The organism is Ruegeria sp. YTSA072 (assembly GCF_059610285.1).
The window spans coordinates 343499-399950 of sequence record NZ_JBXWNI010000001.1 but is presented as its reverse complement, the minus strand read 5'-3'; the positions used below and the strand labels follow the sequence as shown (position 1 = coordinate 399950).

Annotated in this window: 56 protein-coding genes (1 of these 56 only partly in view); 31 read left to right on the top strand and 25 right to left on the bottom strand. The window is 57.8% G+C overall.

The annotated features are described in order from the left end of the window. The first annotated feature begins 133 nt into the window (after positions 1-133). The 6 genes from AC2FIB_RS01945 to AC2FIB_RS01920 all read left to right on the top strand — a co-directional run bounded on the left by AC2FIB_RS01945 (position 134) and on the right by AC2FIB_RS01920 (position 6712). Positions 134-418 carry a DUF4212 domain-containing protein gene (locus AC2FIB_RS01945; RefSeq protein WP_058274238.1) on the top strand — a complete coding sequence of 95 codons (285 nt, stop codon included), beginning with the start codon at positions 134-136 and terminating at the stop codon, positions 416-418. Between the two features lie 5 nt (positions 419-423). Continuing rightward, positions 424-2208 carry a sodium:solute symporter family protein gene (locus AC2FIB_RS01940; RefSeq protein WP_496733030.1) on the top strand — a complete coding sequence of 595 codons (1785 nt, stop codon included), beginning with the start codon at positions 424-426 and terminating at the stop codon, positions 2206-2208. A gap of 111 nt (positions 2209-2319) precedes the next feature. Next, positions 2320-4143, top strand: a complete 1824-nt coding sequence (locus AC2FIB_RS01935) for a DUF294 nucleotidyltransferase-like domain-containing protein (protein ID WP_496841661.1) — start codon at positions 2320-2322, stop codon at positions 4141-4143. 46 nt (positions 4144-4189) lie between these two features. Beyond that, the gene (locus tag AC2FIB_RS01930; protein ID WP_496841659.1) at positions 4190-4708 is read left to right on the top strand and encodes a hypothetical protein; all 519 of its coding nucleotides are present in this window, start codon (positions 4190-4192) and stop codon (positions 4706-4708) included. Between the two features lies 1 nt (position 4709). Further along, positions 4710-6122, top strand: coding sequence for a 3'-5' exonuclease (locus AC2FIB_RS01925; RefSeq protein WP_496733027.1), 1413 nt, complete (start codon positions 4710-4712; stop codon positions 6120-6122). An 89-nt stretch (positions 6123-6211) separates the two neighbouring features. Beyond that, a complete protein-coding gene (locus tag AC2FIB_RS01920) occupies positions 6212-6712 on the top strand; it encodes a flavin reductase family protein (protein ID WP_496841657.1) in 501 nt (166 codons plus the stop codon). A 3-nt stretch (positions 6713-6715) separates the two neighbouring features. Here AC2FIB_RS01920 and AC2FIB_RS01915 read toward each other — a convergent pair whose 3' ends face one another. Genes AC2FIB_RS01915 through AC2FIB_RS01905 form a run of 3 tightly spaced genes read right to left on the bottom strand, consistent with a single transcriptional unit; the run spans position 6716 to position 8948 of the window. Further along, positions 6716-7195 carry a DUF6505 family protein gene (locus AC2FIB_RS01915; RefSeq protein WP_496733025.1) on the bottom strand — a complete coding sequence of 160 codons (480 nt, stop codon included), beginning with the start codon at positions 7193-7195 and terminating at the stop codon, positions 6716-6718. Beyond that, a complete protein-coding gene (locus AC2FIB_RS01910) occupies positions 7195-7890 on the bottom strand; it encodes a biotin/lipoate--protein ligase family protein (protein WP_496733024.1) in 696 nt (231 codons plus the stop codon). Before AC2FIB_RS01910 ends, AC2FIB_RS01915 begins: the two co-directional genes overlap by 1 nt. After that, complete coding sequence (locus AC2FIB_RS01905) at positions 7887-8948, bottom strand: Mrp/NBP35 family ATP-binding protein (protein WP_496733023.1); 1062 nt, start codon at positions 8946-8948, stop codon at positions 7887-7889. Before AC2FIB_RS01905 ends, AC2FIB_RS01910 begins: the two co-directional genes overlap by 4 nt. 132 nt (positions 8949-9080) lie before the next feature. Here AC2FIB_RS01905 and AC2FIB_RS01900 point away from each other — a divergent pair, with 132 nt between their 5' ends. Further along, positions 9081-9809 carry a c-type cytochrome gene (locus AC2FIB_RS01900; RefSeq protein ID WP_496841655.1) on the top strand — a complete coding sequence of 243 codons (729 nt, stop codon included), beginning with the start codon at positions 9081-9083 and terminating at the stop codon, positions 9807-9809. Here AC2FIB_RS01900 and AC2FIB_RS01895 read toward each other — a convergent pair. Next, positions 9803-11755, bottom strand: coding sequence for a 4Fe-4S binding protein (locus tag AC2FIB_RS01895; RefSeq protein ID WP_496733021.1), 1953 nt, complete (start codon positions 11753-11755; stop codon positions 9803-9805). The two genes, AC2FIB_RS01900 and AC2FIB_RS01895, sit on opposite strands and share 7 nt — an antisense overlap. A gap of 263 nt (positions 11756-12018) precedes the next feature. On the opposite strand from AC2FIB_RS01895, the gene AC2FIB_RS01890 reads away from it, so the two are divergent. The 11 genes from AC2FIB_RS01890 to AC2FIB_RS01840 all read left to right on the top strand — a co-directional run bounded on the left by AC2FIB_RS01890 (position 12019) and on the right by AC2FIB_RS01840 (position 21612). Further along, positions 12019-12573, top strand: a complete 555-nt coding sequence (locus AC2FIB_RS01890; protein WP_082637104.1) for a DUF3305 domain-containing protein — start codon at positions 12019-12021, stop codon at positions 12571-12573. Next, positions 12570-13154: a DUF3306 domain-containing protein gene (locus AC2FIB_RS01885; protein ID WP_282168493.1), complete on the top strand. Its 585-nt coding sequence runs from the start codon at positions 12570-12572 to the stop codon at positions 13152-13154. The genes AC2FIB_RS01890 and AC2FIB_RS01885 overlap by 4 nt, the downstream gene beginning before the upstream one ends. Positions 13155-13158: 4 nt before the next feature. Then, on the top strand, positions 13159-13770 hold the full coding sequence (locus tag AC2FIB_RS01880; protein ID WP_496841653.1) for a TorD/DmsD family molecular chaperone: 612 nt from the start codon (positions 13159-13161) through the stop codon (positions 13768-13770). 61 nt (positions 13771-13831) lie between these two features. Continuing rightward, positions 13832-14020, top strand: a complete 189-nt coding sequence (locus AC2FIB_RS01875) for a ubiquinol-cytochrome c reductase iron-sulfur subunit N-terminal domain-containing protein (RefSeq protein ID WP_058273834.1) — start codon at positions 13832-13834, stop codon at positions 14018-14020. A gap of 128 nt (positions 14021-14148) precedes the next feature. Then, the gene (locus tag AC2FIB_RS01870; RefSeq protein WP_496733020.1) at positions 14149-17043 is read left to right on the top strand and encodes a formate dehydrogenase subunit alpha; all 2895 of its coding nucleotides are present in this window, start codon (positions 14149-14151) and stop codon (positions 17041-17043) included. 11 nt (positions 17044-17054) lie between these two features. Beyond that, positions 17055-17648 carry a formate dehydrogenase FDH3 subunit beta gene (gene fdh3B, locus AC2FIB_RS01865; RefSeq protein ID WP_058273836.1) on the top strand — a complete coding sequence of 198 codons (594 nt, stop codon included), beginning with the start codon at positions 17055-17057 and terminating at the stop codon, positions 17646-17648. Positions 17649-17759: 111 nt separating this feature from the next. Then, a complete protein-coding gene (locus AC2FIB_RS01860) occupies positions 17760-18110 on the top strand; it encodes a putative quinol monooxygenase (protein WP_496841650.1) in 351 nt (116 codons plus the stop codon). A 27-nt stretch (positions 18111-18137) separates the two neighbouring features. Then, positions 18138-19337 (top strand): formate dehydrogenase subunit gamma, encoded by a 1200-nt coding sequence (locus AC2FIB_RS01855; RefSeq protein WP_496841647.1) that lies wholly within the window; start codon positions 18138-18140, stop codon positions 19335-19337. Continuing rightward, entirely contained in the window at positions 19338-20600 is a 1263-nt protein-coding gene (locus tag AC2FIB_RS01850; protein WP_496841645.1) for a c-type cytochrome, read from the top strand. It abuts the gene before it with no gap. 13 nt (positions 20601-20613) lie between these two features. After that, on the top strand, positions 20614-20739 hold the full coding sequence (locus AC2FIB_RS01845) for a hypothetical protein (protein ID WP_255414867.1): 126 nt from the start codon (positions 20614-20616) through the stop codon (positions 20737-20739). Then, positions 20740-21612 (top strand): substrate-binding domain-containing protein, encoded by an 873-nt coding sequence (locus AC2FIB_RS01840; RefSeq protein ID WP_496733016.1) that lies wholly within the window; start codon positions 20740-20742, stop codon positions 21610-21612. 4 nt (positions 21613-21616) lie between these two features. Here AC2FIB_RS01840 and AC2FIB_RS01835 read toward each other — a convergent pair whose 3' ends face one another. From AC2FIB_RS01835 to AC2FIB_RS01795, 9 genes are all read right to left on the bottom strand, one after another. Beyond that, on the bottom strand, positions 21617-22432 hold the full coding sequence (locus AC2FIB_RS01835; protein ID WP_496733015.1) for an ABC transporter substrate-binding protein: 816 nt from the start codon (positions 22430-22432) through the stop codon (positions 21617-21619). Positions 22433-22452: 20 nt separating this feature from the next. Further along, positions 22453-23187: an ATP-binding cassette domain-containing protein gene (locus tag AC2FIB_RS01830; RefSeq protein WP_496841643.1), complete on the bottom strand. Its 735-nt coding sequence runs from the start codon at positions 23185-23187 to the stop codon at positions 22453-22455. Next, positions 23180-23893 (bottom strand): ABC transporter permease, encoded by a 714-nt coding sequence (locus AC2FIB_RS01825; RefSeq protein ID WP_496841641.1) that lies wholly within the window; start codon positions 23891-23893, stop codon positions 23180-23182. Before AC2FIB_RS01825 ends, AC2FIB_RS01830 begins: the two co-directional genes overlap by 8 nt. 153 nt (positions 23894-24046) lie before the next feature. Next, the gene (locus AC2FIB_RS01820) at positions 24047-25036 is read right to left on the bottom strand and encodes an ABC transporter substrate-binding protein (protein ID WP_108859098.1); all 990 of its coding nucleotides are present in this window, start codon (positions 25034-25036) and stop codon (positions 24047-24049) included. 56 nt (positions 25037-25092) lie between these two features. Further along, a complete protein-coding gene (locus AC2FIB_RS01815) occupies positions 25093-25938 on the bottom strand; it encodes an ABC transporter permease (protein ID WP_496841639.1) in 846 nt (281 codons plus the stop codon). Then, on the bottom strand, positions 25935-26864 hold the full coding sequence (locus tag AC2FIB_RS01810) for an ABC transporter permease (RefSeq protein WP_058277687.1): 930 nt from the start codon (positions 26862-26864) through the stop codon (positions 25935-25937). The genes AC2FIB_RS01815 and AC2FIB_RS01810 overlap by 4 nt, the downstream gene beginning before the upstream one ends. Next, positions 26857-27654, bottom strand: a complete 798-nt coding sequence (locus AC2FIB_RS01805; protein WP_058278167.1) for an ABC transporter ATP-binding protein — start codon at positions 27652-27654, stop codon at positions 26857-26859. Before AC2FIB_RS01805 ends, AC2FIB_RS01810 begins: the two co-directional genes overlap by 8 nt. Positions 27655-27709: 55 nt before the next feature. Beyond that, positions 27710-29164: a dihydropyrimidinase gene (gene hydA / locus AC2FIB_RS01800; protein WP_496733012.1), complete on the bottom strand. Its 1455-nt coding sequence runs from the start codon at positions 29162-29164 to the stop codon at positions 27710-27712. Between the two features lie 92 nt (positions 29165-29256). After that, positions 29257-30507: a Zn-dependent hydrolase gene (locus AC2FIB_RS01795; protein ID WP_496733011.1), complete on the bottom strand. Its 1251-nt coding sequence runs from the start codon at positions 30505-30507 to the stop codon at positions 29257-29259. Positions 30508-30678: 171 nt separating this feature from the next. Here AC2FIB_RS01795 and AC2FIB_RS01790 point away from each other — a divergent pair, with 171 nt between their 5' ends. After that, positions 30679-31287, top strand: a complete 609-nt coding sequence (locus AC2FIB_RS01790) for a TetR family transcriptional regulator C-terminal domain-containing protein (protein WP_282118666.1) — start codon at positions 30679-30681, stop codon at positions 31285-31287. Between the two features lie 30 nt (positions 31288-31317). On the opposite strand, the gene AC2FIB_RS01785 is transcribed toward AC2FIB_RS01790, so the two are convergent. From AC2FIB_RS01785 to AC2FIB_RS01775, 3 genes are all read right to left on the bottom strand, one after another. Further along, on the bottom strand, positions 31318-32748 hold the full coding sequence (locus AC2FIB_RS01785) for an NAD-dependent succinate-semialdehyde dehydrogenase (RefSeq protein ID WP_496733010.1): 1431 nt from the start codon (positions 32746-32748) through the stop codon (positions 31318-31320). Positions 32749-32851: 103 nt separating this feature from the next. Further along, positions 32852-33796, bottom strand: a complete 945-nt coding sequence (locus tag AC2FIB_RS01780; RefSeq protein ID WP_496733009.1) for a LysR substrate-binding domain-containing protein — start codon at positions 33794-33796, stop codon at positions 32852-32854. 2 nt (positions 33797-33798) lie between these two features. Further along, positions 33799-34572, bottom strand: a complete 774-nt coding sequence (locus AC2FIB_RS01775) for an aspartate dehydrogenase (RefSeq protein WP_496733008.1) — start codon at positions 34570-34572, stop codon at positions 33799-33801. Positions 34573-34730: 158 nt separating this feature from the next. Between AC2FIB_RS01775 and AC2FIB_RS01770 the strand changes: the two genes are divergently transcribed. The 5 genes from AC2FIB_RS01770 to AC2FIB_RS01750 all read left to right on the top strand — a co-directional run bounded on the left by AC2FIB_RS01770 (position 34731) and on the right by AC2FIB_RS01750 (position 39174). After that, positions 34731-35684: a dihydrodipicolinate synthase family protein gene (locus AC2FIB_RS01770; protein ID WP_496733007.1), complete on the top strand. Its 954-nt coding sequence runs from the start codon at positions 34731-34733 to the stop codon at positions 35682-35684. 95 nt (positions 35685-35779) lie between these two features. Continuing rightward, entirely contained in the window at positions 35780-36322 is a 543-nt protein-coding gene (locus tag AC2FIB_RS01765) for a 3-hydroxyanthranilate 3,4-dioxygenase (RefSeq protein WP_496733006.1), read from the top strand. A 24-nt stretch (positions 36323-36346) separates the two neighbouring features. After that, a complete protein-coding gene (locus AC2FIB_RS01760) occupies positions 36347-37321 on the top strand; it encodes a TRAP transporter substrate-binding protein (protein WP_496841635.1) in 975 nt (324 codons plus the stop codon). A 63-nt stretch (positions 37322-37384) separates the two neighbouring features. After that, a complete protein-coding gene (locus AC2FIB_RS01755) occupies positions 37385-37918 on the top strand; it encodes a TRAP transporter small permease (RefSeq protein WP_496841634.1) in 534 nt (177 codons plus the stop codon). Next, a complete protein-coding gene (locus AC2FIB_RS01750) occupies positions 37915-39174 on the top strand; it encodes a TRAP transporter large permease (RefSeq protein WP_496733003.1) in 1260 nt (419 codons plus the stop codon). Before AC2FIB_RS01755 ends, AC2FIB_RS01750 begins: the two co-directional genes overlap by 4 nt. A 103-nt stretch (positions 39175-39277) precedes the next feature. On the opposite strand, the gene preA is transcribed toward AC2FIB_RS01750, so the two are convergent. The 4 genes from preA to AC2FIB_RS01730 all read right to left on the bottom strand — a co-directional run bounded on the left by preA (position 39278) and on the right by AC2FIB_RS01730 (position 43610). Next, entirely contained in the window at positions 39278-40582 is a 1305-nt protein-coding gene (preA, locus tag AC2FIB_RS01745; RefSeq protein ID WP_496733002.1) for an NAD-dependent dihydropyrimidine dehydrogenase subunit PreA, read from the bottom strand. 18 nt (positions 40583-40600) lie between these two features. Continuing rightward, complete coding sequence (locus AC2FIB_RS01740; RefSeq protein ID WP_496733001.1) at positions 40601-41437, bottom strand: methyltransferase domain-containing protein; 837 nt, start codon at positions 41435-41437, stop codon at positions 40601-40603. A gap of 46 nt (positions 41438-41483) precedes the next feature. Continuing rightward, complete coding sequence (locus tag AC2FIB_RS01735; protein WP_496733000.1) at positions 41484-42818, bottom strand: NAD(P)-dependent oxidoreductase; 1335 nt, start codon at positions 42816-42818, stop codon at positions 41484-41486. A gap of 159 nt (positions 42819-42977) precedes the next feature. After that, positions 42978-43610: a cupin domain-containing protein gene (locus AC2FIB_RS01730; RefSeq protein ID WP_496719995.1), complete on the bottom strand. Its 633-nt coding sequence runs from the start codon at positions 43608-43610 to the stop codon at positions 42978-42980. A gap of 167 nt (positions 43611-43777) precedes the next feature. Between AC2FIB_RS01730 and AC2FIB_RS01725 the strand changes: the two genes are divergently transcribed. From AC2FIB_RS01725 to AC2FIB_RS01715, 3 genes are all read left to right on the top strand, one after another. Further along, a complete protein-coding gene (locus AC2FIB_RS01725; protein ID WP_496841770.1) occupies positions 43778-44773 on the top strand; it encodes a GT-B fold glycosyltransferase domain-containing protein in 996 nt (331 codons plus the stop codon). A 72-nt stretch (positions 44774-44845) separates the two neighbouring features. Next, positions 44846-46138, top strand: a complete 1293-nt coding sequence (locus AC2FIB_RS01720; protein WP_282150981.1) for an O-acetylhomoserine aminocarboxypropyltransferase/cysteine synthase family protein — start codon at positions 44846-44848, stop codon at positions 46136-46138. Positions 46139-46141: 3 nt separating this feature from the next. Further along, complete coding sequence (locus AC2FIB_RS01715) at positions 46142-46852, top strand: GNAT family N-acetyltransferase (RefSeq protein ID WP_496732999.1); 711 nt, start codon at positions 46142-46144, stop codon at positions 46850-46852. A gap of 2 nt (positions 46853-46854) precedes the next feature. On the opposite strand, the gene AC2FIB_RS01710 is transcribed toward AC2FIB_RS01715, so the two are convergent. Beyond that, positions 46855-47550, bottom strand: coding sequence for an SIMPL domain-containing protein (locus AC2FIB_RS01710; RefSeq protein ID WP_282118679.1), 696 nt, complete (start codon positions 47548-47550; stop codon positions 46855-46857). A 164-nt stretch (positions 47551-47714) separates the two neighbouring features. Here AC2FIB_RS01710 and AC2FIB_RS01705 point away from each other — a divergent pair, with 164 nt between their 5' ends. Further along, positions 47715-49871 carry a hypothetical protein gene (locus tag AC2FIB_RS01705; RefSeq protein WP_496732997.1) on the top strand — a complete coding sequence of 719 codons (2157 nt, stop codon included), beginning with the start codon at positions 47715-47717 and terminating at the stop codon, positions 49869-49871. 59 nt (positions 49872-49930) lie between these two features. Here the strand turns inward: AC2FIB_RS01705 and hppD are convergent, their stop codons facing one another. Continuing rightward, the gene (hppD, locus tag AC2FIB_RS01700) at positions 49931-51028 is read right to left on the bottom strand and encodes a 4-hydroxyphenylpyruvate dioxygenase (RefSeq protein ID WP_496732996.1); all 1098 of its coding nucleotides are present in this window, start codon (positions 51026-51028) and stop codon (positions 49931-49933) included. 146 nt (positions 51029-51174) lie between these two features. Between hppD and AC2FIB_RS01695 the strand changes: the two genes are divergently transcribed. Together AC2FIB_RS01695 and AC2FIB_RS01690 are read left to right on the top strand one after the other, a co-directional pair. Then, positions 51175-51630 (top strand): Lrp/AsnC family transcriptional regulator, encoded by a 456-nt coding sequence (locus tag AC2FIB_RS01695; protein WP_496738731.1) that lies wholly within the window; start codon positions 51175-51177, stop codon positions 51628-51630. 19 nt (positions 51631-51649) lie between these two features. After that, positions 51650-53530: a monovalent cation:proton antiporter-2 (CPA2) family protein gene (locus AC2FIB_RS01690; RefSeq protein ID WP_496841629.1), complete on the top strand. Its 1881-nt coding sequence runs from the start codon at positions 51650-51652 to the stop codon at positions 53528-53530. 28 nt (positions 53531-53558) lie between these two features. Here AC2FIB_RS01690 and cobT read toward each other — a convergent pair whose 3' ends face one another. After that, the gene (cobT, locus tag AC2FIB_RS01685) at positions 53559-54572 is read right to left on the bottom strand and encodes a nicotinate-nucleotide--dimethylbenzimidazole phosphoribosyltransferase (protein WP_496841627.1); all 1014 of its coding nucleotides are present in this window, start codon (positions 54570-54572) and stop codon (positions 53559-53561) included. Between the two features lie 79 nt (positions 54573-54651). Between cobT and cobS the strand changes: the two genes are divergently transcribed. Further along, positions 54652-55416, top strand: a complete 765-nt coding sequence (cobS, locus tag AC2FIB_RS01680; protein WP_496732992.1) for an adenosylcobinamide-GDP ribazoletransferase — start codon at positions 54652-54654, stop codon at positions 55414-55416. Here cobS and AC2FIB_RS01675 read toward each other — a convergent pair. Together AC2FIB_RS01675 and AC2FIB_RS01670 are read right to left on the bottom strand one after the other, a co-directional pair. Beyond that, positions 55413-56180: a potassium channel family protein gene (locus AC2FIB_RS01675; RefSeq protein ID WP_058277667.1), complete on the bottom strand. Its 768-nt coding sequence runs from the start codon at positions 56178-56180 to the stop codon at positions 55413-55415. The two genes, cobS and AC2FIB_RS01675, sit on opposite strands and share 4 nt — an antisense overlap. Positions 56181-56296: 116 nt before the next feature. After that, on the bottom strand, positions 56297-56452 hold the final stretch of the coding sequence (locus AC2FIB_RS01670; RefSeq protein ID WP_058277666.1) for a CarD family transcriptional regulator. 363 nt of this gene lie beyond the right edge of the window; the window shows 156 of its 519 coding nt (coding positions 364-519); its start codon lies off the right edge, out of view — the gene reads right to left on this strand; it ends in the stop codon at positions 56297-56299.

The window sequence follows — 56452 nt, the reverse complement described above, 5'->3', positions numbered from 1 at the left end:
AGGATCCGCCCTGGCGGACCGGAGGAGTCTTGCCCGATGCCACCCTGGCATTCGGCATTTCGAAAAGCGGCCCCGCGCATTGGAGGTTTAGGACAACGGGCCGCCTATGGAAGAAGCGAAGGAGGAACCCGCAATGGCGGATCAATCAACAAACTCCGCGCAGACTGCCGAGGCCGACAAAGGCTATTGGCAGGCGAACCTGCGTCTCATCTACATCAGCCTTGTGATCTGGGCGCTGGTGTCTTTTGGATTCGGCATTCTGCTGCGTCCGCTGCTGTCTGGCATCGCCGTTGGCGGCACCGATCTGGGCTTTTGGTTCGCTCAGCAGGGATCGATCCTGGTCTTTTTGGTGCTGATCTTCAACTACGCCTGGCGCATGAACAAGCTGGACGCCGAATACGGCGTGGATGAGGAGTAAGCGGAATGGACCAGTTTACCATTAACCTGCTCTTTGTCGGCGCGTCTTTTGCGCTGTACATCGGCATCGCGATCTGGGCCCGTGCGGGTTCCACATCGGAGTTCTACGCCGCCGGTCGCGGCATTCACCCTGTCACCAACGGCATGGCAACAGCGGCAGACTGGATGTCTGCGGCCTCGTTCATTTCGATGGCGGGCCTGATCGCCTTTACCGGCTATGACAATTCGACCTTCCTGATGGGTTGGACCGGCGGTTACGTGCTGCTGGCACTGCTGCTTGCGCCCTATCTGCGTAAGTTTGGTAAATACACTGTCTCGGAATTCATCGGCGACCGTTTCTACAGCCAGACTGCACGTATCGTTGCTGTGATCTGTCTAATCGTTGCTTCGGTGACTTATGTTATTGGTCAGATGACCGGTGTGGGCGTGGCCTTTGGTCGTTTCCTCGAGGTATCAAACACCTCTGGTCTGCTGATCGGTGCTTGTGTCGTGTTTGCTTACGCTGTGTTCGGTGGGATGAAAGGCGTGACCTACACTCAGGTCGCTCAGTACTGCGTACTGATCACTGCCTACACAATCCCGGCGATCTTCATCTCACTGCAGCTGACCGGTACGCCCGTTCCGGCGCTTGGTCTGTTCAGCGATACCGCCAGTGGTGAGCCGTTGCTGACCAAGCTGGATGCGATCGTGACCGAGCTGGGCTTTAACGAATACACTGCCCACCACTCGAACACACTGAACATGGTTCTGTTCACGCTGTCGCTGATGATCGGCACCGCCGGTCTGCCCCACGTGATCATGCGCTTCTTCACCGTGCCGAAAGTGTCGGATGCCCGCTGGTCCGCTGGCTGGACCCTGGTCTTCATCGCTCTGCTGTATCTGACCGCCCCTGCTGTTGGTGCTATGGCGCGCCTGAACATCACCGACATGATGTGGCCCAATGGTGGCATCGAAGGTGGCGCTGTCTCGGTCGAGGATATCGACAATGATCCCCGCTATGACTGGATGCAGACGTGGCAGAAAACCGGTCTGTTGGACTGGGAAGACAAGAACGGCGACGGCAAGATCCAGTACTACAACGACAAGAACGCCGACATGCAGGCACTTGCGGAAGAAAAAGGCTGGGTTGGAAACGAGCTGACCAAGTTCAACCGCGACATCCTGGTTCTGGCCAACCCCGAGATTGCCAACCTGCCGGGTTGGGTGATCGGTCTGGTCGCTGCTGGTGGTCTTGCGGCTGCTCTGTCGACCGCTGCGGGTCTGTTGCTGGCGATCTCGTCGGCGGTATCCCACGACCTTGTCAAAGGCGCGATCAACCCGCAAATCTCTGAAAAAGGAGAACTGCTGGCTGCTCGTATCGCCATGGCCGTGGCCATCGTTGTCGCAACCTATCTGGGTCTGAACCCACCGGGCTTTGCGGCGCAAACCGTGGCCCTGGCGTTTGGTCTGGCGGCTGCCTCGATCTTCCCGGCGCTGATGATGGGGATCTTCTCGACCCGTATCAACAACACCGGTGCTGTCGCAGGTATGCTGGCTGGTCTGACCGTAACCCTGGTCTACATCTTCCTGCACAAGGGCTGGCTGTTCATTCCGGACACCAACTCGTTCACCGATGCTGACCCGCTGCTGGGTCCGATCAAGTCGACCTCGTTCGGCGCCATCGGTGCAATGATCAACTTCGGCGTCGCTTACGTCGTCGCCGGAATGACCAAAGAGACTCCACCGGAGATCGTTGAATTGGTCGAAAGCGTCCGCATTCCCCGTGGCGCTGGCGCAGCTCAGAACAAATGAGCATGATGCGGCATATGGTTAACTTCCATGTGCCGCGTCTTTCGACTGACTGTTCCCGCCCGGCACTCCACCGGGCGGGATTTTTCAAAACCGGAATCACAGGACTGTACGATGCCCCTGTCTCATGACGAAATCACCCGGTTCCTGAAATCCGTCCACCCCTATGATGCCTTGCCCGCAGAAACACTGGATCAGATCGCCAATCAGATCGAGGTTTGGGAAGTCGAGGAAGACTTTCCCGTGTACGAACTTGGGCACACCCTGCCCGGTGTTTTCGTGATATATGAAGGGCACGTTGAAATCACCGATGAGAATGACGCCGTGGTATCTCATCTTGGTCTGCGTAATTCGTTTGGTGAGCGTGGGCTGCTGAAAGACGGGAAAGCCGCGACCAAGGCGCGCGCGCATACGCCATCCGTTTTGCTGGTCCTGCCGCCAGATCTGGTGCGCAAGTTGATCGATGGGCATGACGTCGTTTCGAAATTCTTCAACCGGACCCGTTCGAACCGGTCCGGCCCGCAAAGCCTGGCCACCAGCGCGATTGACGTTCTTATGGCGCATAACCCTGCAACCTGCCCACCGGACACATCAGTTCAAGAAGCCGCCCGGATCATGCGTGACAAGCACATTTCATCCTTGTGCGTCACCGAAACGGATAACCTGCTGGGCATCGCCACCTTGCGCGACATCTCGGGCAAATACGTAGCCAATGGCATGCCCGCAGAGACGCCGGTGTCAGCGATCATGACAGCGAACCCAATCACCCTGTCGCCATCTGACATTGGATCGGACGTTCTGCACGTGATGATGGAACGCGGGATCGGTCATATCCCGATCAGCGAAGGCGGGCGCCTTGTTGGAATTGTGACCCAGACGGACCTGACCCATTATCAGGCGGTGAATTCGGCAGAGCTTGTCCGCCGGATCGCTCAAGCGGACTCAGCGGATCAAATGGCGGTGGTGACGGCTGAAATCCCGCAGCTTCTGGTGCAACTTGTGGCTGCCGGAAACCGGCACGAGATCGTGACACGGCTGATAACGGATATTGCAGACACAGCAACCCGCCGATTGTTGGCTTTGGCCGAGGACAAGCTGGGCCCAGCACCCGTTCCCTATCTGTGGTTGGCCTGTGGGTCGCAAGGGCGGCAAGAACAAACCGGAGTATCCGATCAGGACAACTGTCTGATGCTGGACGACAGCGTGACCGATGCCGATATGAAGTACTTCGCCGAGCTTGCCAAATACGTCTCGGATGGCCTGGACACCTGCGGATATTTCTATTGCCCGGGCGACATGATGGCGACCAACCCACGGTGGTGTCAGCCTGTCCGAGTTTGGCGCGACTACTTCAACGGATGGATCGCCAAACCGAACCCCGAGGCGCAGATGCTGGCCTCAGTCATGTTCGACCTGCGCCCTATCGGAGGGGCCTTTCACCTGTTCGACGATCTGCAGGCCGAGACACTGACAGCGGCCAACGCAAACTCGATCTTTGTGGCGCACATGATTTCGAACTCGCTTAAGCACACGCCTCCGCTGGGGCTGCTGCGCGGGTTTGCGACCATCCGGTCTGGTGAACATCGCAACACGCTGGACCTCAAACATAACGGAGTGGTCCCAGTCGTTGACCTTGCGCGCATCTACAGCCTTCAGGGTCAATTGACCGAAGCCAATACTCGGGCGCGTCTGAAAGCAGCCGCATCTGGCGGTATCCTCAGCCCCTCGGGCGCGCGGGATTTGCTTGATGCCTATGATCTGATCGCAGAAACCCGGCTTGAACATCAGGTCCGGCTTGTGAAGAGCGGTCAAAAGCCGGACAATTTCCTGCCGCCCTCAGACCTGTCGGATTTTGAGCGAAGTCATCTTCGGGATGCGTTCGTTGTAGTAAAAACCATGCAATCGGCAGTAGGTCACGGCAAGGGAATGCTGGGCTAAGGCGGCGATAACTATTGGCGAATACGCCAGACATACGGAGAGTCACATGTTTCTGGAACTGATCGGCACAATATTTGCAGGCTTTGCTTTTGCGGGCATCGTAATGGTTCTGAACAAAGTGACGGGTGGCCGCCTGCCCCGTTGGATGACACCCGTTGCCGCTGGTCTGGGTATGATCGGCATGACGATTACCAGCGAATATTCCTGGTATGATCGCACATTAGATTCTCTTCCGGAAAGTATGGAAATTGTTAAAAAAGTTGAAAACAAGTCCTACTATCGACCGTGGACTTTTCTAGTACCGTTTGTCGAACGCTTCGCTGCAATCAACAAAGGATCAGTGCTACCCGACGCGAACAAACCAGAGCAACGTTTTGTCGACGTCCATTTTTACGGACGCTGGGCACCTGAATTTATAATGCCAGTGGTCGTGAATTGCGCCGAGAATAGCCGTGCCAATCTGGCGGATGGCGCCGAATTCGCAGATGACGGCCGGCTGCTGAACGCCGCCTGGATTGATGTCACTGCCAGTGACTCGATCGTCGAGGCTACCTGCGGAGTGTGACATGCTGAACCGGTTAAGCCTGCGTCTGCGCATTTTCCTGTTCTTCTGCCTGCTGGCCATTGGCGCTCTGACCGTCAGCTCTCTGGCACTGTGGATCAGCTATCGGCGCGTTGCTGATCCTGATCTGCTTGATTCATTCATCTTTGCCGAAATCCTGATGGGTTTTGGCTTTCTGGCTTTGACAGCGGCGGTTTGGTTATTGTTCGACGACAATGTTGCAAAGCCAATCGAACGGATATCCGCCCAACTTAGGGCCCGCGCGCATGCCGGGGTCAGCACCGAATTGGACACACAGGCCGCGCGATATCTGGGTGATCTGGCACCAGCCGCGGCCGGACTGGCCGACCAATTGTCCGGTAAAGCCATGGACGTAGCGCAGGCCGTGGCCGAAGAGACGGCACATCTGGCGGCAGAAAAGCAACGTCTGACGGCCTTATTGACCGAAATTCCAGTTGCGATGCTGTTGGCGAGCCCAACGCACAAGATCGTTTTGTACGATGGTCAGGCGGCCGAGGTTCTGGCACAGGTTGCGCATCCCCGGCTGAATGCCTCGTTGTTTGAATACCTGCAATCTAATCCGCTGGAGGAGGCTCATGCCAAACTGGTGAAAACCGGGCTGGAGGTCGCCTGCACGCTAACCAGCGTCGATGGTACGCAGAGTTACCGCGCGCGCATGAAGCCCCTTGGCGGCGCACCCGGATACATGCTGATCTTCGAGGACAGTGCCGCGAACATCGGACCCGAAGCCGCGCGGCCTTTGGTGTATGACTTCGACTTGCTGAACACCTCGACGGACGAAGCCTTCGAAAATCTTGCTCTGCAGGATTTGTGTTTCGTCGTGTTTGACACCGAAACCACCGGACTGCTGCCCCACAAGGATGAAATCGTTCAGATCGGAGCAGTACGGGTTGTCAACGGGCGCATCGTGGACGGAGAGCAGCTGGACATGCTGGTTGATCCTGGCATCCCGATCCCTCCGGCCTCGACCAAGGTGCACAAGATCAGCGATCGCATGGTTCAGGGCGCACCGGACATTGCCGAGGCCGGGCGCGCGCTGCATCAGTTTGCCCGAAATGCAGTGATCGTGGCCCATAACGCGCCATTCGACATCGCGTTTCTGCGGCGGCATGCAAACCGCATGGATGTCGATTGGGATCACCCCATTCTGGATACGGTTCTGTTGTCTGCCGTGCTGTTTGGGGCAAGTGATAAACACACGCTGGATGCTCTGTGCGAACGGTTGGAGATCACCATCCCCGAACAACTGCGCCATACCGCCCTAGGTGATGCGGTTGCTACCGCCGAAGCGCTGGTCAGAATGTTACCGATGCTTCAGGCGCGCGGCATGACAACCTTTGGTCTGGTCGTTGAGGCAACGCGCCGGCATGGTCGTGTGTTGAAAGACCTGAACTAGTTCGGAAAACACGCATACCGGACGCAGCTTTTCATGGACAAACCCCGCGCGTCGTGGCACCTGAGGCGCGGCCACAGGATAAACGCGTAATGACGGAAATACAATTCACTCCAACTCCGGATCAAAGCACCGCTTTCCGCGAAGCTTTGGGGTGTTTCGGAACTGGCGTGACGGTAATCACCACAAACACCGCACGGGGCCCTCGGGCCATTACGGTCAATTCTTTCGCTTCGGTATCGCTGGACCCGCCACTTGTTTTGTGGTGCTTGGCCAAAGACTCCAACCGGTTCGACGAATTCAACGCCAGCCGACACTATTCAATCCACGTGATGGGACAGGAGCAGCAGGAACAAGCCTTGCGTTTTGCTCGCGACGGCAAAGATTTTTCGCACGCAGAATGGGCCCACGATCCTGCGCGTCGGCCACAACTATCTGATTGTCTGGCGCGGTTTGACTGTCAGGTGCATGCCCAGCACGATGCGGGGGATCACCTGATCATTGTTGGTGAGGTTCAAAAGGTCATGTACCGCACCGGCAAAGGTTTGATCTTTAAGCGCGGTCAATTTGGCGGCTTTGCGGATCTGATCTGACGGTTATTCGTCCAATGACCCATGTGCGGCCAGAGCCTCTAGCTGAGTCTCTTGCGGCGTGATCACACGGAAAGCCTCACGCACTCCGGCGTCTGACAGCTCACGCGAGACGGTCAGCAGCGTGTTTGGGTTATGCTCATCACACAGCTCTGACATGTGGGCGATCTCGGCCTGTGCGACGTCGATAGCGGCTTCGACCGACGGTGCCCCGTAATGCTGCACAAAGTGTTCAGCAAGGCTCTGCGCGATCTGATCCAGCTCGGCCTGTTCCACCTGCGTGACCGCGACGAATGTCACCCGCCCAAAGGTTTCCACACCCAACCAGCCATTCGCAAAAGCCTGACGCGCTTTGCCTTCAAGATCGCCTTCGCCCCAATTTGAGAACTCGAATCCGCCGGAAATGCACCATTCCCCGGTTCGCGCCGGGGAGTGGAACACATTCATGTCGCTTTCGTCGAAATGGATTGCGCGCGCTAGTTTCATCATCCGTTCTCCAACAATTCCGTCAGCGGGCGAAGCTGTGTATCTGAACCATACCGGATTAGCATGCCGAACTGTTCATCCGTGCCAAGAAACACGCCCGCTTCACCAAAGGGCTCTCCCACTCCGCGCAGCAGGCCTATCCATTCTCCGTGCACAGGCGCGTTGCCGTCTTCTTGCCAGCGGTTCAGCCATGTCATCATGTGCCGCGACCAGCTTTCGACAAGCTGCGTTGCCGAGACATCCGCGCAGCCCTCGTCGTAAAGTGCGGTGACATCCGGGTTTTCGCCCGGTGCCTGACTGGTTTGCAGCAGCGCCAAATCCCAACCGACGATCAGCCAATCCGGTTCTGCTTCTGGATCTGCATCCGAAGCTGCCACACGGAACATTCCGCATTTGGCCCCATTCACACAGATCAGCCCGTCCCAGCCCAGATGGACCGCGACCTCAGGCGGGGCCAGCGCGCCCAGCGCGTTCTGAAACCCTACGGCACAGAGGGGCAGCATTGCCATCGCTTCGCTCAAGACAACCTCGGGGGCAAAAACGATGGCCACACGCAGACGATCGGCCTGAATGTTATAGACCACGGTACCGGCATCACAGCCCAGCGCGGCCATGGCCTGCGCGCGCTCGAACGGGTCTTCCCCACCCTGCACCGGGTGGCCCGTCAGCAATGGGGGAAAGACCGGCTCGCTCATGCGTTGCCCTTGGCAATCATGCCGCGCGCAATTTGGCGGAACGCTTCGGCTTGCGGACTGTCGGGCTTGCTGACCACGATCGGTGCACCGCCATCAGCGGCAACGCGGATATCCAGATGCAGCGGGATTTCACCCAGCAAGGGAACGCCCAGCGCCTCTGCCTCTGACTTTACGCCGCCATGGCCGAACACGTGCTCTTCATGGCCGCAGTTCGAGCAGATATGCGTCGACATATTCTCAATCATCCCAAGGATGGGCGTCTTGAGCTGGTTGAACATGTCGATCCCCTTGCGGGCATCGATCAGGGCCACGTCCTGTGGAGTCGAAACAACAATGGCGCCATCCACGTTGAACTTCTGGCTCAGCGTCAGCTGCACGTCACCGGTGCCGGGCGGCAGGTCGACGATTAGAACATCCAGCGCGCCCCATTGCACCTGACCCATCATCTGTTGCAGCGCGCCCATCAGCATCGGGCCACGCCAGACAACGGCCTGACCTTCATTGGTCATCAGACCCATCGACATCATGGTGACGCCGTGGTTGCGCAATGGCAGGATGGTTTTGCCGTCGGGGCTCGCCGGCCGGCCCGAGACACCCAGCATCCGGGGTTGCGAGGGTCCATAGACATCCGCATCCAGCAGACCAACGCGTCGCCCTTCGGCTGCCAATGCACAAGCGAGGTTGGCGGAAACGGTGGACTTGCCAACGCCACCCTTACCCGAAGCCACAGCAATAATTCTGTCCACACCCGGCACGGCCTGCGGTCCGGTCTGCGAAGGTTTCGGCTTGGGCTTCAGATCCGGCGGTGCTTTTTCGGAATGTGCGGTCAGCATCGCGGAAACTGTCGAAACACCATCGACCAGTTTCGCGGCCTGTTCAGCAGCGGCGCGGACGGGCTCCATACGCTCAGCCTGCTTGGGGTCGATCTCCAGCACAAAGCGCACTGTATCCCCTTCAACATTCAGCGCGCGGACGACACCGGCGCTGACGATGTCCTGTCCAGAAACCGGATCGGTGATCTTTCTCAGGTTTGCAAGAACTGCGTCACGAACACTCATGCGTCATTCTCCTTTTGGAACCCGGTGGTCAGGGCTCTGCGTATCGACAAGCTGTGGTTGCCGTTCATTGCACGTGTCTCCGTCTCATTCAGTTCATTTGACGCATTTGGTGCCGTGCCGTTAGGCTGAGGCATGCGCTTTGTCCTCTTGTGCCTGAGCCTGACGCTCTCTGCCACCCCCTCTTGGTCGCAAGAGGCGATTGGTCTTGCCGCGCCGGACGAGGTTGCTGACTCTGGTCTGCTGCAACATATCCTTCCTCGCTTTTCTCTCAAGACCGGGATCCGGGTTATTGCAGATGATGCCGGCGTTTTGGTGCTGGAAACCGCGCCTCCGGGTGATCCTGTGTTTGCGCGCAACGGCGTGATCTATCACCTTCGGATCGAAGAGGACGCCAAACATGAGCGGTTCCGCGACTGGCTGCTGTCCGATATCGGAAAACGGACGGTTGAAAGCTATGCGCCAGAGCAAGGCACGCCTTTCTCGGCCAGTTTCGATATCGCGGCCGTGGAAACCGAAACAGTGATCGACGGCGATACGCTGCGCGGCGAGGAATTGTCGATGACCCATTGCGGCCGGTGCCATGTGATAGGGCCCAAGAACCGGATGAATGGTCTGGGTTCGACCCCCTCTTTCGCGGTGCTGCGCGCCATGCCGGACTGGTCGGAAAGATTTGAGGCGTTCTTCGCCCTCAACCCGCACCCCTCGTTCACACAGATCGACGGGCTGACACCTCCGTTTGATCCACAGCGTCCATCGCCCATCTATCCCGTCGAGATGACGCTGGATGACCTGGAAGCCATCCTTGCCTTTGTCTCGGTCATAACTGCAGCGGACTTGGGTGCGCCCTTACAGCTTCAGTGATCCTTTCGTTTTGAGAAATAATCCTCGGTCGTAACGACACGAGGCTTCGGGTTAGACTGGAACGGGTTGTCCTCTTGCTGGAACTGTGCGTTTACGCGGCAATTGTCACACATCTGGATCATCCGCGCCTTGTCTGAGGAGGCAAACATCGGATGTGTACCCGCAAGCTTTTCCATGATCCGTTCCACGGTGGACTTAACTCCAAACAGTGCCCCGCATTCTACACAAGCGAACGGCTCCTCTTCATTCAACACCTGCTGAGACAGGGCTGCATCGCTCAGGTCAAGCTGCGGGACAAGAGCAATCGCATCCTCCGGGCAGATGCCTTTGCACAACCCGCATTGCAGACAAGCATCCTGCTGGAAGTTCAATTGCGGCTTGTCCGGGTTATCGATCAAAGCACCCGACGGGCACAGCGACACACAGCTGAGGCACAAGGTACAGGCATCCGTGTTGACAGCGATCGCCCCATAGGGCGCGTTTTCCGGCAAGGGCAGCGGCTCTTCGGCTTTAGGGTTCAGCGCCTGCGCGGCCAAACGGGCGATCTGGCGGCGGTTGCCCAATGGCAGCACCGGGTCGGCCAAAGGCTGAGGGACATCTTGCGCATAAAGGACATCAGACAGCGCATCCGGGTCGGCCTCATCCACCAACCCCAAGGCATTCGGCCCCGCAATTGCCAGCGCCAAGGCCAGTTCACTGTCCAACGCATCGCGCTCGGTCGTTGGGGATAGCAAAACGTCCACTCGCGCGAAACCATGCGCCAAAGCAGCCAGCATCTCGGCATGGCCAAATCCTGGAATCACACTCAGCTCCAGCGGAATCACATCGGCAGGCAACCCACGTCCAAAACGGGCGGCCAGTCGGATCATCTCGGCCCCGTGGGCATTATGCACCAACAAGCGCGGCGCGGTTCCACCGGCCCGCCGATAGGTGCGCGCCAGGATGTGCATCCGCGACAGCAACGCCGAAACCGGCGGATCTTCGTAGGTGATCGCAGTTGACGGACAAACCGCCGCGCATTCACCGCATCCGGCGCAGATCATTGGATCGATTTCAACATGCTCGCCCGCAGGTGTGATCGCCCCTGTCGGACAGATATCCAGACAGTTCGTGCAAGCAACCTGTTCAGCCCGTGAATGGGCACACAGCGTTTCTTCCATCCGTACATAAAGTGGCTTTTCGAAGGTGCCGACCAATTGGGCCGCCTCAAAGGCCAGCCGTTCGACGGACAATGGATCTTTGGGATCAGCCCGCAGATAGCCTTCGCGCTTGGCCGGAGCCTGAACCAAGGGTGTGTCGCCGGTCAGGTCCAGAACGATGTCACAGCCCGATTGTGCCCTATCGCGGGCCTCAGTCCACATAAAAGCTCCGCGACCGCCGGGCTCAAGCTGCTGAAACGCGTCAAGCTGCAGGGTAAACCCACCCAATGCACCGTTCAGCGATTTGATGCGACCGCGCACGACGTCGAACGCGCGCGACATAGGCTCAGCCTCATCCGTGACCAGTACCGTAACCGCCAGTGTGACGGCCAGTTTTTCAGCAAGTGCAAATGCAACGTCGCCGGGACCGATGATCAGGCATGTGCCTTCGCTATAGACGTCTACGCTGGGCGTTACCGGCTGCGGCAACAAGGCTTCGGCGGCCAGGGCGGCCATCTTGGGGGCCGCATCCGCGCCCTCATCAGACCACCCGGCCCTGTCACGAAGATCAACAAAGCCCGGGGCGTCCACATTCAGTTCTTCGGCCAGGGCCTGAAATACTTCCTGCTCTTGTCCGCAGGCAATGATGGTGTCCCCCTGTTGTATCTCCGCGGCCGCCGCTTCCAACTCTCGCGTGCAAAGCGCTGTGAATACCTTGGAACATTCCATCTCGCAGGCCGAACCGATCTTGTCGGAATTCAGAGGTTGAGACCCGGCGCAGTCGCATAAAAGTAGTTTGGTGCCCATGATCCTCCCCCGGATACTTCTCCACCTCTTCGCATCGCAGGCTGTATCCCCGTTGCTGGAATGTAAACCCTTTGGGACAGCGGGCCATTTGGCCACGGAAACCCCTTTCTTTACAATAAACAAAGGCGTCCGTTTGCGGGGATCACTATTTTGCTACCAGCCATTACGACTAAGGTCGTACGACGCGGGCTTGGCACCTGAGCGCTTTGTGTACCATAGTGGACCTATGGGAAGGCATGGGAGAGCCTTCCGGGGAGGAGCCAGTGGCCAAGGCCGCAAGCCAGATTGAAATGCCAATCGGCGTCGTCGTGCGCAAGACACCCGGTGTAACTCGCTGGGCGAAATGGAATTGGCGCGCCATTGCCGTGTTGCCCGGTGCCGGACCTGCGGACTGGCACGAAATGCGACGTGAAGGCGAGGCCATTGAGTACCACGCAGCGACCCTGCCCCTGACGCTTTGGGCGGACGAAACCGAGGCCTATATGGTGAACCTGTCGGACGGCCAGCCGTCGATCTACCTTGTCCTTCGTGATGCGCTGGACGGCGAAAGGCCGATGGATGCGGTGCTGGTAACGGCGTCGCCCTTCGAAGGTCAGGACTATGCCGATACCGGTGAAGAGATCGTTGAGAAAATTCCGATGACCGATGGGTTGATCGCCTGGGTGCGCGACTTCGCTCTGGAACATCATAACGACGAAGTCTTTGTGAAACGCCGTCGGGACAAAAAGCGTATCGATTTGGTCGAAGACGGCAAGGGCGACGCACGCATACGGCAAGAGTCAGACGTGTACCGCGCCCCGCGGAGGATCGTGCAGTGACCCAAGCCCGCGATTTCTGGTCCCGCCGCAAAGCGGCAGTACAGGCGGAAGCCGAGGCCGAGGTCATCGCGGTTGAAGAACAGGCCATTGCCGCACGACACGCCGAACTGCAGGAAAAATCCGATGCCGAGATACTGGCCGAGTTTGATCTGCCCGACCCTGACGAATTGCAGGCGGGTGATGACGTCTCGGGCTTTATGGCCAAGGCGGTGCCTGACCGTCTGCGCCGTCGTGCCTTGCGACGGCTGTGGCGGCTGAACCCGGTTCTGGCCAATGTCGATGGCCTTGTGGACTACGGCGAGGATTATACCGACGCCGCCTGCGTGATCGAAAACATTCAGACCGCATATCAGGTTGGCAAAGGTATGCTTGCACATGTCGAGGCACTGGCGGCTGAAGCCGAAGACAGCGAGACGGACGAAACAATTGAACCGGATGAACCGCAGGACGAACCTGCGTCACCCGAAACCGCGACACCAGAGCCCGTTTTGATGGTCGAGGTGGACATAGCGCCGGACCTGTCTGAAGAGGCAGAGATCACCCCTGCCCCACGCCGCATGAAATTTGAATTCGAAGGATGACCTGATGACCGCAAGTGAAGCGCAACAGATGAATGTCTCGGCAGAGGATCGTATGCGCGCGGATTTCTACAACTTTCTGGGGCTGCTTCTGTCTGCGCCGCCCGATCAGATGTTGCTGGATCAAGTATCCAGTCTGACCGGCGATGAGACCGATCTTGGACAGGCCATTCAGGCCATGGCCCGCGTCGCCAAAGTGACCAAGCCCGCCGCAGCGGAACGCGAATTCAACGCGCTGTTCATCGGGTTGGGGCGCGGCGAGCTGCTACCCTACGCCAGCTTCTACCTCACTGGATTCCTGAATGAGAAACCTCTGGCGCAGCTTCGCAACGACATGGCAATGCGTGGCATTACCCGAGCCCGGAATGTCTTTGAACCGGAAGACAACATCGCCTCATTGATGGAGATGATGGCGGGCATAATCGTTGGTCGCTTCGGCGCAGCTGCATCTTTGGAAGACCAAAGGGCATTCTGGAACAAACATATCGGCCCTTGGGCCATGCATTTTTTTTCGGATTTGGAAGGCGCCGAGAACTCGGTTCTCTATGCCTCGATCGGCACAGCCGGTCGGGTGTTCATGGAGATCGAGCGCGAAGCCTTCCGAATGACGGCAGCGTGAACCGCTGTCACTCGCCAGCGCCCCAACGGGTGCTAACTCGCAAATGGGAGAGGAGAAACCCATGAGCAAGACCAAGGAAGAAGGCGCAACGCGCCGCGACTTCCTCAAACTGGCTGGAACCGCAGCGCCCGCTGCCGTTGCCGCCGCCAGCCTGAGCGGAAAAGCCGAGGCAGCCGAGCTGCCTACGGATGAGAACCGCATTCAGGATACCGCGCACACGCGCGCATACTTGAAAAGCGCACGCTTCTAGCGCGACGACAGCGCCCGGTTCAAACCCGGACGAGGTCACACCCGACTGACGGTTGCGATTGGCCCTGACGTCGGCACCAGCAGTACCAAGCCAGCCGTGGCTCACACGGCGCGCAAGGGAGGAAAGAAATGCTTAGGAAAAAGACCAACGGGGTTGCGAGACGCCCCCAGCGGACAAGTATCCTGTCCCAGGTCGGCGAGAAAACCGTCGATCGCCGCGCATTCCTGCGTGGCTCGGGCCTGACGATCGGCGGCCTTGCCGCGATCAGCGCCACGGGTGGAACCGTGACGCCAGCCAGTGCCCAGACAGCGGCCAATCAGGCCGTGGAAAACATCAAGTCCATATGCACCCACTGCTCGGTCGGCTGTACCGTCGTTGCCGAAGTGCAGAATGGCGTCTGGATCGGGCAAGAGCCCGGTTGGGATAGCCCGTTCAATCTGGGTGGACATTGCGCCAAGGGGGCGGCAGTTCGCGAGCACGCCCATGGCGAGCGTCGCCTCAAGTATCCGATGAAAAAGGAAGGCGGAGAGTGGAAGCGCATCAGCTGGGAAGAGGCGATCAACGAGATCGGCGACGGCATGATGAGCATCCGCGAAGAATCCGGGCCGGACAGCGTGTACTGGCTGGGCTCGGCCAAGCATAACAACGAACAGGCCTATCTGTTCCGCAAGTTCGCCGCCTATTGGGGCACGAACAACGTGGACCATCAGGCGCGTATCTGCCACTCAACCACGGTTGCGGGTGTTGCGAACACATGGGGCTACGGCGCCATGACCAATTCGTACAACGACATCCATAACTCTCGGGCCATCTTCATCATCGGCGGCAACCCGGCCGAGGCGCACCCTGTCTCGCTGTTGCATGTTCTGCGCGCGAAAGAGCAGAACAACGCGCCACTGATCGTCTGCGATCCGCGCTTTACGCGCACCGCGGCCCATGCCGATGAGTATGTTCGCTTCCGCCCCGGCACAGACGTTGCTTTGGTCTGGGGTATTCTGTGGCACATCTTCGACAACGGCTGGGAAGACAAAGAGTTCATCCGCACCCGTGTCTGGGGCATGGATCAGATCCGTGAAGAGGTTGCCAAGTGGAACCCGGAAGAGGTTGAGCGCGTCACCGGCACCCCCGGTTCGCAGCTAAAGCGTGTTGCACGCACCATGGCCAACAACCGTCCCGGTACGGTGATCTGGTGTATGGGTGGTACGCAGCACACCAACGGCAATAACAACACCCGCGCCTATTGCGTGCTCCAGCTTGCTCTGGGCAACATGGGTACTTCGGGTGGTGGCACCAACATCTTCCGCGGCCATGACAACGTACAAGGCGCAACGGACCTTGGTGTTCTGTCCCACACCCTGCCCGGCTACTACGGCCTGTCAAAAGGCGCATGGGGTCACTGGGCACGTGTCTGGGGTGAAGAACCCGAATGGCTGGCAGGCCAGTTTGCCACGATCAAAGACAAGGAAGGCAAGGACAAACCGCTACAGAACGAACGCGGCATCCCGGTCTCCCGCTGGATCGATGGCGTTCTGGAAGATCCGGCAAACATGGATCAGGACAACAACGTCCGTGCCATGGTGCTGTGGGGCCACGCGCCCAACTCGCAGACCCGGATGACGGAAATGAAGACGGCGATGGAGAAGCTGGACATGCTGGTCGTGATCGACCCGTATCCCACCGTCTCGGCCGTTCTGCATGACCGCACCGATGGCGTCTACCTGTTGCCCGCCTGTACGCAGTTCGAAACCCGTGGCTCGGTCACGGCATCGAACCGGTCCTTGCAGTGGCGTGACAAGGTGGTGGAACCGCTGTTCGAAAGTCTGCCGGACGAGGTCATCATGGCCAAGTTCGCAAACAAGTTCGGATGGGCGGATCGGTTCTTCCGCAACATCGAAATGGACGACCCGGAAACCCCGAATGTTGAAAGCATCACACGTGAGTTCAACTCGGGCCTCTGGACCATCGGATATACCGGCCAGTCACCGGAACGTCTGAAAAGCCACATGGCCAACCAGCACACGTTCGACAGAACCACGCTGCAGGCTATTGGTGGACCCAACGACGGTGAGTATTACGGTCTACCTTGGCCTTGCTGGGGAACTGCTGAGATGGGTCATACGGGGACACCAAACCTCTATGACATGTCCAAACCGGTGGCCGAAGGCGGCCTGACCTTCCGCGCGCGCTTTGGTGTGGAACGTGATGGCGACAACCTGCTGGCCGAAGGGGTATATAGCGTTGGGTCGGAAATTCAGGATGGTTATCCCGAATTCACGATGCAGATGCTGATGGACCTTGGTTGGGACGGTGATCTAACGGCTGAAGAACGCGCGGCCATCGACGCCGTTGCAGGACCGGAGACCAACTGGAAAACCGACCTGTCCGGCGGTATCCAGCGGGTCGCGATCGAGCATGGCTGTGCGCCCTTCGGGAACGCAAAGGCACGCGCGGTTGTCTGGACCTTCCCGGATCCGATCCCAATCCATCGCGAGCCGCTATATACGCCGCGTCGCGATCTGGTAGAGGATTATCCGACCTACGAGGACCGTCAGGCCTATCGCCTGCCGACGCTTTATGCATCGATCCAAAAGAATGACTTTTCAAAGGATTATCCAATAATCCTGACGTCTGGTCGTCTGGTCGAGTATGAGGGCGGCGGTGATGAGTCACGGTCAAACCCGTGGCTGGCCGAGCTGCAACAGGACATGTTCGTCGAGATCAATCCGCGCGATGCCAACAATCTGGGCATTCGTGACGGGGCACAGGTCTGGGTCGAAGGTCCCGAGGGCGGCAAGGTCAAGGTGATGGCGATGCTGACCAACAGGGTCGGTGCCGGCGTGGCCTTCATGCCGTTCCACTTTGGCGGCCATTTTCAGGGCGAAGACCAGCGGAGTAAATACCCCGCCGGTGCAGACCCCTATGTCTTGGGTGAAAGTTCCAACACCGCCCAGACTTATGGCTATGATTCAGTGACCCAGATGCAAGAGACCAAGTGTACTCTCTGCAAGATCTCGGCAGCGTAAGGAGGACGAAAATGGCTAGAGCAAAGTTTCTCTGCGACGCTGAACGCTGCATCGAGTGCAACGCCTGCGTAACCGCGTGTAAGAACGAGCACGAAGTGCCGTGGGGCATCAACCGCCGCAGGGTGGTGACGATCAATGATGGCAACCCGGGCGAACGCTCGATTTCGGTGGCCTGTATGCATTGCTCGGATGCGCCTTGCATGGCGGTGTGCCCGGTCGACTGCTTCTATCAGAACGAAGAAGGCGTCGTCCTGCACTCCAAGGACCTGTGCATTGGCTGCGGTTATTGCTTCTATGCGTGCCCGTTCGGCGCGCCGCAATACCCGCAGGCGGGCAACTTCGGATCGCGCGGCAAGATGGACAAATGTACCTTCTGCGCTGGTGGTCCCGAGGAAAACAACTCGACCGCAGAGTTCGCAAAATATGGTCGCAACCGGATCGCCGAGGGCAAACTGCCCATCTGCGCCGAGATGTGTTCCACCAAGGCCCTGCTCGCCGGCGACGGTGATGTTGTGTCCGCCATCTACCGTGAGCGCGTCGTCGCGCGCGGGTTTGGCTCGGGCGCATGGGGTTGGGGCACAGCCTACGACCAGAAAGACGGATAAATCCGTCTGACAAGAAAAGACGGTCCCGTGTTCATCCACGGGGCCGTCACAGCGCGACCAAAGGGATTTGGTCGAGCTTAGGTTGCATGTCCAATCTGCGCGGAGCATTTCATGACCGAAGATGTTTACTGGCTGCTGAAACTTGAGTTGCAGGCCGATCAGGATGCTGCATTTGATGCGCTGATGGCGGAAATGGTGGATGCGACACTGAACGAACGTGGTGCGAAATCTTATGAGTGGCATCGTACAGGGTCGACCGTTCACATCTATGAACGCTACGCCAGTTCAGATGACGCGATGATCCATATGCAAAACTTCGGAGCGAATTTCGCCGACCGTTTTCTGGCAATTCTCACCCCCACCACGTTAGAGGTTTACGGACCAGCAAAAGATGACCTGCGCGATACCCTGACACCCGTAGGAGCAGTCTTTCACGAACAAGTCGGCGGCTTTGACCGATAACCCCGTACGACACAGGAGATTCGATAGATGCGCCTGATCCAAATGCTGCTGATACCACTTTTCCTTGCCAGTTTTGCTTGGGCACAGGAAAACACGGAAGTTCCTGCAGAATCCGACCGCAGCGCCACGGGCGGTGCAACCACTCTGCAAGATATCATGGCCCGTCAGCGTGGTGAAAAGGTCGACAACAGCTATCGGTCCGAAAACACCGGCCAAGGCAATGCCGAAGGCTTGCTTGGTCAGCTTGGAACACGCGGTGTGACCTCGGACAGCGATGTCTATCGTGCACTTCGCTACGGCTCGGCGGATGTGACCGTGTCATCTCATGGACCGGCCGCAACGGTACTGATCCAGGACGGCGGCATGTGGTGGCTGAATTTTCGCACCGGTCCTTTGCGTGAATACGGATCTTACATCATCGGCGGTATGCTTGTTCTGTTGCTGCTGTTTTTCCTGATCCGCGGAAAGATCAGGATTGATGGTGAAAAGACCGGGCGGAAGATTCTGCGTTTCAACGGGATCGAGCGGTTCGGGCACTGGTTGTTTGCCGGGTCCTTCTTGATACTAGGCGTCACCGGCCTGTTGACTTTGTACGGTCGTGATTTCCTGATCCCCGTTTTCGGCAAAGAGGGGTTTGCGACCATCGCTCAGGGCTGCAAATGGCTGCACAACAACCTGGCTTGGGCCTTTATGCTTGGGCTGATCATCGTGACCGTGAACTGGATTTCTCACAACATCCCGAACCGCACCGACCTGAAATGGCTGGCTGCTGGGGGTGGATTGTTCACCAAAGGCAGCCATCCCCCCGCCAAGAAATTCAACGCCGGACAAAAGATCATATTCTGGCTTTGCATTCTGCTGGGCGTCTCGATCAGCCTGTCCGGTCTGTCATTGCTGTTCCCATTCGAAATGCCACTGTTTGCCAAGACTTTCTCGATCGCGAATTCGACCGGTATTCCGCAGATGCTTGGGCTGAACCTGCCCGTGCAGATGTCCCCGCAGGAAGAGATGCAATACGCCCAGATCTGGCACGTCATGGTCGCCTATGCGTTCATCGCGATCATCCTGGCCCACATCTATCTGGGCTCGGTCGGCATGGAAGGTGCCTTTGACGCCATGGGAACCGGAGAGGTTGAAGAGCAATGGGCGCGCGAGCATCACTCGCTGTGGCTGGAAGAGGTGCAGGCAAAAGAGGCCAGCGAAGGGGCGGCCTCGCCCGCCGAATAAATGCGCAAGCTGGTTCTGGCTCTGGCACTGATGCCCCTGCCCGCAGTGGCCGAGTTCTTTACGCTCAAGGGCCATGGCGGACCCATCATGGGGATCGCCACAGCGCCAGATGGTCGGATCGCAACAGCAAGTTTTGACAACTCGGTCGGTGTTTGGACGGATCAATCCCCAAAATGGTTGGAAGGCCACGAAGCGGCTGTCAATTCAGTTGTTTTCAACGGCACCGCGATCTATTCGGCAGGAGATGACTTTACATTGCGCCGGTGGCCCGAAGGTCAGGTTGTGGGTCAGCACAAAGGCAAGATCGTGGGCGTGGCCGCATCCAAAACCCATGTGGCAACGGCCAGTTGGGACGGCACAATCGGCCTATGGCCAGTTGACGGTTCGGCGCCGTCGATCCTCGGCCCTGCTGGCAGTGGTATAAACGCTGTCGAATTCTCGAACGATGGTTCACAGCTCTATTCCGCGGGCATCGACGGGTCATTGCGTATATGGGACGTCGCCACCGGGCAGGAAACCAACCGGTTTGTTGAACATGGCTTTGGTATCAACGAGCTGGTGCTGAACGAGCAGGACAACTGGATTGCCTACGGTGCGGTTGATGGCGTCACCCGCGTCCTCGACCTGACAACTGGCGACGAGCGTGATTTCACTTTGGAACGTCGACCGATCCTTGCATTGGCGCTCAGCCCGGATCGCAGCATGTTGGCCGTCGGAGACGGCGAAGGCTATATCATGGTGATCGACACGGTCGAATGGCGCATCGCGCAGGATTTCAGGGCCACCTTACGCGGCCCGGTCTGGGCGCTGGCCTTTTCGCCTGATGGGCAGAACCTGCATGCGGGCGGCATTGACGAGGCCATGTATAGCTGGCCAGTTACCGCGCTTGGAGATCAGGAACAGATGGCCGCGACAGAACCCAGCTTTCTCAAAAACCCTGAGGAAATGGAAAACGGAGAACGCCAGTTTGCCCGCAAATGCTCGATCTGCCACAGCCTGACACCGGATGGTCAACGCCGGGCGGGTCCGTCGCTGCATGGTGTGTTCGGGCGCAAGGCCGGTACGCTTGCGGGATATTTTTATTCGGACACGCTGCAAGACTCTGATATCATTTGGAATGAAGAAACGATAAACGCTCTATTTGACGAAGGGCCGGACCACTACATTCCGGGGTCGAAGATGCCGATGCAGCGGATCACCGAACCCAGGGACAGGGACGACCTGATCGCATTTCTGCGCCGCGCTACGGCACCGGAAAACTGAGCTGGAGGAGACTATGAAAGCCTTTCTTGCCGCTGTCGCTGCCATGGTGGTGATCACAGTCGCCGCGCCCTTTGCACTGCAACAGATCGGTTTCAGTGCTGCGGATGCCGGCACCAGCTCGGCTGTGCGTCTCGACTGAATGTCCGAATACCTGACCACCAAGGAACTGGCCGATCTGCTGCGCATTGGCGAGCGTAAGGCCTATGATCTTGCCTCATCGGGTGAGGTGCCTTGCGTGCGCGCCATGGGCAAACTGCTGTTCCCGCGGGCCGAGGTGATCGCCTGGCTCAACGCATCACGATCCGGCCCGGAAGTGGCCGAACCGCCCCTGCCCCCGATTGTGGCTGGCAGTCACGATCCGCTGCTGGACTGGGCGCTGCGCGAAAGTGGTTCGGGGTTGGCGACCTATTATGATGGCTCATTCGATGGGCTGACCCGCCTGAAAGACCGGAACGCGCAGGCGGCAGCGCTGCACATTCATGAGGATGGCGGGTTCAACACCCAGACCCTGAAAGACGCTTTGGGTGAGGCCCCGGTCGTTCTGTTCGAAGTCGCGCAGCGGCAGCGTGGTTTGCTGCTGGCACCGGGCGCATCGGAAATTCAGGGTTTTGCGCAGCTAAAAGGCCGACGTGTCATCCTACGCCAGGATAGCGCGGCCAGCCAAAGGTTGTTCGATGCACAGCTTGAGGCCCACGATATGACCCGCGACGATCTGGAAACCCTGCCCACCTGCGCCCGCACAGAAGAAGAGTTGGCCATTGCCCTGCATGACAACAAGGCCGAAGTCGGGTTCGGACTAGGCGCATTGGCTGGGCTGTACGATCTGGGATTTGTTCCCACGCATACCGAACGCCTGGACCTGGCGATTTGGCGTCGGGCCTATTTCGATGACCCGATGCTGAAATTGCTCAGCTTTGTGCAGTCCGACCGGTTCCTGACCCGCGCCGATGAGTTTGGTGGGTATGACCTGTCCGGTCTGGGAACGATCCACCACAATGGCGCCAGCGGGTGATCCCCTATTTCGCGTTCGGAAAGAACAGCTGCTGACCATTCAACTCAAAGGCCTCGATGGCTGCCTGCCCGTCCGGGCCGATTAGCCAATCAACAAACCGCTGCCCTGCCGCCGCCCTTACACCCGCGTGTTTTTCGGGGTTCACCAGAATAACGCCGTACTGGTTGAACAAGCGCGGGTCACCTTCGACCAACACTTCAAGGTTTCCACGGTTGCCGAAGGACTCCCACGTCGCACGATCCGTCAGGGTATAAGCATCCATGCCACTGGCCACGTTCAACGTCGCGCCCATGCCTGAACCGGTTTCCCTGTACCACGTACCCGATTCCGCAGCCGGATCTACTCCGGCGTCGTTCCAGTGGCGCATTTCGGCCTTATGCGTTCCGCTGTCGTCCCCGCGTGATGCAAAGGGAACTTCGGCCTCAGATACCGCGGTCAAAGCGGCCACGATATCCGATCCGCCCTTCACCTTGGCCGGGTCTGATTTGGGACCGACAAGAACGAAGTCATTATACATCACGTCAAATCGTTCAACGCCCCAGCCGTCTTCGACAAACTGCTCTTCGTCGGCCTTTGCATGGACCAACAGAACGTCACCATCCCCATTGATTGCGTTACGGATCGCCTGCCCGGTGCCCACAGCAACAACGCGCACGTCGATCCCGGTTTCCGCTTCGAACCAAGGAAGGATGTAATCCAACAGTCCCGAATTTTGGGTCGAGGTCGTTGATTGCACCACGATAAATGGTTCTTCGGCCAGGGCCGGACCTGAAAACAAGCCAAGTGAAACCAATGCTGCCCGAATGAAATTCCGGATCATTCTAAACTCCAGATTTTTTGTTATGTCACCAATCCGCCTGCAAGATACCTGCGCGAGGCATCACTTTTGGGATCGTCCAATACCTGACGCGCATCGCCATGTTCAACCACATGACCGACCTGCATCATGACGACATCCGATGCCAGCCGGCGCGCCTGACCGATGTCATGGGTCACCATGACAATGCGCACCCCCCCTTCTGATGCGCGCAGGATCATCTGTTCAATCACCTGAGTGGCGCCGGGGTCCAGCGCGCTGGTCGGTTCGTCCAGAAACAAGGTATTCGGGTCCAGCGCCAGCGCGCGCAGGATGGCCAGCCGCTGCGCCTCACCTCCCGACAGCGATCTGGCCGCTTGCCGTGCTTTGCCTTCAAGCCCGCCTTGGGCCAGCAAATCAGCAATACGCGTCTTGCGAGCAACGCGCTGCAGGCCCTGCCGTTTCAGGACAAAATCCAGATTGGCTGCAACGGACCGGCGCAGCAAGACGGGTTGCTGAAACACCATCGCCTGCCGGGCCTTGTGATCAGCATTCAAAGGAACTCCATCTTGCTCCACGTACCCTTTGTCCGGCGCAATCAGCCCATGCAGGCACCGCAGCAACAGGCTTTTACCCGCGCCGTTCGGTCCAAGGATCAAGGTCGGCCCCGGCCCGTTCAATGACAGTTGCGGAACGTCCAGCAATGCGGTGCCATTACGCGCAATCTGCAATCCGTTAACGGTGATGCGCCGCGCCATTTCCGAGACCAGATCACGCATGACGCAACCCCTCTCTCTCAGCCCGCAGGCTGAGCGTGCTGACCATGGCGTTCACCGCTATGGCAATACCGATCAGGATCGCGCCGAGCGCCAGGGCCAGCGCAAGATTTCCCTTGGACGTTTCCAGCGCGATGGTCGTCGTCATCACCCGCGTCACGTGATTGATGTTTCCGCCAACGATTATGACCGCCCCAACCTCGGCAATGGCGCGGCCAAATCCGGCCAGCAAGGCCGTGACCAGCGCCAAACGCGCATCCCACAGAAGTACTGGCACAGACGCCAGCCGCGACACGCCCAAGGATCGGAGCTGTTCCGAGTATTCCTCGGCCAGCATCTCGACGACCTGCCGCGTCAACGCAGCGACGATGGGCGTCACCAAAACAACCTGCGCGATGATCATCGCGGTCGGTGTGTAGAGCAGTTCAAGCACACCTAAAGGCCCGGATCGCGACAACATCAGATAGACCAGCAAGCCTACGACCACCGGCGGGAACCCCATCAGCGCGTTCATAAGAATGATCAAAACCCGCCGCCCCGGAAAGCGTGCAACGGCCAGCGCAGCGCCAACAGGCATGCCAATCAGTGCAGAAATCAGTACGGCAAAAACGGAAACTTTCAGGGAAAGCAGCACAATCGCCCAAAGCTCCGGATCCCCATTCAGGATCAGAGTGAACGCTGTATTGAATTCCATTGCAAATCCCTGCATTTTTTTCGGATTATCGCCAGTTTCGTATGAAATGCTCTGTTATTCATAGAATTCTACGCCATTTCGATCTCAAGTACAGACACATTTCCGACATAAGAAACAGGAAACGCGGCCCCGTTTGGGACCGCGCCTTTTCAGTCAGTGCGAAGCGGATCAGTTCAGAGCCGCATCCGTGATCTGGTGCGTCCAAGCGCCGTCTGGCTGCTTGGTGATCACAGGATCGGAACCGCCCGCCAACAGGGTGGCAACGGTGCGCTCAAAATCGGCAGGGTCCAGCGAACCGTTCGAACCTGAGGTCAACTTGGCGATCTCGCCCATCATGCGTTTCTGATGCTCTTCGGTTTGGGCGCCGGTCTCATCGTTTTCCAGCACGATATCGGCTGCCTCATCCGGGTGTTCCTCGGCGTATTTCCAACCCTTCATCGAGGCGCGAACGAAGCGTTCCATCTTGTCGACAAACGCTGCGTCCCCAAGGTTCTCTTCCAGAACATACAGGCCGTCCTCCAATGTCGCGACACCCTGATCTTCGTACTTGAAGGTCACCAGCTCATCCGGGTTGACGCCGGAATCGATGACCTGCCAATATTCGTTATAGGTCATTGTGCTGATGCAATCGGCCTGACGCTGCAGCAGCGGGTCGACGTTGAAGCCTTGCTTCAGAACTTCCACACCGCTTTCGCTTTTGCCACCCGTATCGATGCCCAGTTGGCTCATCCAGCTCATGAACGGGAATTCGTTGCCAAAAAACCAAACGCCCAGCGTGCGGTTCTTAAGGTCTTCGGGTGCCTCGATCCCGGCATCTTTCCAGCAGGTCAGCATCATACCCGAGCTTTTGAACGGCTGCGCGATATTGACCAGAGGCAATCCCTTTTCGCGTGCAGCCAGCGCGGCGGGCATCCATTCGACGGTCACGTCAGCGCCGCCACCTGCGATCACCTGCGTCGGTGCAATGTCTGGTCCGCCGGGCAGAATAGTGACGTCCAGCCCCTCTTCCTCGTAGAACCCTTTGTCCTTGGCAACATAGTAGCCCGCGAACTGAGCCTGCGTGACCCACTTCAGTTGCAATGTCACCTCATCCGCAGCGAAAGCCGAACTGGCGGCCAGACTAAAGGCGGCTATCGCCCCGCTGAGTAGCTTATTCATCTTCATATCTCCTAGTTGCTGTTGGTGCCCCTTTTGGGGTCTGTTGAATTATTGTTTTATCCACGTTGCGACGGGTGCCAGAAGGTCACCGCCTTTTCGATCATTGCGACAAGACCATAAAATGCGGTCCCGGCCAAAGCGGCCACCACAATCTCGGCCCAGACCATATCCAGCGATAATTGCCCCACGCTGGTGGATATCCGAAAGCCCATGCCTAGCGTGGGCGAGCCAAAGAACTCTGCCACGATAGCGCCGATCAACGCCAGGGTGGTAGAAATCTTTAAGCCGTTGAAGATAAAGGGCATCGCGGCGGGCAATCGCAGCTTCAAGAAGCTCTGCCAATAGGTGGCCGCATAGGTCTCCATCAGGTCGCGCTGCATGGCCGTGGCCTCGCGCAGACCAGCCACGGTGTTGACCAGCATTGGGAAGAACACCATCACCACGACAACGGCAGCTTTGGAGTGCCAGTCGAACCCGAACCACATCACCAGGATGGGTGCGGTCCCGACGATTGGCAGCGCTGCGACAAAGTTCCCAACGGGCAGCAAACCAAGTCGGAGGAAATCCCAGCGATCCACCGCAATTGCCATCAGGAATGCAGCGAAGCACCCAATGATATACCCGCTGAACGCGCCTTTGATGATGGTTTGAACGAAATCCTCCCACAGGATCGGCAGGCTGTTGGCAAAGCGCACCGCAATTACGGATGGCGCGGGCAGTATGACCAAAGACACGTCTAGCCCTCTGACCAGCAGCTCCCAAATGACAATGATCGTTAGGCCAAATATGAACGGAGCCAGAAATCGCACCATGCGCGTGTCCGCATAAGGCCCGCTGGCCAGACGGCTGTTCAGCCACCAACCCAGGACCCAAACGACGATTGCAAACAGCACTAGTATCATTGCGCCATCCCCATTCTTTTCAGGACCTTCCGTTCTACAAGCCCCAGCAACCCGACCAGGCAAGCCGCCAGAATGGCCGCTGCAAACAAGGCAGACCAGATCTGCACGGTTTGTCCATAGTAGCTGCCTGCCAGTAGACGCGCACCCAAACCGGCCACCGCCCCTGTTGGCAATTCACCAACGATGGCACCGACCAGCGAAGCCGCAATGCCGATCTTCAGCGACGTAAACAGATATGGCATCGATGCGGGCAAGCGCAGCTTCCAGAACCCCTGAGACCGGCTGGCGCTGTAAGTGCGCAGCAGGTCCAGTTGCATTGCATCCGGGCTACGAAGCCCTTTGACCATACCGACAACCACAGGGAAGAAACTCAAATAGGCCGAGATTACCGCCTTGGGGATGATCCCCTGAATGCCCACCGAGTACAGCACCACGATAATCATTGGCGCCAAAGCGATGATGGGAATCGTCTGGCTGACGATGGCCCATGGCATCACCGACAGGTCCATGACGCGGCTGTGCACGATCCCGACAGCCAGCAGAATGCCCAATCCAGTACCGATCACAAAGCCCAGCATTGTTGCGCTTAGCGTGACCCAGCCATGATAGATAAGTGACCGTTTCGAGGTGATTTTTTTCTGTACAGTGGTCTCCCACATCTCGACGGCGACCTGATGCGGCGCCGGCAGGCGGGGCCGGTCCTGCTCCCACGTGGCGGGGATGGCAAAGCTGTTATTCAACACCAGTCCGAATTCGGACATATCCCGACGATCTTTAGCCGAAGGTGGCTGAACTTCGGCGCCTGCACGCTCCTGTTCCGTCAAAACACCTTTGATGTTCATTGGAATGCAGGCCGCATACCAAAAGACGACGATCACCGCGAGAACGGTCAGAACTGCCCAGAAAGCTTTGAACCCATCATTCATCGTCCGCATGCCCCGCCCGTAGACCCTCGCGCACACGATGAGCCACTTCGATGAACTCAGGCGTGTCGCGGATATCCAATGGACGTTCCTTCGGCAGCGGGCTGTCGATCACATCCGTTATCCGCCCCGGTCGCGGGCTCATCACCACGATTTTGGTGCTCAGATACACTGCCTCGGGGATCGAGTGCGTGACGAAACCGATGGTTTTTTCTGTGCGCGCCCATAGCGCCAAAAGCTGTTCGTTCAGGTGATCGCGCACGATCTCGTCCAGCGCCCCGAAGGGTTCGTCCATTAGCAGGATATCAGCGTCAAATGCCAGCGCACGCGCAATGCTGGCGCGTTGCTGCATACCGCCGGACAGTTGCCACGGAAATTTGCCGCCAAACCCTTCAAGATCAACAAGTTCAAGAACGTTTCTCACACGTTCATCTTGCTCAGTGGCCGAATACCCCATGATCTCAAGCGGTAGCTTGATGTTCTTAGCGATAGTGCGCCAAGGATACAGGCCCGCCGCCTGAAACACATAGCCATAGGCCCGGTTCCGCCGCGCCTCATCCGGGGTCATGCCATTGACCGTCAGGGTTCCTCCGGTCGGTGTTTCAAGCGCAGCGATACATCGCAAAAAGGTGGTTTTCCCGCAGCCTGAGGGGCCGATGAAGCTGACGAAGTCACCCTTGTCGACCGTCAGATTTACGTCTTTCAGCGCGTGGATTGGTCCGTCATTGGTTTGGAAGGTCAGATCCAGCTGCCTTGCCTCGATAACGGGCTGGGTAGTGCTTTCAGTATTCATTCCATAGCCTTGAAAAGATTTGATTTTGGGCCACCCAACAGGCGGCCCGCACGAATCATACGCCCGTCGCCGGGATGCCCGTCCGTTCAACCGGTCGCGGCGCGGTCAGCTCTTTCCAGGTGCTCAACGCCTTGTTCACAGTAGTATTGGCCTCCCGCGCCACAAAGTCACCGTGACCTTCCTGCGTGCGGATTTCCCCATCATGCACAGCCACGTGCCCACGAGTAAGGGTAAAGCGCGGCAGGCCTTTGACCTCTTTGCCCTCAAACACGTTGTAATCGATCGAGGATTGCTGCGAGTCCGCACTGATCGTCTTGGACTTTTCAGGATCCCAAACCACCAGATCCGCATCAGCGCCAACCAGAACGGCACCTTTTTTCGGATAACAATTCAGTATCTTAGCGATATTAGTTGAAGTCACCGCCACAAACTCGTTCGGCGTCAACCGTCCGGTGTTCACCCCATGGGTCCACAGCATAGGCATCCGATCTTCAAGTCCGCCGGTGCCGTTGGGGATTTTGGTAAAGTCGCCAACACCATAGCGCTTCTGCTCGGTGGTAAAGGCACAATGGTCTGTTGCCACAACGCTCAACGATCCCGATTGCAGACCGTTCCACAAGCTGTCCTGATGCTGCTTGTTCCGGAACGGAGGGCTCATAACCCGACGTGCCGCATGATCCCAATCCTGGTTGAAATACTCGCTCTCATCCAGTGTCAGGTGTTGGATCAGAGGTTCGCCCCAAACCCGTTTGCCCTGCAATTTGGCCCGCCGGATCGCCTCATGCGCATCCTCGCAGGACGTATGCACCACATAAAGCGGTACGCCCGCCATGTCTGCGATCATGATCGCCCGGTTGGTCGCCTCGCCTTCAACCTGCGGCGGGCGAGAATAGGCGTGCGCCTCGGGGCCGTTATTCCCTTCGGCCAGCAGTTTGGCACTGAGTTCAGCCACCACATCGCCATTCTCGGCATGCACCATCGCAATACCGCCCAGTTCGGACAGGCGCTTGAACGAGGCGAACAACTCATCGTCATTCACCATCAACGCGCCCTTGTAGGCCATGAAGTGCTTGAACGTGTTGATCCCCCGCGTCTCGATCACCGTCTTGATGTCATCGAACACCTGCTCCCCCCACCATGTCACGGCCATGTGGAAGGAATAGTCACAGTTTGCACGGGTGGATTTGTTGTCCCAGCGTTTCAACGCATCCAAAAGGCTTTCCCCGGGGTTTGGCAGCGCGAAATCAACCACCATCGTGGTGCCGCCTGCCAACGCAGCCCGCGTACCGCTTTCGAAATCGTCGCTGGAATAGGTGCCCATAAACGGCATCTCCAGATGGGTATGCGGATCAATCCCACCCGGCATAACGTAACATCCCGTGGCGTCCAATTCCTTGTCACCCTTCAGATCCGTCCCGATCTCTGTGATGACGCCATCTTCGACCATGACATCCGCCTTGTAAGACAAGTCGGCGGTCACAACGGTTCCGTTCTTGATAACAGTGCTCATTCTAATCTCCCTGACGCGGTCTGCGCCGCTTGCTTGATCTGGCCAATAAATCCCGTGGGAGTCGCCCATCAGGCGACGGGGGCAACGCCCCCTTATTCCACAATCTCAGCCGTTTCGACGACCGCATGAAACAGAACATCCGCCCCGGCTGCGGCCCAATCCTTGCTGATCTCTTCTGCCTCGTTGTGGCTCAACCCGTCAACGCAAGGGCACATGACCATGGCCGTCGGGGCCACCCGGTTGATCCAACAGGCATCGTGCCCCGCCCCTGAGATGATATCGGTGTGCGAATATCCCAGCCGCTCTGCTGCGTCCCGTACAGCCGCGACACAGCTGTCGTCGAACTTCACCGGATCAAACCCACCAACTTTCTCGAACTCAATCTGCAGGCCCATCTCTTCCACGATATCTTCGGCCGCAACGCGCAAACGGTTTTCCATATCTGTGATGACCGCCAAATCCGGCGAGCGGAAATCGACCGTGAACACCGCCTTGCCGGGAATCACGTTGCGAGAATTCGGGAACACGTCAATATGCCCTACAGCACCAACGGCATGGGGCGCATGGGACCACGCGATCTCATCCACTTTCTCAAGAATACGCCCCATCGCCAGACCCGCGTTTTTGCGCATCGGCATTGGCGTAGATCCAGTATGTGCGTCTTTGCCTGTCACGGTGATCTGCGTCCAGCTCAGCCCCTGCCCGTGCGTCACAACGCCGATATCCTTGCCCTCGGCCTCAAGGATCGGCCCCTGTTCGATGTGCAACTCAAAGAAGGCGTGCATTTTGCGGGCACCGACCTCTTCCTCGCCGCGCCAGCCAATGCGCTTTAGCTCATCGCCGAATGTCTTGCCCTCGGCATCTTCGCGATCATAGGCCCAGTCCTGCGTGTGCATCCCGGCAAACACGCCCGAAGACAGCATCGCCGGCGCATAGCGCGTGCCCTCTTCGTTGGTCCAGTTGGTCGCGACGATCGGATGTTTGGTCTTGATGCCCAAATCATTGAGCGTTCGGATAATCTCCAGCCCACCCAATACACCCAACACGCCGTCATACTTGCCGCCGGTTGGTTGGGTGTCCAGATGCGAGCCGACATAGACCGGCAACGCATCCGGATCAGTCCCTTCGCGACGGGCAAACATATTGCCCATCTGATCCAAACCCATGGTGCAACCGGCGTCTTCGCACCACTTTTGAAACAAAGCGCGCCCTTCTGCGTCTTCATCCGTCAGGGTTTGGCGGTTGTTGCCCCCCGCAACACCGGGGCCGATCTTGGCCATCTCCATCAGGCTATCCCAAAGTCTGTCGCCATTGATCCTGAGGTTTTGCGCCGGAGCTGCCATCTTGTTCTTCCCTGTTGCTTGCGATTTGGCTCGCTTTTGGTGTCTTGATTTGACCATCTGGTCAAACTCACGCTATCACGGGTTCGACATCAGTCAAGAAATTGCATGGTGCCGCCGGAAAATTCGGCATATTTGGTGCCCGCTTGGCGGAAAAAGAGACAGTCAGGAAACATGCCCAAAGACCGCGCCCCGACCCGAATTCAGAAAAAGAACCGCGCCGCGATTCTCGAAGCCGCACTGAACGTGTTTTCGGCGCATGGTTTCCGTGGGGCGACCGTAGATCAAATCGCCACCGAGGCCGGGCTGAGCAAACCGAACCTGTTGTATTATTTCCCGTCGAAAGAGGCGATCCACACAGCCTTGCTGTCCGGTCTGTTAGAGATCTGGCTGGCCCCTCTGCATGATCTGGACGCGGATGGCGACCCGATGGAAGAAATCCTCGCCTATATCCGCCGCAAGCTGGAAATGAGCCGAGACCTGCCGCGCGAAAGCCGTTTGTTTGCGAACGAGCTGGTTCAGGGCGCTCCGCGTATCCACGAATCTCTGTCGCATGACCTCAAATCTCTGGTGGATGAGAAAACGGCAATACTGACGCAGTGGATGGATCAGGGCAAAATCGCGCGCCTGCACCCCTATCACCTGATCTTTTCAATCTGGGCGCTGACACAGCACTACGCCGACTTCGACGTTCAGGTCCGCGCAATTCTGGGCGACGAAGACCCATTTGAAGGGGCCGAGCCGTTTATCGACACGCTCTACCGGAAACTTCTGACGCCGTAATCGGCGCGACTTTATCTGACGCGCCTTTGCTCAGGTGATGTCGGCGGAATGCCATACGTTTTTTACGATCATGTAGTTGTCCAGCCCCTCGGTGCCGCCTTCGCGACCATATCCGCTGGATTTCACGCCGCCAAAAGGCGTTTCAGGCATGGATGCCTCAAGCGTGTTGATAGACAGGTTGCCGACCTCGACCTCGTCAATCAATCGATCAATATAGTCCGCGCGATTTGTAAATGCATAACCGGCCAGCCCATAGGGCACCGAGTTTGCTTTGCCGATTGCGTCATCCAGTGAGGATACCGGATTGATCACAGCCACCGGACCAAAAGGTTCCTCCTGCATGATCCGGGCGTTGTCGGGCACGTTCAGCAGGACGGTGGGCTGAAAGAAGTACCCTTTGTCGCCATGTTTGGCGCCACCCGTGGCAACCGTCGCGCCCTTTTCACGGGCGTCTTCCACCAATTCTGTCAGTGCAGGCACCCGCCGGTCATTTGCCAAAGGCCCCATTTCCACATTTTGGTCCCAGCCGTTTCCGACAACGGTTGCCGCAGCGCGTTCAACGAAAGTTGTGGCGTAATCGTCAAAGATGCTCTCATGCGCAAAGAACCTTGTGGGCGATGTGCACACCTGCCCGGCATTGCGCATTTTTCGAACAGCACTTGAGATCCCGGCCGCTTTCACATCTGTGTCTTCGCAGACAATTACTGGCGCGTGGCCACCAAGTTCCATCAGCACCGAAGTCATATGTTCTGAGGCCAAGGTAGTCAGATGTCGCCCCACAGCGGTTGAGCCGGTGAAAGCCACAAGCCTGACCGGATCCTGCGGGATGAGGTGACCTGAGATTTTTGCCGGCTCTCCGAACACCAGGTTCAGGACGCCTGCAGGAAGACCGGCATCTTCAAAGGCTTTTGCAATATGTATTGCCCCGGCGGGTGTTTCTTCTGCCGCCTTCAGGATGATTGAGCAGCCCGAAGCCAGCGCGCCAGCGATTTTGCGTGCTGGTTGGCTCATCGGGAAGTTCCAGGGTGAAAAGGCCGCGACGACACCGATAGGCTGGTGATAAACGGAGAACTTGTGACCCGGAGCCGCAGGGATGACCCGCCCATAGGTCCGCATCGCCTCGCCCGCGTCCCATTCAAAGAACTCTGCCCCTCGGATAACCTCAAGCCTGGCCTGCTTCAGCGGCTTGCCGTGTTCCATGGTGATGGCATGGGCAATCTCTTCCTGACGTTCCCGCATCAGCGCGGCAGCGCGCAAGATTGTGTCGGAACGTTCGCGCGGTGAGGTGCGACTCCATACGCGAAAGCCACGGACTGCGGCCTCCAGGGCGTCATCCAGATCCTGCTTCGACGCGCAGGGAAGCCGCCCGATTTCGCCCTCTGTCGCGGGATTCACGACCGGTATGTCCCGGTTGGCTGTGCGCCACTTGCCCGCGATGAACAGCTTAAGCTCAGGATACATGAAACCGGTGCCTCCGACTTTGACTATTTCAAATCATGCAATGGCTGGCATTACTTCAAGTGAATTGGGTGAATACTGATATCAATTTGACGAATACCTGACCTCATTTCTGTTTCACCGCCTGATGCAGCGCCGATTTAAAGGCACGACCAGCGGGGGAAAGATCATCATCCGCACGGAAGGAGACACCAATCGGGCCCTGCCCAAATGGGACATCCCAATCCAATGGCGACAGGTAGCCGTGGGCGATGTCCTGCGACACGACCTCGGCCGGCATAAGCCCGATCAGGTCGCGTGACTGCAGCAAAGCACGATTGGTCAGGTAGGACACGGATTCGATCGTCACGGGCGGGACGTATTGCTGCTGGCCAACAAAGAAATGATCCAGCTGACGCCGCAATGTGGTTTCCAGCGGTGGGACGATCCAGCCAAAGGGTTTGGTCTGAGCGAAGGAAACGTCCGGGCGACCCGCAAGAGGATGCTGATTGCCGACAATCGCCAGAATGCGGTCTTCAAACAGCTTTTCTTGCCTGATCTTGTCACGGTGCCTATGAGAGGGAAGCCGCCCGACTACCATGTCGATTTCGCCCGAAAGCAACCTCGGCATCAGGACTTCGTTCGTGCCCTCGTTGATCTTGATCGCTACATTCGGACGGTCGGCCAGAAGGATTTCAATGGCTACCGGCAGCAGGCTGGTTGAGGCGGCCAACAAAGTGCCCACCACCACACGGCCTGCATTGCCTTCGTTCAAGTCATCCAGTTCCTGCGCAGCGTTCGAGACCTGTGCAAAGATCAGCTTGCCGTGACGTATCAAAGTTTCTCCGAACACGGTCGGAATCACACCCCGATTGGTCCGGCTAAACAGCTTGACCTCAAAATCCAGTTCCAGATCCTGAATCATCTTGGTTGCGGCCGGTTGCGAGATGCCCAGCTCGCGTGCGGCGTTCTGGATGTTACCGTGGGCTCCCACCGCTACCAGCAAACGCAGTTGGCGTAGCTTCAGCCGGGTCAGCGCGCGGTCGACGATACGTGAATGACGTCCCACCATGGTCATATCACAATTGGCTTTGAAAGCTGGTCGAGCTTGGCCACCACACTCATCGCGGCCAAGGCCGAGCTGCGTGGATTGTCCGGCAGGGAATTGCCGCTTATTCGGAAATGGAACTGCCCGAATTCCCCTTCGGCCTCGACCTCATGAATGTTTTGCGCAATCGACGGATCAGCGATGAGTTTTACCTGCGTCTCATCAAATCCAATCCCAGCCAAGGCTACGGCTGCCGCAACGTTTGCGTTTTTGGGATAGGCCAACGCCGCCTCTCGGGCGGTCCCAGCGAAGTGCGTTTCAACCTGTGTCAGCCCCTCAAGATCCAGCCTGTCCTCTGCGGCAGAGCCTTTCCAACCTAGCGGCGGCTTGCGCCCGACATAGATAACCTTGTCTAATTTGCCGGTCGCCGCAGCGCTCAGGCAATCAAGGGCACCGATTGCGCCGCTGGCCAGGTGCAGTTTCGCCTGCCCCACGCTGGCCGCGCTTTCCATCTCGTCTGCAATCGTTTGATCCGCCAATGCACCGACGGACACCGTGATCATGTCCGTACCCTGCCCCAGAACCTGAGGACCGTAGGCCGCCAGTGCCTGGTGGCCGGCGCATTCGATCACTAGGTCCGCCTCTGCGATGAGCTCTGGCACCGAACCCACAAACAGGTTCGGGTTTTGTGAAATGCTGCCTGGTCGCACCAGAACCGCATGTACCATATGGCCTCGCGCCTGAACCGCGCCCATGACATGCTGCGCAATCGCGCCTTTACCGATCAATCCTATTTTCATGTGGCAAACCTAAACCAGCGCCAATGAATTCTAAATTGGTATTCTTTGGGTATTCTAATTTCAGATACCCAGTTCCCGGCTTTCGCATTGGATCAAGTGGGGTGATCAGGCTTTGATGGCGACGCCAGAATTGCGCGTTAATCGGAAGGCCCGTTAAAATGAACTACTCCAAGCGCGACGCCAAAGCCTATGCGCGCGAGAACATGACCGGCATCTGGGCCGCAGCCCTGAACCCCTTCAACGATAATTTGTCACTGGATGAGGCCGGGCTGCGGTCAAACATTCGCCACTGGATTGACGATCTGGATATCCAGGGACTGTTCGTGGCAGGCAAGCAGGGCGAGTTCTTTTCGATGAGCCTTGATGAGCGCAAGCGCAACTTTGAGATTGCGGTTGACGAATGCGCGGGCAAAGCCGGTGTGATTGTCTCGGTCTCGGATCAGAACATGGACACGGCGCTGGAACTGGCCCGCCATGCGCAGAATTGTGGGGCCGATTACATCGTCTTGCATGCCCCTGTTCTAAGCTTTGTTCAGGATCGTGGAGAGGTTTTGTACCAGTACTACAAACGGTTCTGCGATGAGCTGGATATCGGGATCGCGATGTGGAGCCACCCGGACAGCGGATACCTGATGCAGCCTGAAGAATGCGCACGGATTGCTGATTTGCCTAACATCGTGGCCATCAAATACTCCGTCCCGCGTGAGATGTATGTGAAACTGACGCATATGGTGGGCGACAAAATTCATGTCTCGACATCGGCTGAACATGAATGGCTGGACAATATTCTGGAACTGGATTGGAAACTGTATCTGTGTTCGTCGCCGCCTTACCAATTACAGACCAAGAATGATCAGCGCATGAACGAATACACGCGGCTGGCGTTTGCCGGCAAAGCAGATGAGGCGCGCAAGGTGTTTGACAGCCTGAACCCGGTGCGGGACGCGATGAAGCGAACCAAACCTGCAGGCAAACCCACCGCTTTTGGAAAATACTGGCAAGAGCTGCTGGGACAGGTCGGAGGGCGTGTGCGACCCCCAATGCTGGAACTGACCGAGGCGGAAAAAGAGATCATCCGCAAAGGGTTCGCGGAATGCGGCCTGAAGCCATAGCCACATCGATATAAGCAAATCGGATATCTAGATGCGGATAATTTCTTTGCGGTTATGAAAAAACCGGCCAAACTTCTACTAACAGGGAGTGGGACATGTCGAAGTTAAGTGCATTCAACTTTCAGAAATGGATCGACGAACACCGTCACCTGCTGAAACCACCTGTCGGCAATCAACAGGTGTGGGAGGATGCCGACCTGATGGTCACCGTCGTCGGCGGGCCGAACAAGCGAACCGACTATCACGACGATCCAGTTGAAGAGTTCTTCTATCAGCTAGAAGGCGACATGGTGCTGAAGCTGTTTGACGGAGAGGAATTCTATGACGTTCCGATCCGCGAAGGTGAGATCTTCCTGCTGCCGCCGCATGTGCGCCATTCACCACAAAGACCGCAGGAAGGCTCAATCGGATTGGTGATCGAACCCAAACGGCAAACAGGCGAGCTGGACGCGATCGAATGGTATTGCTTTGAATGCGGCACCCGCGTTCATCGGGCCGAGATGCAATTGCAGTCTATCGTCAAGGACTTGCCGCCGGTCTACGAAAAATTCTATTCATCAGAAGAAGACCGAACATGCCCGAACTGCCAGACCGTGCATCCGGGAAAAGAGCCGCCAGAGGGCTGGGTCACACTCTGAGATGAACAAACAACAGGGAAGAACATGAAACATTTTGCTAAGATCGCCGCTTCGGCTGCAGCGCTTGCTGTGACATCGCTAGCTGCCCATGCAGATGAATTCCGTCTGGGCCTGATCACGCCACCTCCGCATATCTGGACCAAGGCGGCCGAGTCCTTTGGGGCCGAGCTGAACGAAGCCAGCGGAGGTGCCCATACCGTATCTGTATTCCCTGCCCGTCAGTTGGGCAACGAGGCAGAGATGCTGCAACAATTACAGACTGGCGCGCTGGACATGGCGTTCATGACAGTGGCCGAAGTATCAAACCGCGCGCCTGAGCTGGGTGCGTTTTATGCGCCATACCTCGCGGATGATATCGGCCACGCGGGGCGCATCCTGCGTTCGGATGCTGCCAAAACGATGCTGGACCCCCTGCCCGGTCAGGTTGGCGTTGTAGGCCTAGGTTACGGTATGGCCGGGCTGCGCCAGATCGTCAGCCGGGGCGACGTGTCTTCGGCCGAGGACCTATCTGGTCTGAAACTGCGGATCACGCCGTTCACGCCGATTTTGGATTTCTACAACGCGGTCGGAGCTGCACCAACACCGATGCCACTGCCTGCAGTCTATGACGCGCTGGCCAATGGGCAGGTCGATGCCATTGATATGGATGCTGAACTGATCTGGGTGCTGAAATACTATGATCACGCCGACACGATTGTTCAATCCGATCACATGATGTTCCCGATGGTCGGTCTGGTCTCGGCAAAGGTTTGGGCGGGACTGTCCGATGAAGACCGCGCGATGATCGGTGATCTGATGGCCAAGCATGTCGACAGCACCATCGATGCTTATGTTGCCAACGAAGCGAAGTGGCTGGAACAGATCGAGGGAACCGGCAAGGCCTACAAGAAAGTCGATGCCTCATTCTTTGGCGATGCGATTGAGGAATGGAACGGCATATGGTCTGAAAAAACCTCGTCCCTTGACGCGCTGCGCGAGACTGCGGCAGAAACCAAATAAAGTTGAACGTTTCAAGGAAAGGGCGCAGGTCAATCCTGCGCCCTTTTTCATAGGGGATCGGCGATGTTATACCGGCTGTCTGCAGCGTGGGCGTGGGTTGAGTTATGGTGTGCCGCAGCACTGGCCGTTTGCGTCACCCTATTGATCTTGTTGAATGTCGTGACTCGCACGGCGGGTAACGCCCTGTTCTGGGTGGATGAATTGGCGAACTACGCCATGGTTTGGATGACATTCTTTGGCGCGTCAGCCTCGTTGCACCACCGCAATTCGGTCTCGATCACGATCCTTGCCGATCTGGTTCCACCTCATGTCCGGGCAATAATCCGAAAAGCAGTCGACATCGTTGTCTTCGCGTTTGCAATCGCGATGCTGTGGTTCTGCTGGCGGTGGTTTTTGCCACTGGACATCGCTCGTACAGGGTTCGATGCCATGGCTTTTCAAGGCAATACTTTCAACTTCATCTATGCCGAGCCGACCTCAACCCTCGGGCTTCCGAAGTTTTTGTTTTGGCTCGTGATGTGGCTGTTTGCCTTGGGGGCAACGCTACATTCAACGATGCATCTTCTGACGCGTCCCGGACAAGGGTCACCGGTATGAGCCCGATTGTCTTTCTAGCTACCCTGCTGTTGTCGGTGCCCGTTGCCATCGTGTTGGCGATCACTGCAATCTGGTACATCTGGGAAAGCGGGAACACGGTTCTGTACGACAGTTTTGCGCAGAAAATGTTTGGCGGGTTGGAAAACTACGGCCTGCTGGCAATCCCGCTGTTCATGCTGACCGGAGAGCTGATGAATGAAGGCGGCATGACACGCCGCCTGGTCGCTTTGGCGCGTGTATTCGTGGGCGGATTCCGGGGCGGGCTCGCCTATATCAACCTGCTGGCCAATATGTTCATGGCCGCCATCATCGGCTCGGCAACCGCACAGATCGCTGTGATGTCCCGCGCCATGGTCCCCGCGATGGAGGAAGAGGGTTATAGCAAGGGCTTCGCCGCCGCCACGACAGCAGCCGGGGGCCTGTTGGCACCGGTCATCCCGCCATCAATGATGTTCGTTATCTTTGGCGTTTTGGCGCAGATTCCCATCGGCGAAATGTTCATCGCCGGGATCATACCCGGCTTTCTGCTGGCAGGAGCCTTTGCTTTGGTGATCACGCTTGTCGGTTGGGTTCAGCAATTCCCAAAGGGCGTCTGGATGTCCCGCCGCGATGCTCTGCAGGCCCTGATCGCCGCCCTTCCTGCGATGCTGATCCCGGTTTCGATCATCGGTGGTATTCTGTTTGGCATCGCTACGCCGACAGAATCCGCAGCCATCGCTTCGCTGATCGCATTTCTGGTCGGGTGGCTCATTTACGGAGAGCTAAAGCCGCAACATCTGGGCGAGATGTTCAAGCGAACAGCCGCAAACGCATCGATGATCCTGTTCATGATTGCGGCGGCCAGCGTTTTTGGGTGGGTGATCATTTACGAAGAAATACCGCAGCAGCTGGCGGGGCTGATCACGTCGATCACCTCAGATCCATTCATGTTTTTACTGATCGTAAATGCTGCACTGCTTTTGGTGGGAATGGTGATCGACGGGATCGCCGCCATCATCCTGATCACGCCCATTTTGTTGCCGATTGCCACTGGATCCTACGACATCAGCCCCTACCAGTTCGGCGTTGTCGTATGCCTGAACCTTGTTCTTGGCCTGATTACGCCACCCGTCGGAATTGGCCTCTATATCGCCTCATCCATGAGCGGCACGACCCCCGGAGCAATTCTGAAATCACTTTGGCCATTCCTGATTGCGGTGGCCGCCGTCTTGATCCTGCTAAGCTATGTCCCAAGCCTGTCGACCTACTTGATCTAGCATAACAGTTGCCGTCACGCGGCTTTGAATGCCCTGTATGGGCCGGTCTGCATCTGGTAAGAGGCCCGCGCTTTCGGGCCCCTTCATGTTTTCAGCACCCGATTTACTCGGCAGCTTTGGCCATCGGATTGTTTGGATGCGTCGTCCAGTTGGCATAATCACGCTGAACTTCCAGACCGGTCCGCGGATCGACCTCTCCGGCCGTCATTGGCACCATTGAGATGCAGCCGTCGACCGGGCAAACATCCACGCACAGATTACAGGCGACGCATTCGTCATCCATGACCTCGAACACCCGATCATCGGACATGGAAATTGCCTGGTGGCTGGTGTCTTCGCACGCGGCATAGCAGCGACCGCATTTGATGCACTCGTCCTGATCGATCTTGGCCTTGGCCACGTAGTTCAGGTTCAGGTATTGCCAATCGGTCACGTTTGGAACCGCACGACCGACAATCTCGGACACGTTTGTGTACCCTTTTTCGTCCATCCACTTGGACAGACCTGCGGTCAGTTCGTCGATGATCTTAAAGCCGTAAGTCATAGCTGCAGTACACACCTGGACGTTTCCACAGCCCAGAGACATGAACTCTGCCGCATCGCGCCATGTGGTCACGCCGCCAATGCCGGAAATCGGCAAGCCATGGGTGGCTTCGGCGCGGGCGATCTCGGATACCATCGACAGGGCAATTGGCTTGACCGCCGGGCCACAATACCCACCGTGGCTGCCCTTGCCATCAATCGATGGTTCCGGGCTGAACGTGTCCAAATCAACGCTGGTGATCGAATTGATCGTGTTGATCAGTGACACCGCATCCGCGCCACCGTTTTTCGCCGCCTCGGCAGGCTTGCGAACATCAGTGATGTTTGGCGTCAGCTTCACGATCACGGGCCGGTCATAGTATTTCTTGCACCAGCGGGTGACCATCTCGATATATTCCGGCACCTGCCCTACGGCTGCGCCCATGCCACGCTCGCTCATCCCGTGCGGGCAGCCAAAGTTCAGCTCGATCCCGTCCGCGCCGGTTTCTTCGACACGCGGCAGGATTGCTTTCCAGGCCTCTTCCTCGCAGGGCACCATGATCGACGCGATCAGCGCGCGATCCGGATAGTCCGCCTTAACCCGGGCCATTTCTTCAAGGTTCACCTCAAGCGGGCGGTCGGTGATCAGTTCGATGTTGTTGAGACCCAACAGGCGGCGATCCGCGCCATAGATCGCGCCGTAGCGCGGCCCGTTCACGTTTACGACCGGCGGCCCCTCGGACCCGAGCGTTTTCCAGACGACACCGCCCCACCCGGCCTCGAATGCGCGGCGCACATTGTATTCCTTGTCTGTCGGCGGCGCCGAGGCGAGCCAGTAAGGATTGGGGCTGGAAATGCCCAGAAAGTTTGTTGTCAGATCGGCCATGGCTTCTCCCTTCCCGGCTCAGCCGGTTTTCTTGAATATCATTTCGGTCGGACGAATGCGCCCGGCCTTGAGGTTCGTGACGTAGTTTTGAAACTTTTCAGGCGCCGTCTCGCCCATCATCAGGTGGATGCCCAAGGGCGGCGGGCCGCTTTCGGCGATGCGCGCAAACACCTCTTCGAAAAAGGTCAGCGCGAAGTCGGTCCGGTCCGTCTCGGTGACCAATTCGAAGCCCGCCGCTGCGGCGGCGTCTTTGTAAACCTCTGGCGCATCAACAAAAGATGTCTCGGCGACAGTCGACCATGGCAAAGGATAGGCCAGTGGCTCGGCAACTTCCCCACCCATCACATCAAACAGGGCAAAGGTCCCATCCCAGGCCAGCGCGCGCGAGACTTCCGTGAAAAGGCCAGCCTTGTTTTCGATGTTCATCCCGACATGCATCATGACAGCAAGATCGAAGCCTGCATCCGGCACAGGCATGTCCAGTGCGCTGCCCACCAGAAAACTCGTCTTTTCGGAATGACCGACAATCTGACTCAAAGCCGTGGCCGTTTCGACAAACTCCGGTGTCAGGTCGACCCCGGTCACCGTTGAGTCATAACGATCCACGATGTACCGCGACGTCCCACCGATGCCGCAGCCGACATCCAGCACACGGGTCGCGTGGGTCGGTGAAAGCTGGGCAAAAAGGTTGTCCGTCGCAAGAACACCGCCGGTGTGGAACTCATCACCCGCCTTTAGGTCGGCAACCGTGGCCGCATTGGGATCAATGCCACTGGCTTTAAGCGCTTCACGCATGCGTTCCGTAAGAGCACCAGTTGTATAGTGTTGCGCAACAGCTTGTTCGATCTGGGACATGAGAATACCTCAGCAGCGAATGGGATGGGGTGAATGCCCCATCCTATCACGAAACGAGCGTTGCGTGGATGTCCATCGCCGCATCCCGGCCTTCGGCCACGGCGGTCACGGTCAGGTCTTCACCCCCCGCCGCGCAATCGCCCCCGGCCCAGACACCGGTCATCGAGGTGCGCCCCGCGCCAGACACAGCGATCTTGTTGCCATCCAGCTTCAGCCCTTCGGGCGCGCCGTCTAGGTTTTGACCGATCGCTTTGAGGACCTGATCAGCGGGTATGCGGATCATCTCTCCGGTGCCCGAAAGCTGACCGTCGTGACTGGACGTATACTCCAATTCGATCTCCGCTGCTGCCCCGTTTCCGTGCACAGCCACGGGCTGCACGTTGGCCATGATCTTGACTCCGTGCGAGGACGCGAGGTCCTGCTCATACCGGCTGGCGCCCATTGCATCTCGCCCACGGCGGTATGCGATGGTGACATGTTCGGCGCCCAACAGTTTCGATTTCACCGCAGCGTCCACAGCGGTCATGCCACCGCCGATCACCACGACGTTGCGACCCACCGGCAGATGCGACAGGTTCGAGGCCTGACGAACGTCCGAGATGAAATCGACCGCGTGGCGGACACCGTCCAGGTCAGCACCCTGCGCACGCAGGGCATTCACCCCGGCAAGGCCGATAGACAGGAATACTGCATCGTAGTTCTCAACCAGCCCGTCCAGCGAGACGCCCTCTCCCAAAACAGAACCGGTTTCGATAGAAATACCGCCGATTTTAAGCAGCCAGTCTACTTCGGCCTGCGCAAAATCGTTCGTCGATTTGTACGCGGCGATCCCGTATTCATTCAGTCCACCCGGCTTGGGGCGGCTTTCGTGGATCACCACGTCATGCCCAAACATCGCCAGCCGGTGCGCACAGGCCAGACCCGCAGGTCCTGCCCCGATCACGGCAACCGTTTTGCCGGTGGGTTCGGCCCGTTGGAACGGGTGTTCCCCGCCGACCATCACGCTGTCCGTCGCGTAACGCTGCAGCCTTCCGATTTCGACCGGTGAACCTTCGGCGGTTTCGCGCACGCAGACTTCTTCGCACAGCGTTTCAGTCGGGCAAACGCGGGCGCACATGCCACCCAGAATGTTCTGCGCCAAAATGGTCTCACCCGCCGCTTCGGGCTGACCAGCCTGAATCTGGCGCATGAACAGCGGAATGTCGATGTCTGTCGGACAGGCTGTGACGCATGGTGCGTCGTAACAAAAATAGCACCGATCCGCTGCCACGGCGGCCTCATGGGGGGCCAGTGGCGGATGCAAATCCGTGAAATTCGAGGTCAGCTCATCGCTGGACAGCCGCCCGGAGACAATGCCGGGGGCAATCTGGCCCTGTGCCATCACTCTACTCCCTGTAGATATGTTTGTTGTGGCCTCAGCTTGCCACAAAGTAATTTTTTATCAAATGGTAAAATTTGCCAAATGGTCAAAAAATGAAAAAACCGGACCAATCGACCCGGTTTTCCTTTGTTTCTGCCTGTTTTTCTTGCAGCGAACGTATCAGACCATCTGAGCCAAATGCCCTGTTTTCGTCCAAACACGCGCTCCCGAAGCACCCGCCACGGCGGTAGATCGCGCGCCCGGAGGCAACCTCAGCCAGTCCCAGGTCGTGAAATCCTCGTCAGATTCCCTCAGCGAGCCTTCGATCACAAACAGCTCCATTCCGTGCGACGCGTCCAGATCCAACGCCTCGCCCGCCGCAAGATTGAACACTCGGACATCCTCATGCGCGTCTTTGAACAGTTGAGTATTCCCCTGACCATTGATCGAGCGGCGTACCTCTGTCCGATCATCCGGGTCAAACTGATGCAGCTTCACCAAGATCGTCGCCCCCTCTTTAGCCGAAGGTGTGTGCGACGAGGTCGGAGGGTTTCTCACATAACTGCCGACCGGGAAATCTCCGGTTTCGTCCTGAAAAACGCCGTCCAGAACCAAGTATTCTTCTCCCCCGTCATGGGTGTGGGCCGAAAATGCGCTGCCCGGAGCGAAACGGACGATTGTCGTTGCGCGGGCAACCTCCTCGCCGATGCGATCCAGCATCTTGCGTTCGACACCGGCGGCGGGTGACGCGATCCATTCATTCTGGTCGAAATGAACTGCAACACGTTTGGTGAAATCTGCGTTGATCCTCATGGGGGCACTCCTGAACGGGGACGTGTCCCTAACATGGGATTGCGCCGACATTTTTCAAATTGCACGCATCGCATCTGGTTTTGACGGGCGCGCCTGCATACTGTACGTCCGACAAGAAACCCGAGCAGCGCCGGACCACGGCACCCACAAGTACTGAAAGTCACCGGATGCAGGCCAGCGCCCCGAAATTCAACATCGTTATCATCGGGCAAAACAACCGTCTGCAATACGAAGCCCTTTTGTTTGCTGCCTCGCTGCGGCACAGCAGCCCTGATTTTTCCGGTCGACTGTTCGTGGCTGTTCCACAACCCGGTCCACGCTGGCCGCAGGACCCTACCATCCAGAACGAGGATCTGCTGAAAGCACTCCGTCAGCTGGATGCCGAGATCTTGCCGTTCGAAAACAAAGTATTTGGCGCCAGTTACCCTTATGGCAACAAGATCGAAGCTTTGCTGGCCATGCCCGAGGGTGAGCCCTTTGTGTTTTTCGACAGTGACACACTGATCACCGGCGATCTGACCAGCGTCCCCTTCGACTTTGACCGCCCCGGCGCATCGCTAAGGGTCGAAGGAACCTGGCCCAAACCAACCTTTTATGGTCCTGGACTGGATGGGATCTGGAAGGCGCTTTATCAAAGGTTCGGACTGGATTTCGACAGCTCGCTGGATACCAGCCAACCGGTGGATTACTGGCGGCGCTATCTGTACTTCAATGCCGGGTATTTCTTTCATTCCTGCCCTCACACCTTCGGAAAGCGCTTTCTGGACTATGCCTGCACGATCCGCGACGGCGAAATCCCCGAGATGGCAGGACAGAATTTTGACCCCTGGCTGGATCAGGCTGCACTGCCGCTGGTTATCCACTCGTTCGGCGGCGGTCGCGATGCCCTGCCCGCAGGTCTTCTGGACGGATCGGTCAGCTGTCATTACCGCCTGTTCCCCCTGCTCTACGCCCGCGAAAGCGATCACGCTGTCGAGGTGCTGGAAACCGTGGTTGCGCCAAACCGGGTCAAGAAGGTCCTCAAGGGATATGACCCGATCAAGAAGCTGGTTCTGCAGCGCAAAGGTCACAAGATCAGGGACATGTTCGACCGCGAGAACCTTCCCAAACGCGAGCAGGTTATTCGCAACACGATACGCAAGAATGGTCTTTGGATGCGCTGACAGGAATGTTGTCTGCGCGCGCCCAATCGCCTAGAGATTCAGCAACGCACTTTCCAACAGGAGATTTCCAAGATGTCTGACGGCCCCACCTACGGTTTTGATACGCTTCAAATTCACGCGGGCGCCCGACCCGATCCTGCAACTGGCGCGCGTCAGACACCGATTTATCAGACGACAGCCTATGTGTTCCGCGACGCGGATCACGCGGCCGCCCTGTTCAACCTGCAAGAAGTTGGTTTCATCTATTCCCGCCTGACCAACCCCACCGTGGCCGTTCTGCAGGAACGTGTCGCCACGCTGGAAGGCGGCGTCGGCGCGGTTTGCTGCTCGTCAGGTCACGCAGCACAGATAATGGCGCTGTTCCCGCTGATGGGTCCGGGCTGCAATGTGGTCGCCTCGACGCGCCTCTATGGCGGCACGGTTACGCAGTTCAGCCAGACCATCAAGCGCTTTGGCTGGTCCGCCAAATTTGTCGACACCGATGATCTGGACGCCGTGAAAGACGCAATCGACGAAAACACCCGTGCGGTGTTCTGCGAATCCATTGCCAACCCCGGCGGCTATGTCACCGACATCCGCGCGCTGGCGGATGTGTCTGACGCTGCGGGCATTCCGCTGATCGTCGACAACACCTCGGCCACGCCATACCTGTGCCGCCCGATCGAACACGGCGCGACTCTGGTCGTGCACTCGACCACCAAATACCTGACCGGCAACGGCACCGTCACCGGCGGCTGCATCGTGGATTCGGGCAAATTCGACTGGTCAGCAAATGATAAGTTCCCCTCTCTCAGTGAGCCAGAGCAGGCGTATCACGGCCTGAAGTTCCATGAGACCTTCGGCCCGCTGGCCTTCACTTTCCACGGCATCGCCATTGGCCTGCGTGATCTGGGCATGACCATGAACCCGCAGGCGGCACACTATACGCTGATGGGGATCGAGACCCTGTCTTTGCGGATGGAGCGTCACGTCGAAAACGCTCAAAAGATCGCCGCATGGCTCGAGGCAGATGACCGCGTGGAATACGTCACTTATGCCGGGCTGCCGTCTTCGCCCTACAGTGATCGGGTCAAAGCGCACTACAAGAAGGGTGCAGGTGCCCTATTCACCTTCGCGGTCAAAGGTGGCTATGACGCCTGTATCAAACTGGTCAACGCGCTTGAGATTTTCAGCCACGTAGCAAACCTGGGCGATGCACGCTCGCTGATCATTCACTCGGCTTCGACCACGCACCGGCAGCTGACCCCAGAACAGCAAGAGGCCGCAGGCGCTGGCCCCGGCGTTGTGCGGGTGTCCATTGGTATCGAAGACGCAGATGACCTGATCGCCGATCTTGATCAGGCGCTGGCCAAAGCGTCGGCCTGATCCATGAGCGGGCACAACACCAATGATCTGGGCCAACCCATCGGATTGCCGGTAACGGGCGATTTCCCTCGCCCGACACCACCTTACACGCCGATGGAGGGCCGATATTGTTCCGTTGTCCCGCTTGATGTGAATAGGCATGCGCCCGGGTTATTCCGGGCGTTTGCCAACGACACGGATGGCCACAACTGGACCTATCTTCCCTACGGGCCGTTCGACGGCGAGCGTGAGTTTGAGGATTGGACCCGTGAGACCTGCATGGATTCCGATCCGATGTTCCACACGGTACTGGACAACAACGAGACGCCGGTGGGTATGGCTTCATTTCTACGGATTGACCCGGCGGCGGGTGCGATCGAGGTGGGACACATCCACTTCTCACCCTTGTTGCAGCGTAGCCCGCAATCGACCGAGACTATGTTCCTGATGATGCAGCGCGTGTTCGATGAGTTGGGCTATCGCCGTTACGAATGGAAGTGCGACGCGCTGAACGCGCCGTCCTGTCGCGCGGCCGAGCGTTTGGGCTTTACCTTTGAAGGTATTTTCCGACAGGCCACCCACTACAAAGGCCGCAACCGGGATACGGCGTGGTATTCCATCCTCGACAGCGAATGGCCCCGCATCCGCAGCGCCTTTGAGGATTGGCTATCGCCGGACAATTTCGACCAGACGGGCCAACAAAGGCAACCTTTGAAGGCCCGCGCAAGAATCTGAGGTTACTCAGAGATTTCGAATTCCATGGTGACGGTGACCGAAACGGACACCTCGCCACCTGCGACCGGTACACCACCTGCATCCGCAGCGCTGAATTCTCGCATCATGGCAACGGGGCGCGCGCCACCGACCTGTTCGCTGATCTCTTGAACTGGTCCGAGTGTCACATTAGCCGCCTGTGCCAACTGCTCGGCCTTGGCGGTCGCTTCGGCCACAGCGTTGGCACGCGCCTGCGCTTGCAGCGGTTTTGGGTCCTGCACGCCAAAGCTCAACCCACCAAAATCATTGGCTCCGTCCTGGATAACCGCGTCCATGATCGTGCCAAGCTGCGACAGATCACGCACACGTACCACGACACGGTTCGAGGCGACAAAGCCAGAAATCTCGGGTCGATCTCCGCTGGCGCTGTTCCGGTTGTTCCATACCGGCGACAAAGACACATCGCGGGTCTGCACATCACGCGTTTCGATGCCAAGCTCCTGCAACCGGCTCAGGACCTGAGACACCGATTCCGAAGTGGCCTTCATCGCGTTCGAGGCCTGCGCGTCTTCATTGGTCACGCCCAGAGTAATAGTCGCCATATCAGGCGCGGCCTGCACGGTTCCCGCCGCGTCAACGGTGATGCGACGTTCTTCCGCATGGGTCATACCCGCAACTGACATCGTCAGAACTGCGGCTAGAAAAGCGATTTTATTCAAGGTCTTCCCTCCAATTTTCTTTCTCCCAACATGGGATGGCGAGGGTCTGCCGAACAAGGGGAAAGACCGGCTTTTTCTTTCCCTCGGCGGGATCCTGCTTTAATGTCACTCTGCGGACGAATGATCGTTTGCACAGATGCTGACAACTATGGTTTTTCCGGATTATGAAACCCGCCTTTGCGCTGTCTTTTTCTTCGACCGGAATATCCTTGCACCACCATTCGGATGGTGACTGGTTCTGCATTGGCGAGGTTGCTCTGGATGCGCCCGACCTGAATACGCAGATCATCGCATTGCGGGATCAGGGCTTTGCCCTTGAAAACGACCTGAACTGCAAGCTGGTGATACCAGCGGATCAGGTGCGGATTTTGTCCGTATCAACAGAGGGCCTAAGCCCCGAGGAAAGCGCTGAAAAAGTGCGGGCGGAACTGACCGAGGCAACTCCCTATGCGCTGGATGAGCTCGCCTTTGATACCGCAACCGTCGGTCCGACAACCCATATTGCCGCTGTCGCCAGGCAAACCCTGGATGAGGCCCGGACATTTGCCGCCGAGCACGGGTTTGTTCCGGTGCAGTATTCAACCCCGATCGAGGGTCAGGAATACCCGTCTGAACCTCGGTTCGAGATCGATACCCCAGACACGGTCATTGCTGCGGAACCGTTCGAGGTTGGGGATTCTGCCAAAACTGATGAAGAACCTATCGCAAATACGATTGCAGATTCCGAGACCCCGACAGAGTTTCATTCAGCCCCCGACACGACCGGCGCAGTAGAAACGGTTGAGGTAGAAGAACCCGCAAAAGAAAATGAGGCTGCTGCCGATCGGACGATCGCTGAAACCGAGGACCAAACGGAGTTTCCTTCCGCGCCCGATGCGACCGCAGCAGAGGAACCCGCTGAGGGTGAAGAACCTGCCAACGAAGATGATGGCCCTACCATTCACGCGATCGCTGATACTGAGACCCCGACGGAATTTCGTTCAGCGCCCCACGCGAATATTGCTGGCAAAACGAAAGCCACACCCCCGATCAACCGCTACGCCGTTCCAGCCGCGGCGGCCGCTCTTGTTGCCGGTATTGCCCTGACCGTGTGGTCGTTGACTGGATCTGACGACACCGAATCCTCAGTGGCTGAGGCGGTTTCGATTGAAGAAACTGTGCCAAACCTCGCATCTGACGAGCAGATCGCCGAGACACGGGAGGTTGACGGCGATCCGGAGCTTGAATTCGAACCCGAGGCGGTCGCAACCGCGCCAGAGGAAGAGCCGCAAACCGAACCTGTTGAAGAAACCGCCGCTGATCTCAGCGCGACCGATGCTGCAATCCTCGAAGCGCTGAACGTGGCACCGACCCAGGTCGAACCAGTGGGACAAGAGCCTGCACCAGCGGAAATCTCGTCACAAGCAGGTATCGAGATCTTCGCCCCCGAACCTTTGCCCGATCCGGTTCTGGAATCGCCAGAGGACCTGTATCTGGCATCCCTGGACAGCACTGATTTGTCGCAGGACGCGGTGGCGCTTCCGCCCGTCAGCAGCTTTGAAACTGACCTGCCGTTTGAACAAAACGCCCTGCCCGCTCAGGCCGGAGTCCAGTTTGAACTGGACGAACGCGGCCTCGTCACGCCTTCAGCCGAAGGGACCCTGAACCCCGACGGAGTAGTCGTTTACCTTGGCCGGCCCGCCAAGGTTCCCCCGGCAGTTCCGGTTCGGTTCGAACAAGAGCCGATTGAGGAAGATCCTACAGCCCGCTTGGCGCAGAAACGCCCGAATCCCCGCCCCGCTAATTTGCTGGAAAGCTTTGAACGGCAACAACTTGGCGGACGCACACGCCAAGAACTGGCGGTTCTGCGTCCAAAACTGCGCCCCAAGTCCCTGCAAAGCAGCCCTCAAATCGACGAAACGCCGACGGCTTTGGCAGTCGTTCGCGTTCCGCGCCCCAAAACACGACCAGCCGGACTTGCCCGCCCGACCAGTACAAACACAAGCACCGCCAATCTCGGGTCAACTGCTGCGGTCGATCAAAGCTCGGACGAAGCTGGCTCTTTCCAACCAAGGGCCGTGGCACCGAAAATCCCGTCGACCGCCTCGGTGGCGCGGCAGGCGACTATCGACAATGCGCTCAACCTGCGCAAGCTGAACCTGATTGGGGTTTACGGGACCCCGGCCAATCGGCGCGCGCTGGTCCGATTGCCCAGTGGTCGGTACAAAAAACTGAAAGTCGGAGACAGGCTGGACGGCGGCAGTGTCATCGCCATTGGCGATAGCGAGTTGCGGTACCAAAAGCGCGGCAGAAACGTAACGCTGAAAATGCCACGGAGCTAAGTATGAAAATGGCGGCCAAGGGATAGCCCTGACCGCCTTTTTCAGCTTAACTTATATCATTAAGCAGCTGAAATTTCACCGCTTTCGATCTGTTCGCGTTCGATGGATTCGAACAGGGCCTGAAAGTTCCCTTCGCCAAACCCGTCATCGCCTTTGCGTTGAATGAACTCGAAAAAGATCGGGCCGATCACGGTTTTCGAGAAGATTTGCAGCAAGATCCGGGTCTCGCCACCGTCCAGCACGCCCTCGCCATCGATCAGGATCCCGTGTTTGATCATCCGGTCCAGAGGTTCATCATGATCCACGACACGTTCCTTGGACATGTCGTAATAGGCCTGGTTCGGACCCGGCATGAACTTCAGGCCCTTTTCCGCAATCGCATCGGTCGAGGCGTAAATATCTTCACTACCCACCGCGATATGCTGAATACCTTCACCCTTGTACTTCTTGAGGTATGATACGATCTGCCCGGTTTCGCCCCGGTCTTCGTTGATCGGAATACGGATACGACCACAGGGCGATGTCAGCGCGCGGCTAAACAGGCCAGTGAATTTACCCTGAATGTCAAAAAAGCGGATTTCGCGGAAGTTAAACAGGCTCTCGTAGAATTTGAACCACTTATCCATGTTGCCCTTGTAGACGTTGTGCGTCAGGTGATCGAGGTAATAGAACCCATCGCCGCGCGGTTTGGACTGTTTGTTCCAGGTGAATTCCTGATTGTAAGGCGATGTTTCATAATACTGATCGATGAAATAGATCAGCGAACCGCCAATACCCTTGATCGCTGGGGCCTCCATGGTCTTGTCCGCCGCGTCATAAGGTTCAGCGCCTTTTGACACCGCGTGTTCATAGGCTTTCTGCGCGTCCACGACACGCCATCCCATCGCAGGGGCACAGGGGCCGTGTTCTGCCACGAACTTAGCGGCAAAGCTTTCTGGATCAGCATTCAGGATGTAGGTCACGTCCCCCTGCTGCCACAGCTCAACCATAGGCTTGTCCGTGTGGTGTCCGACCAGTTCAAACCCCATTTTGGCAAAAAGGTCGCGCAGTTCCTGTGGTTCAGGATGGGCGAATTCGACAAATTCAAATCCGTCGGTTCCGGCTGGATTTTCAGGGCTGATGACAGATTTCGGGGCGTTATGCGGGAAAGGACCCATGGCGCGTCTCCGTAAAAACAGGAATTTCTTTGCTGATTCCAAAATACGCCTTACCAAGCGCTGTTTCTGCGCATAGTTTTCGTGTAAACTATGATCACATGCGCAATTTGCGCATATTTTTTAAAGAATATGGAGAAAATCCGCATATGCTGGATTCCACCGATACGCGTCTGCTGTCTGCCTTGCAAAAGGACGCACATCTGACCGCGCATCAATTGGGTGAAATGCTGAACCTGTCACCAAGCCAGGCCGGGCGACGCCGTCAGCGGCTTGAGGCCGAAGGCTATATCACCGGATATGCGGCACGGCTGGATCCCCTAAAACTTGGCCTGCAGGTCCAAGGGTTCATTCAGGTGCATTTGGGCACACATGGCCCGGAACAATCCGCAAGTTTTGCCCGCATGGTCGACACCCGCGCCGAAATCACCAGCGCCTGGACGATGACCGGAGAGGCAGATTACCTGCTGCACGTCTATTGCGACGATCTTTCCGCGCTCAACCGCTTGCTTCACCAGGTGATACTGCCGCATCCTGCAGTGGCACGGGTGCACAGCCAGATCGTGATGGACCAACTTAAACGCGACGCGCCATTGCCCACCTGACCGGACCGAGAGGACAAACATGGACGATTTCCTTTACCAGGCTTCAATCTATCTGGCCGCCGCCGTGATAGCAGTGCCCTTGTCGGCACGTCTGGGGTTGGGTTCAGTTCTGGGATATCTGGCCGCCGGCATCGTCATCGGCCCAATCTTTGGCCTGGTGGGGGCCGAGACCGAAAGTCTGCAGCATGTCGCCGAATTTGGTGTGGTCATGATGCTGTTCCTTATCGGGTTAGAGCTTGAGCCACGCGCTTTGTGGGATATGCGAGACCGGCTTCTTGGATTAGGCGGCCTGCAGGTGGTTCTGTCCACCGCAGTAATCGCGGCAGTGGCCATTTATGCAAATCACCCTTGGTCGGTCGCGCTGGCTGTCGGACTGACTTTGTCGCTGTCTTCAACCGCGATTGTGCTGCAGACCCTCTCGGAAAAGGGGCTGATGCAGACAAATGGCGGCCGGGCGACGTTTTCGGTCCTTCTGACGCAGGACATCGCGGTCATTCCCATTTTGGCGATGCTGCCGCTTTTGGCGTTGCCTGCAATGCCTCATATCGAAAGCGACGGCTCAATCGACCGTGGCGCGGATGCGCTGCATGAGGCCGGACATCATAGCTTGTCACTTGTCGAGGGCCTGCCCGGCTGGGCCGTTACGCTGGTCACCATCGGCGCAGTTGCCTTCGTCATTCTGGCTGGCTTCTACCTGACGCGTCCATTGTTCAGGTTCATCCACGCCACTAGGCTGCGCGAAATGTATACGGCGCTAGCGCTGATGATCGTCGTGGGCATTTCCTTCCTGATGACACTAGTCGGACTCTCCCCTGCTCTGGGCGCGTTTCTGGCGGGTGTTGTTCTGGCAAGCTCAGAATTCCGCCACGAAATGGAAAGCGACCTTGAACCGTTCAAGGGACTTTTCCTGGGGCTGTTCTTTATCACGGTCGGCGCTGGAATTGACGTCGGCTATTTCTTCAACGACCCACTGGACCTGATCGGTTTGGCACTGCTGGTCATACTGGCTAAAGGGATCATCCTGTATTTGGTCGGTCGTGCGTTCCGGCTGCGCGGTCGGGATCACTGGTTGTTCACATTGGGTTTGGCGCAGGCAGGCGAATTCGGCTTTGTGCTGTTGGCCTTTTCAACGCAACAAAACGTCATCCCACCGGATTTGTCGCAAAAACTGCTGATGATCATCGCCCTGACAATGCTGATCACCCCGCTGCTGTTCATCATCTTCGATCTGCTGTCGCGCCGTATGGGTGATGGAGTCCCCGAGGCCGAGCCCGATGAGATCGACGAAAAAGGCCCAGTCATCATCGCTGGAATTGGGCGTTTTGGTCAGATCGTGAACCGGCTGGTCCGCGCGAGCGGGTTCAAGACCGTCGTACTGGACCACGATATTGAGACAATCCAGTTGATGCGACGGTTCGGCGTCAAGGGGTTTTTGGGTGATCCCACGCGGCCAGAATTGCTGCGCGCTGCGGGACTTGAAAAGGCAACCGTGCTGGTGGCTGCGATGGATGACCCCAAGCAAGTCACTCGTTTGGTCGGCTTTGCCCGGCGTCAGCGACCGGATTTGCACATTGTGGCCCGCGCACGTGATCGTACCCATGTCTACCAATTGTATCAGGCCGGAGCGAATGACATTGTCCGCGAGATGTTCGACGGATCACTACGGGCAGGTCGCTATGTCCTGGAAAACGTAGGTCTGAGCGAATACGAGGCAGCTCAGGCCGAGCAGACATTCTATCACCACGACCGCGCCTCTGTGCGTGATCTGGCAGAATTGTGGATCCCCGGTATGCCGACCGGTGAAAACAAGAAATACATCGAACGGGCGCGGCAGCTTGAAAAAGACCTGGAAACTGAGCTGCTGGAACTGGCCGAGAAACACGCAAAGAAATCAGCCTGACCCGGCCCTGCCGGGTTAGGCGGTTTGATCAGCCGTCCGAAACACCCGCTTCGGCAAATGTCGCCATGCCGGAATGGCATGCGACCGCGCTTTTAAGTATGTTGATCGCCAGCGCCCCGCCCGAGCCTTCGCCCAAACGCAATCCAAGGCTCAACAATGGCTCTTTGCCCAGCTTGGCCAACACCGCGGCGTGCGCGCCTTCGGCACTTTGGTGGCCTGCAACCGTGTGATCCAATGCGCCCTCGGACATGTTTGCCAGACAGGCCGCAGCCGCCGAGCAGATAAAGCCGTCAAGAATAACCGGGATACGCAAGGCACGCGCAGCGGCGATGGCCCCGGCCATGGCCGCGATTTCACGCCCGCCCAGACGGCGCAGGATTTCCAACCCGTCACCCGACCCGCCATGCAAGGCGATGCCTTCGGCCACGACGCGTGTTTTGTTGGCCAAACCGGCATCGTCTACCCCAGTGCCACGCCCAGTCCAGTCTGCGGCGTCGCCGCCGAACAAAGCGCATGCGATGGCAGCCGCCGGGGTCGTGTTGCCGATACCCATCTCTCCAACCACAAGCAAATCGGCATTGTGGTCCACGGCGGTCCAGCCCACGCGCAGGGCCTCAAGCAATTCTTCTTCGGACATCGCGGGACCAGCGGTGAAATCCGCGGTCGGTCGATCCAGATCCAGCGCGTGCACATTCATCGTCGCGCCCGCCGCTTTGGCTAGCTGATTGATCGCTGCGCCGCCATGTTCAAAGTTCATGACCATCTGAACGGTCACCTCGGGCGGAAAGGCCGACACGCCTTGCGCTGTGACGCCATGATTGCCCGCAAATACGATGACCTGAGGGGCAGAGATCTGCGGCCGGGCATCCCCACGCCAGCTCGCATACCAAATTGCCAAATACTCAAGCCGGCCCAATGCGCCGGGAGGTTTAGTCAGTTGTCCGTTACGCTCAGCAGCACCTTGCAGCGCATTGCCATCCGGTCCCGGAGCGTTACTCAGGGCCTCGCGAAGGGTATTCAGGTCTTTTAATTCCGGCAGCATCCAAAGCCTCGTTGCATCAGAGTGGTCCTGTGTGTTTAACCGAAGCGTCCGATCCAACAAGACCCCGAAAGGCGCGGCAGTGAACAAAAACGACACCAAACTGTTTTCCGCGTGGGATTTTCCGCTGTCGCTGGTTCTGTTGACGCGTCTGCCGATGCCGCGCCTGCCGGAATACTTGTTTGCGCGGCAGGCCAATGCGGCCTGGGCTTTTCCCTTGGTGGGGCTGGTCGTCGGGGCGTTGGCCTGTGCCGTCGGTTGGACGGCCGGTGCATTCGGCCTACCTGCATTCGCCAGCGCCGTAATACTTGCGACGGTGCTAGTGATCGCCACAGGCGCGATGCACGAAGACGGGCTTGCGGATACGGTCGACGGGTTCTGGGGCGGGTTCACCACCGAACGCCGCCTGGAAATCATGAAGGACAGCCATATTGGTGCTTACGGCGTTCTAACTCTGATCTTTACCCAACTGCTGCGCGTCGCGCTGATCGCGGCGCTTCTGTCGGCCAACGCATTTGCGGGTATTCTGGCGGCCTGCATCGTCTCACGCGCAGTCATGCCTATCCTCATGGCAGCCTTACCCAACGCCAGAAACAGCGGGTTGAGCCATTCGGTCGGCGGCCCAAAGGCCGAGACTGCGGCGACAGGCTTTGGCCTTGCAGTCATCTTATCGCTGCTGCTGATTGGACCAAGCACACTGATGGCAACGGTATTTTCCGCGCTGATCGTTGGAATCTTGGCACTCGTCGCCAAGACCAAAATCAAAGGGCAAACGGGCGATGTTCTGGGCGCCTCGCAGCAACTGGCAGAGCTTGCGTTCCTTTTGGCATTGGTTGCAACGCTCTAAGTCGTCCCGCCTGTTTCGATCCTCAGGGTTTCGCCGCAGTGCTTGCAGTGAACTGCGTCTGGATCGTGACGATACAGGCCACAGTTTGAGCATTTGTGACGCACTTTCTGCGGCATGAAAATCGCCTGCGCCAACCGGACGAACAACGCCACGCCGACGATCATGATGAAGACCGAAAACAATTTGCCCCCCGGCGTCGCCAGCGTGATGTCTCCGAACCCGGTGGTCGTCAGGGTTGCCATGGTGAAGTAAAGCGCATCGATATAGGCGTGCGGGCTGTTTTCCGGGATGAAGAACACCAGAACGGCGGTGGACGTGGCGAACACGAACACCAACAGGTTGATCGCCGCGATCACCGCGTCCTCATGCGTCCGGAAAAAATCGCTGTCCCGTCGCAGATCCCTGAGCAGGTGATAGGAATGGATCAGGCGTAGCGCTCGTAAGATACGCAGGAACGCCAGATTCCAAGGAAGAAACAGATCAAGAAACAGCGAGACGATCACAACAATGTCGGCCATCGTGTAGACTTGGCGCAGCAGCTTCCAGCGATCTTTCGAAATCCACATCCGCGCCGAAAAATCCAGCACGATGAAGAACCCGATGATCAGGCTGGCAACGGTGAATCCCGTGCCGTGTTCGCCATTTGCCGTGGCGACAAAGAAAACGATGGTGATCGCGTCAAAAAGGATCAAGCCATAGCGAAACCAGACGGAAATGGGGTCGTGGCCGATATATAGATATTTAACTGTCTGTTTTAGGTTCACTGTCTACGCGCCTCTTCTTGCTGGAAAATTAGCCGTAAACTGAGCTTTCACCAAGCCATCAACACGAAAAAGCCGCCCCCTTTCGGGAGCGGCCAGAAAATTGACTGGAGAAGCGATCAGGCAGCCGCGGCCGCGCGCGAGGTCAGAACCTCATCAATCTGCTTGGCCGCCGATACTTCACCTGCGCCGGACACAGCCGCGACTTCGCGGGTCAGGCGTTCCAGCGCGGCTTCGTACAGCTGACGTTCCGAATAGCTCTGTTCGCGCTGGTC

Excerpts from the sequence above, each read along its gene's own strand:
- AC2FIB_RS01770 (WP_496733007.1), top strand. The coding sequence starts at position 34,731 with ATGAACTACTCCAAGCGCGACGCCAAAGCCTATGCGCGCGAGAACATG.
- AC2FIB_RS01940 (WP_496733030.1), top strand. The coding sequence starts at position 424 with ATGGACCAGTTTACCATTAACCTGCTCTTTGTCGGCGCGTCTTTTGCG.
- AC2FIB_RS01705 (WP_496732997.1), top strand. The coding sequence starts at position 47,715 with ATGAAACCCGCCTTTGCGCTGTCTTTTTCTTCGACCGGAATATCCTTG.
- AC2FIB_RS01920 (WP_496841657.1), top strand. The coding sequence starts at position 6,212 with ATGACGGAAATACAATTCACTCCAACTCCGGATCAAAGCACCGCTTTC.
- hydA (WP_496733012.1), bottom strand. The coding sequence starts at position 29,164 with ATGAGCACTGTTATCAAGAACGGAACCGTTGTGACCGCCGACTTGTCT.
- AC2FIB_RS01945 (WP_058274238.1), top strand. The coding sequence starts at position 134 with ATGGCGGATCAATCAACAAACTCCGCGCAGACTGCCGAGGCCGACAAA.
- AC2FIB_RS01835 (WP_496733015.1), bottom strand. The coding sequence starts at position 22,432 with ATGATCCGGAATTTCATTCGGGCAGCATTGGTTTCACTTGGCTTGTTT.
- AC2FIB_RS01815 (WP_496841639.1), bottom strand. The coding sequence starts at position 25,938 with ATGATACTAGTGCTGTTTGCAATCGTCGTTTGGGTCCTGGGTTGGTGG.
- hppD (WP_496732996.1), bottom strand. The coding sequence starts at position 51,028 with ATGGGTCCTTTCCCGCATAACGCCCCGAAATCTGTCATCAGCCCTGAA.
- AC2FIB_RS01740 (WP_496733001.1), bottom strand. The coding sequence starts at position 41,437 with ATGTCCCAGATCGAACAAGCTGTTGCGCAACACTATACAACTGGTGCT.
- AC2FIB_RS01820 (WP_108859098.1), bottom strand. The coding sequence starts at position 25,036 with ATGAATAAGCTACTCAGCGGGGCGATAGCCGCCTTTAGTCTGGCCGCC.
- AC2FIB_RS01760 (WP_496841635.1), top strand. The coding sequence starts at position 36,347 with ATGAAACATTTTGCTAAGATCGCCGCTTCGGCTGCAGCGCTTGCTGTG.
- AC2FIB_RS01735 (WP_496733000.1), bottom strand. The coding sequence starts at position 42,818 with ATGGCACAGGGCCAGATTGCCCCCGGCATTGTCTCCGGGCGGCTGTCC.
- AC2FIB_RS01780 (WP_496733009.1), bottom strand. The coding sequence starts at position 33,796 with ATGGTGGGACGTCATTCACGTATCGTCGACCGCGCGCTGACCCGGCTG.
- AC2FIB_RS01795 (WP_496733011.1), bottom strand. The coding sequence starts at position 30,507 with ATGGCAGCTCCGGCGCAAAACCTCAGGATCAATGGCGACAGACTTTGG.
- AC2FIB_RS01880 (WP_496841653.1), top strand. The coding sequence starts at position 13,159 with ATGACCGCAAGTGAAGCGCAACAGATGAATGTCTCGGCAGAGGATCGT.
- AC2FIB_RS01845 (WP_255414867.1), top strand. The coding sequence starts at position 20,614 with ATGAAAGCCTTTCTTGCCGCTGTCGCTGCCATGGTGGTGATCACAGTC.
- AC2FIB_RS01765 (WP_496733006.1), top strand. The coding sequence starts at position 35,780 with ATGTCGAAGTTAAGTGCATTCAACTTTCAGAAATGGATCGACGAACAC.
- AC2FIB_RS01930 (WP_496841659.1), top strand. The coding sequence starts at position 4,190 with ATGTTTCTGGAACTGATCGGCACAATATTTGCAGGCTTTGCTTTTGCG.
- AC2FIB_RS01785 (WP_496733010.1), bottom strand. The coding sequence starts at position 32,748 with ATGTATCCTGAGCTTAAGCTGTTCATCGCGGGCAAGTGGCGCACAGCC.
- AC2FIB_RS01715 (WP_496732999.1), top strand. The coding sequence starts at position 46,142 with ATGAGCGGGCACAACACCAATGATCTGGGCCAACCCATCGGATTGCCG.
- AC2FIB_RS01850 (WP_496841645.1), top strand. The coding sequence starts at position 19,338 with ATGCGCAAGCTGGTTCTGGCTCTGGCACTGATGCCCCTGCCCGCAGTG.
- fdh3B (WP_058273836.1), top strand. The coding sequence starts at position 17,055 with ATGGCTAGAGCAAAGTTTCTCTGCGACGCTGAACGCTGCATCGAGTGC.
- AC2FIB_RS01895 (WP_496733021.1), bottom strand. The coding sequence starts at position 11,755 with ATGGGCACCAAACTACTTTTATGCGACTGCGCCGGGTCTCAACCTCTG.
- AC2FIB_RS01775 (WP_496733008.1), bottom strand. The coding sequence starts at position 34,572 with ATGAAAATAGGATTGATCGGTAAAGGCGCGATTGCGCAGCATGTCATG.
- AC2FIB_RS01840 (WP_496733016.1), top strand. The coding sequence starts at position 20,740 with ATGTCCGAATACCTGACCACCAAGGAACTGGCCGATCTGCTGCGCATT.
- AC2FIB_RS01910 (WP_496733024.1), bottom strand. The coding sequence starts at position 7,890 with ATGAGCGAGCCGGTCTTTCCCCCATTGCTGACGGGCCACCCGGTGCAG.
- AC2FIB_RS01750 (WP_496733003.1), top strand. The coding sequence starts at position 37,915 with ATGAGCCCGATTGTCTTTCTAGCTACCCTGCTGTTGTCGGTGCCCGTT.
- AC2FIB_RS01690 (WP_496841629.1), top strand. The coding sequence starts at position 51,650 with ATGGACGATTTCCTTTACCAGGCTTCAATCTATCTGGCCGCCGCCGTG.
- AC2FIB_RS01755 (WP_496841634.1), top strand. The coding sequence starts at position 37,385 with ATGTTATACCGGCTGTCTGCAGCGTGGGCGTGGGTTGAGTTATGGTGT.
- AC2FIB_RS01810 (WP_058277687.1), bottom strand. The coding sequence starts at position 26,864 with ATGAATGATGGGTTCAAAGCTTTCTGGGCAGTTCTGACCGTTCTCGCG.
- AC2FIB_RS01915 (WP_496733025.1), bottom strand. The coding sequence starts at position 7,195 with ATGAAACTAGCGCGCGCAATCCATTTCGACGAAAGCGACATGAATGTG.
- AC2FIB_RS01860 (WP_496841650.1), top strand. The coding sequence starts at position 17,760 with ATGACCGAAGATGTTTACTGGCTGCTGAAACTTGAGTTGCAGGCCGAT.
- AC2FIB_RS01730 (WP_496719995.1), bottom strand. The coding sequence starts at position 43,610 with ATGAGGATCAACGCAGATTTCACCAAACGTGTTGCAGTTCATTTCGAC.
- AC2FIB_RS01790 (WP_282118666.1), top strand. The coding sequence starts at position 30,679 with ATGCCCAAAGACCGCGCCCCGACCCGAATTCAGAAAAAGAACCGCGCC.
- AC2FIB_RS01900 (WP_496841655.1), top strand. The coding sequence starts at position 9,081 with ATGCGCTTTGTCCTCTTGTGCCTGAGCCTGACGCTCTCTGCCACCCCC.
- AC2FIB_RS01905 (WP_496733023.1), bottom strand. The coding sequence starts at position 8,948 with ATGAGTGTTCGTGACGCAGTTCTTGCAAACCTGAGAAAGATCACCGAT.
- AC2FIB_RS01830 (WP_496841643.1), bottom strand. The coding sequence starts at position 23,187 with ATGCGTGATCTGGTCTCGGAAATGGCGCGGCGCATCACCGTTAACGGA.
- AC2FIB_RS01935 (WP_496841661.1), top strand. The coding sequence starts at position 2,320 with ATGCCCCTGTCTCATGACGAAATCACCCGGTTCCTGAAATCCGTCCAC.
- preA (WP_496733002.1), bottom strand. The coding sequence starts at position 40,582 with ATGGCCGATCTGACAACAAACTTTCTGGGCATTTCCAGCCCCAATCCT.
- AC2FIB_RS01695 (WP_496738731.1), top strand. The coding sequence starts at position 51,175 with ATGCTGGATTCCACCGATACGCGTCTGCTGTCTGCCTTGCAAAAGGAC.
- cobT (WP_496841627.1), bottom strand. The coding sequence starts at position 54,572 with ATGCTGCCGGAATTAAAAGACCTGAATACCCTTCGCGAGGCCCTGAGT.
- AC2FIB_RS01720 (WP_282150981.1), top strand. The coding sequence starts at position 44,846 with ATGTCTGACGGCCCCACCTACGGTTTTGATACGCTTCAAATTCACGCG.
- AC2FIB_RS01825 (WP_496841641.1), bottom strand. The coding sequence starts at position 23,893 with ATGCAGGGATTTGCAATGGAATTCAATACAGCGTTCACTCTGATCCTG.
- AC2FIB_RS01725 (WP_496841770.1), top strand. The coding sequence starts at position 43,778 with ATGCAGGCCAGCGCCCCGAAATTCAACATCGTTATCATCGGGCAAAAC.
- AC2FIB_RS01870 (WP_496733020.1), top strand. The coding sequence starts at position 14,149 with ATGCTTAGGAAAAAGACCAACGGGGTTGCGAGACGCCCCCAGCGGACA.
- AC2FIB_RS01925 (WP_496733027.1), top strand. The coding sequence starts at position 4,710 with ATGCTGAACCGGTTAAGCCTGCGTCTGCGCATTTTCCTGTTCTTCTGC.
- AC2FIB_RS01875 (WP_058273834.1), top strand. The coding sequence starts at position 13,832 with ATGAGCAAGACCAAGGAAGAAGGCGCAACGCGCCGCGACTTCCTCAAA.
- AC2FIB_RS01855 (WP_496841647.1), top strand. The coding sequence starts at position 18,138 with ATGCGCCTGATCCAAATGCTGCTGATACCACTTTTCCTTGCCAGTTTT.
- AC2FIB_RS01805 (WP_058278167.1), bottom strand. The coding sequence starts at position 27,654 with ATGAATACTGAAAGCACTACCCAGCCCGTTATCGAGGCAAGGCAGCTG.